Origin of the sequence: Mucilaginibacter tolerans, from assembly GCF_030519375.1 — a bacterium.
GTDB lineage: Bacteria > Bacteroidota > Bacteroidia > Sphingobacteriales > Sphingobacteriaceae > Mucilaginibacter.
In genome coordinates, this window is sequence record NZ_JAUMKB010000004.1 from 230,400 (window position 1) to 288,070 (window position 57,671).

General features: G+C 42.4%; 50 protein-coding genes and 2 tRNA genes (2 of these 52 cut by a window edge). 26 read left to right on the forward strand and 26 right to left on the reverse strand.

Going from position 1 to position 57,671, the window contains the following annotated elements; genetic code table 11:
- Positions 1-706: the 3' portion of a quinone-dependent dihydroorotate dehydrogenase gene (locus tag Q3A68_RS07695; protein WP_302900480.1), read on the forward strand. Its footprint begins 341 nt before the window's first position; 706 of the gene's 1,047 nt are visible here — the last part of the coding sequence; its start codon lies off the left edge, out of view; its stop codon occupies positions 704-706.
- A 66-nt stretch (positions 707-772) separates the two neighbouring features.
- Here the strand turns inward: Q3A68_RS07695 and Q3A68_RS07700 are convergent, their stop codons facing one another.
- The 3 genes from Q3A68_RS07700 to Q3A68_RS07710 form a co-directional block, all read right to left on the reverse strand.
- Positions 773-949, reverse strand: a complete 177-nt coding sequence (locus tag Q3A68_RS07700; protein ID WP_302900481.1) for a spore protein — start codon at positions 947-949, stop codon at positions 773-775.
- A 31-nt stretch (positions 950-980) separates the two neighbouring features.
- Positions 981-1,051: transfer RNA gene (locus Q3A68_RS07705), tRNA-Cys, on the reverse strand.
- Between the two features lie 339 nt (positions 1,052-1,390).
- On the reverse strand, positions 1,391-2,131 hold the full coding sequence (locus Q3A68_RS07710; protein WP_302900482.1) for a TrmH family RNA methyltransferase: 741 nt from the start codon (positions 2,129-2,131) through the stop codon (positions 1,391-1,393).
- Here Q3A68_RS07710 and tamL point away from each other — a divergent pair.
- The gene (gene tamL, locus Q3A68_RS07715) at positions 2,122-4,473 is read left to right on the forward strand and encodes a translocation and assembly module lipoprotein TamL (RefSeq protein WP_302900483.1); all 2,352 of its coding nucleotides are present in this window, start codon (positions 2,122-2,124) and stop codon (positions 4,471-4,473) included. The genes Q3A68_RS07710 and tamL overlap by 10 nt on opposite strands.
- 117 nt (positions 4,474-4,590) lie before the next feature.
- Here the strand turns inward: tamL and Q3A68_RS07720 are convergent, their stop codons facing one another.
- Both Q3A68_RS07720 and Q3A68_RS07725 read right to left on the reverse strand, forming a co-directional pair.
- Positions 4,591-5,127, reverse strand: coding sequence for a hypothetical protein (locus Q3A68_RS07720; protein WP_302900484.1), 537 nt, complete (start codon positions 5,125-5,127; stop codon positions 4,591-4,593).
- Positions 5,128-5,153: 26 nt separating this feature from the next.
- Entirely contained in the window at positions 5,154-5,786 is a 633-nt protein-coding gene (locus Q3A68_RS07725) for a 4'-phosphopantetheinyl transferase family protein (RefSeq protein WP_302900485.1), read from the reverse strand.
- Positions 5,787-5,945: 159 nt separating this feature from the next.
- Between Q3A68_RS07725 and Q3A68_RS07730 the strand changes: the two genes are divergently transcribed.
- Entirely contained in the window at positions 5,946-9,905 is a 3,960-nt protein-coding gene (locus tag Q3A68_RS07730) for a Pls/PosA family non-ribosomal peptide synthetase (protein ID WP_302900486.1), read from the forward strand.
- A gap of 142 nt (positions 9,906-10,047) precedes the next feature.
- On the opposite strand, the gene Q3A68_RS07735 is transcribed toward Q3A68_RS07730, so the two are convergent.
- Positions 10,048-10,860 carry a transglutaminase-like domain-containing protein gene (locus Q3A68_RS07735; RefSeq protein WP_302900487.1) on the reverse strand — a complete coding sequence of 271 codons (813 nt, stop codon included), beginning with the start codon at positions 10,858-10,860 and terminating at the stop codon, positions 10,048-10,050.
- A gap of 111 nt (positions 10,861-10,971) precedes the next feature.
- Positions 10,972-11,706 carry a proteasome-type protease gene (locus Q3A68_RS07740; protein WP_302900488.1) on the reverse strand — a complete coding sequence of 245 codons (735 nt, stop codon included), beginning with the start codon at positions 11,704-11,706 and terminating at the stop codon, positions 10,972-10,974.
- A 271-nt stretch (positions 11,707-11,977) separates the two neighbouring features.
- On the opposite strand from Q3A68_RS07740, the gene Q3A68_RS07745 reads away from it, so the two are divergent.
- The 3 genes from Q3A68_RS07745 to Q3A68_RS07755 all read left to right on the forward strand — a co-directional run bounded on the left by Q3A68_RS07745 (position 11,978) and on the right by Q3A68_RS07755 (position 16,848).
- A complete protein-coding gene (locus tag Q3A68_RS07745; protein ID WP_302900489.1) occupies positions 11,978-14,404 on the forward strand; it encodes a glycoside hydrolase family 3 C-terminal domain-containing protein in 2,427 nt (808 codons plus the stop codon).
- A 99-nt stretch (positions 14,405-14,503) separates the two neighbouring features.
- Entirely contained in the window at positions 14,504-15,559 is a 1,056-nt protein-coding gene (locus Q3A68_RS07750) for an acyltransferase (RefSeq protein ID WP_302900490.1), read from the forward strand.
- A 59-nt stretch (positions 15,560-15,618) separates the two neighbouring features.
- Positions 15,619-16,848, forward strand: a complete 1,230-nt coding sequence (locus Q3A68_RS07755; protein WP_302900491.1) for a DEAD/DEAH box helicase — start codon at positions 15,619-15,621, stop codon at positions 16,846-16,848.
- Positions 16,849-16,855: 7 nt separating this feature from the next.
- Here Q3A68_RS07755 and Q3A68_RS07760 read toward each other — a convergent pair whose 3' ends face one another.
- From Q3A68_RS07760 to Q3A68_RS07770, 3 genes are read right to left on the reverse strand one after another with little or no spacing between them, the layout of a single operon-like run.
- Positions 16,856-17,206, reverse strand: a complete 351-nt coding sequence (locus Q3A68_RS07760) for a DoxX family protein (protein ID WP_302900492.1) — start codon at positions 17,204-17,206, stop codon at positions 16,856-16,858.
- 40 nt (positions 17,207-17,246) lie between these two features.
- Entirely contained in the window at positions 17,247-17,909 is a 663-nt protein-coding gene (locus tag Q3A68_RS07765; protein ID WP_302900493.1) for an NAD(P)-dependent oxidoreductase, read from the reverse strand.
- 19 nt (positions 17,910-17,928) lie between these two features.
- Entirely contained in the window at positions 17,929-18,411 is a 483-nt protein-coding gene (locus Q3A68_RS07770; RefSeq protein ID WP_302900494.1) for a hypothetical protein, read from the reverse strand.
- A 120-nt stretch (positions 18,412-18,531) separates the two neighbouring features.
- Between Q3A68_RS07770 and Q3A68_RS07775 the strand changes: the two genes are divergently transcribed.
- Positions 18,532-19,170 carry a MarR family winged helix-turn-helix transcriptional regulator gene (locus Q3A68_RS07775; RefSeq protein WP_302900495.1) on the forward strand — a complete coding sequence of 213 codons (639 nt, stop codon included), beginning with the start codon at positions 18,532-18,534 and terminating at the stop codon, positions 19,168-19,170.
- A 5-nt stretch (positions 19,171-19,175) separates the two neighbouring features.
- Here the strand turns inward: Q3A68_RS07775 and Q3A68_RS07780 are convergent, their stop codons facing one another.
- From Q3A68_RS07780 to Q3A68_RS07795, 4 genes are all read right to left on the reverse strand, one after another.
- Positions 19,176-19,748, reverse strand: coding sequence for a DUF1572 domain-containing protein (locus Q3A68_RS07780; protein WP_302900496.1), 573 nt, complete (start codon positions 19,746-19,748; stop codon positions 19,176-19,178).
- 73 nt (positions 19,749-19,821) lie between these two features.
- The gene (locus tag Q3A68_RS07785) at positions 19,822-20,208 is read right to left on the reverse strand and encodes a DoxX family protein (protein ID WP_302900497.1); all 387 of its coding nucleotides are present in this window, start codon (positions 20,206-20,208) and stop codon (positions 19,822-19,824) included.
- Between the two features lie 18 nt (positions 20,209-20,226).
- Positions 20,227-20,658, reverse strand: a complete 432-nt coding sequence (locus Q3A68_RS07790) for a VOC family protein (RefSeq protein WP_302900498.1) — start codon at positions 20,656-20,658, stop codon at positions 20,227-20,229.
- Between the two features lie 58 nt (positions 20,659-20,716).
- A complete protein-coding gene (locus Q3A68_RS07795; protein WP_302900499.1) occupies positions 20,717-21,238 on the reverse strand; it encodes a DinB family protein in 522 nt (173 codons plus the stop codon).
- A 118-nt stretch (positions 21,239-21,356) separates the two neighbouring features.
- Here Q3A68_RS07795 and Q3A68_RS07800 point away from each other — a divergent pair, with 118 nt between their 5' ends.
- Both Q3A68_RS07800 and Q3A68_RS07805 read left to right on the forward strand, forming a co-directional pair.
- Entirely contained in the window at positions 21,357-22,340 is a 984-nt protein-coding gene (locus Q3A68_RS07800) for a GlxA family transcriptional regulator (protein WP_302900500.1), read from the forward strand.
- A gap of 189 nt (positions 22,341-22,529) precedes the next feature.
- Positions 22,530-26,858 (forward strand): hybrid sensor histidine kinase/response regulator, encoded by a 4,329-nt coding sequence (locus tag Q3A68_RS07805; RefSeq protein WP_302900501.1) that lies wholly within the window; start codon positions 22,530-22,532, stop codon positions 26,856-26,858.
- A 5-nt stretch (positions 26,859-26,863) separates the two neighbouring features.
- Here Q3A68_RS07805 and Q3A68_RS07810 read toward each other — a convergent pair whose 3' ends face one another.
- The 3 genes from Q3A68_RS07810 to Q3A68_RS07820 all read right to left on the reverse strand — a co-directional run bounded on the left by Q3A68_RS07810 (position 26,864) and on the right by Q3A68_RS07820 (position 29,220).
- The gene (locus Q3A68_RS07810; protein WP_302900502.1) at positions 26,864-27,883 is read right to left on the reverse strand and encodes a hypothetical protein; all 1,020 of its coding nucleotides are present in this window, start codon (positions 27,881-27,883) and stop codon (positions 26,864-26,866) included.
- A gap of 99 nt (positions 27,884-27,982) precedes the next feature.
- Entirely contained in the window at positions 27,983-28,357 is a 375-nt protein-coding gene (locus tag Q3A68_RS07815) for a hypothetical protein (protein WP_302900503.1), read from the reverse strand.
- A gap of 128 nt (positions 28,358-28,485) precedes the next feature.
- Positions 28,486-29,220 (reverse strand): NUDIX hydrolase, encoded by a 735-nt coding sequence (locus tag Q3A68_RS07820; RefSeq protein WP_302900504.1) that lies wholly within the window; start codon positions 29,218-29,220, stop codon positions 28,486-28,488.
- 121 nt (positions 29,221-29,341) lie between these two features.
- On the opposite strand from Q3A68_RS07820, the gene Q3A68_RS07825 reads away from it, so the two are divergent.
- The 3 genes from Q3A68_RS07825 (at position 29,342) to Q3A68_RS07835 (ending at position 32,238) form a co-directional block, all read left to right on the forward strand.
- Positions 29,342-30,970, forward strand: a complete 1,629-nt coding sequence (locus tag Q3A68_RS07825) for a carboxylesterase/lipase family protein (protein WP_302900505.1) — start codon at positions 29,342-29,344, stop codon at positions 30,968-30,970.
- A 112-nt stretch (positions 30,971-31,082) separates the two neighbouring features.
- A complete protein-coding gene (locus Q3A68_RS07830; protein WP_302900506.1) occupies positions 31,083-31,868 on the forward strand; it encodes a HipA family kinase in 786 nt (261 codons plus the stop codon).
- Positions 31,855-32,238 carry a DUF3037 domain-containing protein gene (locus Q3A68_RS07835; protein ID WP_302900507.1) on the forward strand — a complete coding sequence of 128 codons (384 nt, stop codon included), beginning with the start codon at positions 31,855-31,857 and terminating at the stop codon, positions 32,236-32,238. The genes Q3A68_RS07830 and Q3A68_RS07835 overlap by 14 nt, the downstream gene beginning before the upstream one ends.
- A gap of 21 nt (positions 32,239-32,259) precedes the next feature.
- On the opposite strand, the gene Q3A68_RS07840 is transcribed toward Q3A68_RS07835, so the two are convergent.
- The 3 genes from Q3A68_RS07840 to Q3A68_RS07850 are packed head-to-tail and all read right to left on the reverse strand — an operon-like array spanning position 32,260 to position 33,685.
- Positions 32,260-32,619, reverse strand: coding sequence for a SnoaL-like domain-containing protein (locus tag Q3A68_RS07840; protein ID WP_302900508.1), 360 nt, complete (start codon positions 32,617-32,619; stop codon positions 32,260-32,262).
- Positions 32,620-32,679: 60 nt separating this feature from the next.
- The gene (locus tag Q3A68_RS07845) at positions 32,680-33,279 is read right to left on the reverse strand and encodes an FMN-dependent NADH-azoreductase (protein ID WP_302900509.1); all 600 of its coding nucleotides are present in this window, start codon (positions 33,277-33,279) and stop codon (positions 32,680-32,682) included.
- 31 nt (positions 33,280-33,310) lie between these two features.
- Positions 33,311-33,685: a DoxX family protein gene (locus tag Q3A68_RS07850; RefSeq protein WP_302900510.1), complete on the reverse strand. Its 375-nt coding sequence runs from the start codon at positions 33,683-33,685 to the stop codon at positions 33,311-33,313.
- A gap of 115 nt (positions 33,686-33,800) precedes the next feature.
- Between Q3A68_RS07850 and Q3A68_RS07855 the strand changes: the two genes are divergently transcribed.
- From Q3A68_RS07855 to Q3A68_RS07865, 3 genes are all read left to right on the forward strand, one after another.
- Positions 33,801-34,169, forward strand: a complete 369-nt coding sequence (locus Q3A68_RS07855; RefSeq protein WP_302900511.1) for a winged helix-turn-helix transcriptional regulator — start codon at positions 33,801-33,803, stop codon at positions 34,167-34,169.
- A 43-nt stretch (positions 34,170-34,212) separates the two neighbouring features.
- On the forward strand, positions 34,213-34,422 hold the full coding sequence (locus Q3A68_RS07860; protein ID WP_302900512.1) for a hypothetical protein: 210 nt from the start codon (positions 34,213-34,215) through the stop codon (positions 34,420-34,422).
- A gap of 286 nt (positions 34,423-34,708) precedes the next feature.
- Positions 34,709-36,124, forward strand: a complete 1,416-nt coding sequence (locus Q3A68_RS07865; protein ID WP_302900513.1) for an MATE family efflux transporter — start codon at positions 34,709-34,711, stop codon at positions 36,122-36,124.
- 15 nt (positions 36,125-36,139) lie between these two features.
- Here Q3A68_RS07865 and Q3A68_RS07870 read toward each other — a convergent pair whose 3' ends face one another.
- Positions 36,140-36,664 carry a DinB family protein gene (locus tag Q3A68_RS07870; protein WP_302900514.1) on the reverse strand — a complete coding sequence of 175 codons (525 nt, stop codon included), beginning with the start codon at positions 36,662-36,664 and terminating at the stop codon, positions 36,140-36,142.
- 175 nt (positions 36,665-36,839) lie between these two features.
- Positions 36,840-38,192 (reverse strand): lipopolysaccharide biosynthesis protein, encoded by a 1,353-nt coding sequence (locus tag Q3A68_RS07875; RefSeq protein WP_302900515.1) that lies wholly within the window; start codon positions 38,190-38,192, stop codon positions 36,840-36,842.
- Positions 38,193-38,800: 608 nt separating this feature from the next.
- On the opposite strand from Q3A68_RS07875, the gene Q3A68_RS07880 reads away from it, so the two are divergent.
- From Q3A68_RS07880 to Q3A68_RS07895, 4 genes are read left to right on the forward strand one after another with little or no spacing between them, the layout of a single operon-like run.
- Positions 38,801-40,336, forward strand: a complete 1,536-nt coding sequence (locus tag Q3A68_RS07880; protein WP_302900516.1) for a peroxidase family protein — start codon at positions 38,801-38,803, stop codon at positions 40,334-40,336.
- A 26-nt stretch (positions 40,337-40,362) separates the two neighbouring features.
- On the forward strand, positions 40,363-40,758 hold the full coding sequence (locus Q3A68_RS07885) for a sugar dehydrogenase complex small subunit (RefSeq protein ID WP_302900517.1): 396 nt from the start codon (positions 40,363-40,365) through the stop codon (positions 40,756-40,758).
- Between the two features lie 2 nt (positions 40,759-40,760).
- Positions 40,761-42,461, forward strand: a complete 1,701-nt coding sequence (locus Q3A68_RS07890; protein WP_302900518.1) for a GMC family oxidoreductase — start codon at positions 40,761-40,763, stop codon at positions 42,459-42,461.
- On the forward strand, positions 42,431-43,690 hold the full coding sequence (locus tag Q3A68_RS07895; RefSeq protein WP_302900519.1) for a ferritin-like domain-containing protein: 1,260 nt from the start codon (positions 42,431-42,433) through the stop codon (positions 43,688-43,690). Before Q3A68_RS07890 ends, Q3A68_RS07895 begins: the two co-directional genes overlap by 31 nt.
- Positions 43,691-43,748: 58 nt before the next feature.
- Here the strand turns inward: Q3A68_RS07895 and Q3A68_RS07900 are convergent.
- Positions 43,749-43,820 (reverse strand) — tRNA-Arg (locus Q3A68_RS07900).
- 156 nt (positions 43,821-43,976) lie between these two features.
- Here Q3A68_RS07900 and Q3A68_RS07905 point away from each other — a divergent pair.
- The 3 genes from Q3A68_RS07905 to Q3A68_RS07915 are packed head-to-tail and all read left to right on the forward strand — an operon-like array spanning position 43,977 to position 50,150.
- The gene (locus Q3A68_RS07905; RefSeq protein WP_302900520.1) at positions 43,977-45,167 is read left to right on the forward strand and encodes an ROK family transcriptional regulator; all 1,191 of its coding nucleotides are present in this window, start codon (positions 43,977-43,979) and stop codon (positions 45,165-45,167) included.
- A gap of 39 nt (positions 45,168-45,206) precedes the next feature.
- The gene (locus Q3A68_RS07910) at positions 45,207-48,536 is read left to right on the forward strand and encodes a SusC/RagA family TonB-linked outer membrane protein (protein ID WP_302900521.1); all 3,330 of its coding nucleotides are present in this window, start codon (positions 45,207-45,209) and stop codon (positions 48,534-48,536) included.
- 27 nt (positions 48,537-48,563) lie between these two features.
- On the forward strand, positions 48,564-50,150 hold the full coding sequence (locus tag Q3A68_RS07915) for a SusD/RagB family nutrient-binding outer membrane lipoprotein (protein WP_302900522.1): 1,587 nt from the start codon (positions 48,564-48,566) through the stop codon (positions 50,148-50,150).
- A gap of 125 nt (positions 50,151-50,275) precedes the next feature.
- On the opposite strand, the gene ychF is transcribed toward Q3A68_RS07915, so the two are convergent.
- The gene (gene ychF, locus Q3A68_RS07920; RefSeq protein WP_302900523.1) at positions 50,276-51,379 is read right to left on the reverse strand and encodes a redox-regulated ATPase YchF; all 1,104 of its coding nucleotides are present in this window, start codon (positions 51,377-51,379) and stop codon (positions 50,276-50,278) included.
- Positions 51,380-51,589: 210 nt separating this feature from the next.
- On the opposite strand from ychF, the gene mgtE reads away from it, so the two are divergent.
- Both mgtE and Q3A68_RS07930 read left to right on the forward strand, forming a co-directional pair.
- Entirely contained in the window at positions 51,590-52,978 is a 1,389-nt protein-coding gene (mgtE, locus tag Q3A68_RS07925) for a magnesium transporter (RefSeq protein WP_302900524.1), read from the forward strand.
- A 319-nt stretch (positions 52,979-53,297) separates the two neighbouring features.
- Entirely contained in the window at positions 53,298-53,606 is a 309-nt protein-coding gene (locus Q3A68_RS07930) for a DUF3630 family protein (protein WP_302900525.1), read from the forward strand.
- A gap of 263 nt (positions 53,607-53,869) precedes the next feature.
- Here the strand turns inward: Q3A68_RS07930 and Q3A68_RS07935 are convergent, their stop codons facing one another.
- Together Q3A68_RS07935 and Q3A68_RS07940 are read right to left on the reverse strand one after the other, a co-directional pair.
- Entirely contained in the window at positions 53,870-54,199 is a 330-nt protein-coding gene (locus Q3A68_RS07935; RefSeq protein ID WP_302900526.1) for a DUF3276 family protein, read from the reverse strand.
- Between the two features lie 126 nt (positions 54,200-54,325).
- Positions 54,326-56,116 carry an ABC transporter ATP-binding protein gene (locus Q3A68_RS07940; protein ID WP_302900527.1) on the reverse strand — a complete coding sequence of 597 codons (1,791 nt, stop codon included), beginning with the start codon at positions 56,114-56,116 and terminating at the stop codon, positions 54,326-54,328.
- A gap of 205 nt (positions 56,117-56,321) precedes the next feature.
- Here Q3A68_RS07940 and Q3A68_RS07945 point away from each other — a divergent pair, with 205 nt between their 5' ends.
- Positions 56,322-57,407: a Glu/Leu/Phe/Val family dehydrogenase gene (locus tag Q3A68_RS07945; protein WP_302900528.1), complete on the forward strand. Its 1,086-nt coding sequence runs from the start codon at positions 56,322-56,324 to the stop codon at positions 57,405-57,407.
- Between the two features lie 51 nt (positions 57,408-57,458).
- A protein-coding gene (gene nusB, locus Q3A68_RS07950) for a transcription antitermination factor NusB (RefSeq protein WP_302900529.1) crosses the window boundary here: on the forward strand, positions 57,459-57,671 show its 5' portion. Its footprint extends 738 nt past the window's final position; only the first 213 of its 951 coding nucleotides appear in the window; it begins with the start codon at positions 57,459-57,461; its stop codon lies beyond the right edge, outside the window.

Consider the following 57,671-nt stretch of genomic DNA (forward strand, 5'->3'; position numbering starts at 1 on the left):
CAATCGCATGGGCTTTAACAACCAGGGTGTTGATGTTGCTGCGGAGCGGATTTCCGCCTATCGCCGTGACGCGAAAAGATCACGGAAGGGATTAATCATCGGTGGTAATATTGGCAAGAATAAGGCTACACCCAATGAAGAAGCTGTAAACGATTATATAAAATGTTTCGACCGCTTATTTGATGTGGTGGACTATTTTGTGGTGAATGTAAGCTCGCCAAATACACCCGGTCTGCGCGCATTGCAGGAGAAAGAGCCCTTGATGCATATCCTGAACACCCTGCAGCAGCGAAACTCAAAGAATGGCATCAGCAGACCGATATTACTAAAGATTGCCCCTGACTTGACAAACGAACAATTGGACGACATTGTTGATATAGTAAAGGAAACTAAAATAGCTGGTATTATCGCTACTAATACTACCGTCGTACGTGAAGGATTGAAATCGGAGAAATTAAGTGGAGAAACCGGCGGATTAAGCGGGAAACCATTGGCTCAACGTTCAACAGAAGTAATACGCTATCTTTCCAAAAAATCAAACGGCGCTTTCCCGATCATCGGTGTGGGAGGGATACACTCACCTGAGGATGCCATAGAAAAATTGAAGGCAGGCGCATCATTGATTCAGCTTTATACCGGGTTTATTTACGAAGGTCCGGGACTGATCAAAAGGATCAATAAAAAAATCCTGTCAGCAAAAAACTAACAGGATTTGTATTTCCTTTTTGTAGAGACGCTATGTATTGCGTCTCATTCTAACCCGAAAGAAGAATTATTTTCCGGCTACTGCTTTAGCTAAAGCAGCGTTGTTTTTGTCGATCTGGCTGTGTTTTGGTTCTTTTGAACGGCTGCCTAATTCGATGTTGGTAGCCAGTTTCAGACCTTGTACTTCTAAGCGAGATACAGTTTTATTTCTTCTGTCTTTTCTTTTTAAACGAGTAACGCCCATGGTGTTGTATTTTTAAATTTTTTAAACCTCGAGGTCGGAAGCGGATTCGAACCGCTGTAAAAGGTTTTGCAGACCTCTGCCTAGCCACTCGGCCATCCGACCATTTTTAAGGAGTGCAAAAATAGTAAATATTTATTGGCTGCCAAGTTTATTTGTCAGATTTATTACGAATAAAAGCGTTTGGTGTTGCACAACGAGACCAAAATGAAGAAAGTTACACGGTTAAAGCTCCGCCGGAGCCAAATGTTGGTAGAAAAAAATATAAATGTATTTTCTGCCCTGTAGGGGCAATATGTAAATCGCCGGCTTTGCGGCTGGCGATGACATTTCGCACCTATGGCACGCGATGTTCATTAATTGGCACTTTTCACCAGCAATTGGTTCCTATGGACCTTTTTATTGGTATTCGATCTGAAAAAATATTGAGATTCTTAATCAATATTATTTTCTCGTTATTTCCGAACAAAACAGCGCTGTAGCAATAGCCACATTTAGTGATTCTGCTTTGCCTATGCGCGGTATGGTGATGCCTTTATCTACCATTTCCTTTATTTCAGGCCTTAAACCATTCCCCTCATTCCCCATCACGATCAACCCTTCCTTGCCAAAATCAGTTTCGTAAATATTCGCGCCGTTCAGCAGTGCGCCGAATACAGGTAATTTTATTCCAGGCAAAAGTTCAGTCAATGATGTATAATGAATCTTCACCCTTGCCAGCGAGCCCATACAGGCCTGTACCACTTTTGGGTTATAAGCATCAACCGTATCTTCCGAACAAATGATATGATCGATACCAAACCAGTCGGCAATGCGGATAATAGTGCCCATATTGCCAGGATCCTGTACGCCATCCAACACTAATGAAAACTTTCCTTTTAGCTGTTCATGATGCAAAACCGGCCATTGGGGGATCTTTATTAACGCCAGAGCATCCTGCGGTGTTTTTAAACTACTCACCTTCTCCAGCTCCGTAGCAGAAATTTCACAAGAGTTTATTTTTTGGGATAATTTCAGCACTTTTGAATCGAACGAACGAGTGTAGTAAATGGCCTCTACCAGGTATGCCGAATTAATAAATTCAGCGATAGATTTATGGCCTTCAACAATAAATAAACCATGTTCGCGGCGAAACTTTTTTTGTTGTAATGACTTTAATAAATTGATCTGAGATTTTGAAAGCATATAATAAACCTGAAGGGTATCGCCTTACAATATTAAGTATTTTGCTCCTCTTTCTGGCGTCGTCCTGCGGTTTGACGCACCGCCTTAAAGATAATGAGGCACTTATCAGGAAGATCACTATAAAAGGTGTTGATAAACAGTTCTCAGAAGCAGCCCTTAACTACGTTGATAAAGAGCAGCAGCCAAATAATGCCCTCAATCTTAAATTGTATTACTGGTTCAGTAAAAACGGGAAAAGGGACATTGGTGAATCCCCTAATTTAGTGGATAGTGCCTTGATAGAATTTTCAAGATTACAGATCCAGAAGTTCCTGCAAAACAAGGGCTACCTGAAAGCGAAGGTGACCGACAGCATAAGGGTAAAAAAGAAAAGGGCTGAGTTGATATTTACAGCAACAGAAGGTCCTATGTTCAGGGTGAGAAATTTCACCGACAGTATTGCCGACAAAAAAATGCAGGCATTATACCGTGCCAATGCCGGCAGATTAAACCATGTCAGGCAGGGTGAAAGATTCGATACGGATAGTTTGGCGGCTGAACGCGATGAAATGTATATGCTAATGAAGCGTAACGGTTATTATGACTTTTTCAGGCAATACATTAGTTTTAATTCCGACACTACCTTTAATAAAGGTATTGCTGATATAAAAATGATTATTGATAATCCACCCGGCAAACCGGCGCACCCTATTTATAAAATTAATAACACCATAATTACAGTCTCAACCAGCAGTGGGCGCACACCGGGGAAGGTAGATACCATGCGGGTTGATTCGCAATTCAGGTTTGTTGATTTCTCTAAGAAATTCCGGCCAAGGATCATTACGATTTATAGTTTTCAGAAAAAAGGCGACCTGTATAGTATCGATAAGCAATCGCTGACCACATCAAGGCTTTCGGAATTGAATGTGTTCCGTAATGTGCCTAACCCCACCTATGAAAAGCTTCCGGATAGTACTAATCGCCTGAACACCAAAATTGACCTTGTACCATTAAAACAAATGTCGAACCGGGTTGAGGGGGAGTTTCTGTTTAATTCAGGACGTTACGGGTTTAGCGCGGGTAATACTTTTACCGACAGGAATATATTTAAAACCGCCGCAACTTTACAGATCAAATTCAATTACAGCGTATTGTTCGATAACGGTTCATCGAACGCGGGGGGTATTGAAAACCAGGAGTTTAAATTGGGTGGAACAATAACCTACCCACAGATATTATCGCCATTCAATTTGCCTGTTTTAGGCAAATACGGTGTGCCACATACCTCGTTTTCAAGCAATTACACGCTTTTCTTTCAAAAAGGCCTCGTTGAACGCCAGAGCATTGTAAATTCTATAACTTATGATTTCACTGAAACGCCGGACAAGGTACATACTCTAACCCCTATTGATATCGAATTTTCAAAAGGAAACATAGACACTGCCGCCAAAAGAAAATTGTTAGATAGAAACTATTATTCTTATGTCTACCTGATCGGTCGCACCATTTTCTCATCCGGTAGTCAATACACCTATCAATTGAATGCAAACAAGCTAAATACCTATCGTAATTTTCTTTATTTCAGAGGATCAATTGATATAGGGGGTAACACACTTTGGGGGTTAAGCAAGCTATTGAATACGCCGAGAGATACAGCTGGCCAGCGGACAATTTTTGGTTATACATTTGCCCAATACGCAAAGGGTGAAATTGACCTGAGATTTTACAAGAGTTTTGGTGGAGAAAAGCAGCTGGTGTTTCGTATCAACCCGGGTATAGGTGTGCCATATGGAAATAGCTCGCAATTAGTGTTTGAGAAAAACTTTTACACTGGAGGCGCAAACGATATCAGGGCTTGGTTACCCCGTACTTTAGGCCCGGGCCTGTTCAATCGGGGACTGGCATATGCCGGCGATACTACAACCTTAAAGCGCCTGAAATATTTGGATCAGTTTGGCGAAATAAAGTTTGTTTCGAACCTGGAGTATCGGTACAAGCTCGCAAATGATTTTTTCGGCTCGAAGCTAAAAGGGGCCGTTTTTGTTGATGCTGGTAACGTTTGGCGTTTGCATAAGCAATTTGAGAACCCTAATGGAGAGTTCAGGCTGGGAGAATTCTGGCAATCCACTGCAATCGGTATTGGTACAGGATTACGTTTCGACCTGGGCTTCTTTATTTTCAGATTTGATGCTGCTCTTAAATTTAAAGACCCGGAATTTACAGGCTCTGATCAGTGGGTACTCGTCAACCATTTCAATGAGTTATTTCACACCGGAGATTTTAAACGGGCATATAGAGCATCGAACTATGATAACTTCAACTTCCTGCAGCTTAACTTCGGTATAGGACTGCCGTTTTAATGCAATTAGCGAATTAGTAAATGAGTGAGTTATTGAATGTGTTAAGTAGTTAATTAGGTTGATTAAGTTAAACCACCCACCAATCCAACCTTTACAATTTCTACAACAATTATAACCCTATTTAAACAGCCCCTTTAACCCATCAAAAATGCTTTCAAAAAAGGTGGGGATGCCCAGGCCAGCGTGATGGTTGAAATATAGGAATATGCAAAAAATGATGATGGCAAAAATGATGAACCGCCTGAACATGTAGCTCAATACAACAAGAATTACCGGGATGATAAGGAGCACCATCCAACTGATATGAATCGGGATTAGCTTATCATCGGTTTTATATACATAATACAATAGTGAATGTGTGCCGGAATCGTTTACATGCTTTACATACAAAAAGCTTGATTTATCCAATTTATGGTGATAAAAAGCGGTGCCTTTTTCAAATCGTAATTGTTCTTCAAATCCGTTCACCGAAAAAGTGAATTTTCCATTAACGTTTTCGAGAATATTATGAGCGGTATCAGTGGCCACCACCGCAATTTCATCTTTAGCAAAAGGGTTACCCTTTACTTCAAAATGTTTAATAGTGACGGTATCAGCAAAAACAAAGCTGACAGTTAGTATGGCAACACAGATTGATAATAAAAGCTTTTTCATGCGGAAGATTATACCTGTAAAATTAATCAAAAGTTCATTTCCCTGAGTTCGGTATTTTGAGGGAAGATAGTAGAAGCAATATGGCACTTGTAGTCAGGATGAACATCCATGGGGGTGATTTGATAAGTAATGCCATCATAAGTAAGTTCTTCGCCTGATACATCCACAGAGTTTAAAGGCGTGTGAAAACCTGAGCCAATAGCTTTTAACGCCGCCTCCTTCCTGGTCCAGAAGTTATAAAATCCATCAAATTTATTGGCGTGATCATTAATAAAATGCCATTCGTTAGCAGTAAAAAAGTCGGTAAAATCGTTAAAGTCTAATTTGTTTATTTGTTCTATATCGATGCCAATTTGTCCTTCATCCGTCATAGCACAAATAACGATATTGCCCGAGTGAGCTATGTTAAAATCGGGTCTGCAATCAAAACAGGGCCGCTGGTATTCATTGTATTTTAGGTCGGCCAGGGAGTTTTTGCTGTTATATTCCTTCAACAATTCCAGAAGCAGCAATTTGCCGCAAACCGATAACTGCTTATCTATCCACTGCCTTTTCCGCAGTGCCTGGTGCTGCAGGCTCTCGGGGAGTAAAGCCAGCTTATCAGCAAGTTCGTGGTCACTCCATCGGTGCTTAATTTCAGTGAAACAGCAAGTTATCATTCAGTTGCTAAGGCGTTTAATATTTGAGTTGAAAAGTACTAAAAGATTTACACACATTGCTTGTTTTGATGCCAGAACTATGATTATTATTGACCTGTATAAACCTTAGAATATACTTTCCGTCTTATACACCTGAAAGCGAATAAGTAGGCTTGTTTTATGAATGATTTTAGTATAGTAATTGGCGCTGATCGCCCGGATCTGATCAGGGATGAGACGCTTGCGTCTCTGTTTTCTGAGTCGGTACAGCGGTATGCAGATAAAACAGCCCTGATATTCCATGATGAAAAATTGACCTATGCTGAACTTGACCGGTGGAGCAATAAAGTAGCAAATTACCTGAAAGAAAACGGCATTGGCAGGGGACATTATGTAGGGGTTTGGTGGCAACGTGGTTTCGAGCTTCATGCGGCAATTTTGGGTATTATTAAGGCAGGTGCAACCTATGTTCCGGTCGATCGTGAGATACCCGCCGAAAGGGTAGAAGTGATTTTGCAAGAAGTAGGTGCCATAGCCTGCTTTAGTATGCAGCAACTTAATGTAGAATGCAAAATGCTGCAGGTACCGGACCGTCCTGATTTTTATTCGAAGGAGCCTCTTTTAAAAGTCTCCCCTATTGGGGGAGATTTAGAGGGGGCGGATTGTGCTTATGTGCTCTACACATCTGGCAGCACAGGCAAGCCCAAAGGTATTCCGATAAGTCATAAACAGATATGCCATTTGGTGCGTGCTGAGCAATCCGTGTTTGATATCAATGCTGATGACAAAGTGTACCAGGGTTTCTCGGTATCCTTTGATATGTGGTGCGAGGAGACCTGGATCAGTTATTTTGTGGGGGCAACACTTTGGGTGGCTGATAATACCACCTCAAAAGCTATTGATGAATTAAGTGATACGCTGAAAAGGGAAAATATAACTATCCTGCATGCGGTGCCAAGTTTACTGGCAGTGATGGAAGACACCATACCATCGCTCCGGTTGGTTAATGCAGGTGGCGAAGCGTGTACACCACAGGTGCTGGCAAAATGGGCGCGTGATGGTATCAAATTTTATAACAGCTATGGACCGACTGAAACTACAGTAACAGCTACCATTGGTGAATTACATCGGGGAGATCAGATCGTGATTGGTCAACCTTTGCCTAATTACAACCTGGCTGTAGTTGACGAAAAGCTGAACCTTGTGCCTTTTGGTGAAGCCGGGGAGCTGGTGATAACCGGTCCGGGAGTATCGGCAGGTTATGTAAAATTACCGCAACTGACACAGGAAAAATTTGTGCAGAAACCGGCCTCATTATCCATATTACCCGGAGACAGGGTATACCGCACTGGTGATGCAGCTATTATTAATAAAGACGGGAGTATCGACCTTCAAGGTCGTTTTGACGATCAGATCAAATTACGTGGATACCGGATTGAGTTAGGTGAGATAGAAAACAGATTAAATAGCATCACCGGGGTGCTATCAGCAGCAGTTGCCGTACGGAAGGATGGAACAGGACAGGAGCAGCTTGTGGGTTATGTGGTAATGGAAGATCAGGTTTGTATCGAAGAAAACCTTTTTCGATTAGAGCTGGCCAAAACATTGCCATCCTATATGGTACCTGGCACTATAGTTACCCTGCCTGAAATGCCGCGGATGCCGAGCGGAAAAATTAACCGGAAAGCATTACCAACACCAGATTCGTTTACCGTTGATCAGAACAGTCCCGCACAGGAAACGCTTGACCTGAATGCCCCGGCACATGACCGCATACTGGCTATTTTACGAAGGGTATTCCCGAATAAAACCATTGATCCGTCATTGGATTTTTTTGACGATCTGGGTGGGCACTCATTATTAGCTGCCGGATTTGTATCACAATTACGCCGTGATGCCGGGCTGCCACATGCTTCGCTGAAAGATGTGTATATAAACCGTCCGCTGAGTACATTAATTGCTGCATGGGATAAAGAACCGCGGGTGCAACAAACGAAAGCACGTGAATACAAAAAAGTTCCATTCTTGCGGCACCTCGCTTGCTGGGCTGCTCAAACTGTTTCATTGCTTATTATCTACGGCCTATTTGCATTCCAGATATTTATTCCTTATCTGGGATACTATTATGTCGATCAGGAAACTGGGGTAATCGCTTATTCTATCATTACATCATTGGTTTTGTTTTCAATGATGCCGCCCATTTTTACAGTCATCTGCCTGGCGACGAAATGGCTGGTAATAGGCAAAATGAAAGAGGGCGATTATCCGCTTTGGGGGACCTATTATTTCCGCTGGTGGTTTGTAAAAACGATGCAACGCCTATTGCCGGCTCAGTTTCTGAATGGTACGCCGTTATATCCGTCGTATCTCCGCATGCTAGGTATGAAAATAGCCGCTGATGCGCAGATCAGTGATTTTAGCTTTGGCGCTGAAGATCTTATTACTATCGGAAACGATGCCAGCTTAAGCTCGCAAACCAGTCTTAACAATGCTTTTGTAGAAGACGGCATGCTGAAGTTGCGCAGGATCACGATTGGGGCACATGCTTATATTGGTAGCAGTGCAATGATCGATGGGGATAGCGTAATAGAAGATTGGGGCGAATTACAAGACCTCAGCCATTTGCAGGCAGGTAAGACCATTGTTTCAGGGGAGGTTTGGAAAGGAAGCCCGGCACAATCAATCGACAAGAAAGACATCGCCGATTTGCCTCAACCACTGCCGGTATCAAAATTTACCCGCCGCAAGTATAAAGTGATATTCAGTTTGTTTATTCTGATATTCCCATTTATTATTCTACTGCCACTGCTACCGACCATTATTTCTATTAACAAACTGGATAATGCCGCTGATGACTACGACTTTACCTATTTGATAGGGGCCCCAGGGCTCGCCTTGCTGTATATCATCCTGTTCACAGGCGAAACTATTATTATCACAAGGCTATTGCAACGCAAGGTAAAACCGGGCAATTACCCTATTTACAGTATGTTTTATGTGCGCAAATGGTTTTCAGATCAGATGATGTCGTTAAGCCTGATCGTATTACACCCCATTTACGCCACGGTATTTGTTTCAAGATTTTTCCGTGCTTTGGGTGCCAAGATTGGAAAGGATACCGAAATATCAACAGCGAGCAGCGTTACGCACCCACTGCTGGAGATCGGCGATGGTGCTTTTGTGGCCGATGCGGTGACTTTGGGTGAAGCCGATGTTCGTGGCCAGCAATTGATACTGGATAAAACCACCATCGACAGCTACAGCTTTGTGGGCAACAGCGCATTGATACCCCAAGGATACCATCTTGAAGGTAATATGCTGATCGGCGTTTTATCTACCCCACCTGATAAACAACAAGTGACAGATAGTAAAGCCCGCGACTGGTTTGGTTCGCCTGCTATACCTTTGCCACGACGACAGGAAAGTAACCCATTCCCGCCAGAGTTGACCATCAGTCCTAAACGTCGTCGTAAGGTAACACGCGGCCTGGTGGAGTTTATCCGTATTATACTGCCGGAAAGTGCGATTATTTGTTTCTCTATTTTATTTATCGCTTATGGCCATGATCTCCTGGTCGATTATCCATTATGGAAGATCATCCTGTATTTCCCATTTTATTACCTGTTTTTTATGGGTATTCCGGCCTTTTTACTTACCGCAGTATTAAAATGGCTGTTTATTGGTAAATACAAATCTCAGCAAAAACCAATGTGGACATGGAAGGTGTGGCGCAGTGAGGCCATCACTTCTACTTACGAGGCATTATCGATCCCGTTCCTGCTGGAATATATGCAGGGAACACCGTGGCTACCTTTGTTTTTAAGATTGCTGGGCGTAAAAACCGGTAAACGGGTGTGGATGAACACAACCGACATTACAGAGTTCGATATGGTAACTATTGGTAATGACGCAGCTCTGAATTCCGATTGCGGTCCACAGACACATTTATTTGAGGATAGGGTAATGAAGATTGGTCCGGTGAAGATTGGCGCCCGAAGCAGCATTGGCGCAGGCACCATTATTTTATATGACAGCGAAGTAGGGGATGATACAAAAATTGAAGCCCTGTCGCTGGTGATGAAAGGTGAGCGGCTTGCCCCTGCTACTGATTGGACCGGTAGCCCGGTAAAACCGTTGTGATTGTACAGTATATCGTGGAGACGCGATGCATCGCGTCTCTACCTGCAAATTATTTTGCAGCCAGCACCTTGATATCCGTCACCTCTCTGATACATTTTGCGGGCTTTTTCTCACCCTGTATTATAATCATGCTTTTCCGCTATTACAAGTAAAACGGCATAAAATTTTCGTCTGCCAATTCACACTTTACCAGCATAGAAGTAAATAATATATCACCAAAAATATTGGCTATGGCGGTATCGGCGGCATCCCTGCCAGTAGCTATTTTTATCAGTCCATTTAGTGGCACTAGTTTGGTAGCATCAAATAATATCCATTCGTCGCCGATATAGGCTTCAAAGCAGGCATGAAAATCTCCGGGTTCTAACTGATAGGCATACCCTGTAAAATAGCGGGCCGGAATAGTTAAAGCGCGGCAAAGGGCTATACCCAAATGGGCAAAATCCCTGCATACACCGGTCTGTTGGGTAACAGTATCGTAGGCAGATGTCTGCGCATTGGTCGAACCGCTGCGGTATTCAACATTTTTGTTGATCCAACTGGTGAGTGTAACTACTTTTTCAAAAGGATTCTCGATGTGGCCGAACAGGTTATGAGCAAGCCGGAACAATTTATCCGACTGGCAATAGCGGCTTGGGTACAGGTAAGGCAATACCAGCGGGTCCATTTTCCCGATCAATATTTCTTCCCGGGTGCTATGATCTTTTATCTCGAAGTTATTATCTACTGTGGCTTTATAGGTGATATTTAGAACTCCCTGCTCTTCAATTTCCAAACGGATGATTCTGTTTTCGCCATTAACAGAAAATAACTCTTCCACCTTTACATAAGGGTCGACAATGAATGTTTCCTCTAATACGGCCTGGGTTGGCGTTCGCAAAGCATGAATATTCAATATCAGCGTTCCCGCAGACCTGATCTCATACCCCATTTCAGCGGAAACATTGAATTTCATTTTATTGTTGAATTAAGTTGATTAAGTTGGATTGAGTTAGAATAAGTTGGATTGAACGGGATAGTTAATGATAACCAATCAATTTAATCAGCCACTTAACTCAATCAACGATTATACCTTTTCGCTATTAGGCAATTTGGCAAACGCGGGCTCCATCCAATCGTCCGATATATCTTCCAGCGCTTTTTTTAGCTCTTCTGCCCACTGGGTCGATATATCCTGTAAATCCTTTTGCTCATATCGCTGTTCAGCTAATTCGTAGCTGTCTTTTTTATACAGCACCACATCAATCGGAAAGTCGACATTGTTGGAACTTACCCTGGTCGAATCGAATGATAAAAATCCGGCCTTCAATGCCAAACGCATACTGGTATTCTCCGTTAAAGTACGGTTCAATATCGCCTTACCGTGTCCAGAGTTACCAATGATGACATAAGGTGCGCCTTGTTCCAGTTCAACCCAGTTGCCTTCAGGAAACAGAAGAAAAAGCTTATGTTCTTTATCGTCTTTTAACTGGCCTCCGATAATGGTATTGAGATCGAACTTAAAGCCCGCCTTTTCCAGCGACACTTTATCCTCTTCGGCAACGCGCTTTATTTGCTGCCCGAATGCATTAGCCGCTTTGTATAATTTGTTAAACTCTTGTGTCTCTAGTTGCTCCTTGAAATAAACTACGGCTTTATCCCTTACAGACCGTAAACCACTTGTCATGATAAAAAGTGAGAAGCCATCTTTTTGTTCTACAAATATTTTCTTCTTTACGGCAGTCTCCGTTCCTGATGTGATCAGTGTATCAGCAATGGCAACAAGTCCCTCTTTTACCTTTATTCCTAAACAGTAAGTCATAATCTATTTTATTCTGGCCGACAAATTAATCAATTAAAAACCATTCATCTGCTATAAATTATACTATTTGTCTATTTGATTGCAGGAGAAGAATATTGTTGGGTAACAGGCTTGTTATAAAATAAATATGATTAAAAAATTTGGAGATGTTAAAATAATAACTATCATTGTGTCATTATGACACTAACTATTGAAATGTGTCGGACAAACCAATTACTATAAATTATACCCGGCTTTCTTTTGTCGGTTCTCAAATCAAAATAAACTCGAGATGAAGAAAAACGCATTTATCTACCCGATAGCACTGGGTTTGCTGTGCCTTATCGGTTTGAATACATCTGCGCAGCAAAAAGCGCAGGTAGTCTTGCCGCAGCTCGGAAAGAGCCCGGTGAAAGACGTTGTTAAAGCCATGACGCTTGAAGAAAAAGCGAAACTGGTAGTAGGTATGGGTTTTAAAATGCCCGGAATGCCTAAGCCGACCGAAAAACAAATGAAGGAAGGTATTGATGTTGGTGGGTTCAAGCTGCCGCCGTCTGATGAGGATGCTTATAATATCCCCGAAAAAGTGCCTGGTGCTGCGGGCCGTACGCATGGCATCAAACGATTAGGTATTCCTTCCATTACTGTTTCCGATGGTCCCGCCGGTATTCGTATCGACCCGATCAGGGACAACGACAGCTCCAAAACCTATTATGCCACCGCTTTCCCGGTAGGTACTTTACTGGCTTCATCATGGGATCCGGCGTTGGTCCATAGAGTAGGGGCTGCGTTTGGAACTGAGGTGCATGAATATGGAGCCGATGTTCTTTTGGGCCCCGGTGTCAATATTCACCGCAACCCGCTGGGCGGCCGTAACTTCGAATATTATTCGGAAGACCCGCTGATCACCGGTAAAATAGCTGCTGCAATGATCAATGGTATCCAGTCGCAAGGGGTAGGCACTTCTATCAAACACTTTGCTGCGAACAACCAGGAGACCAATCGTAATGGGGTGAACACTATAGTAAGTGAAAGAGCCTTGCGCGAAATTTATTTGAAAGGATTCGAGATTGCTATTAAAAATTCACAGCCCTGGACAGTAATGTCATCATACAACCTGATCAACGGTACATATACTTCACAAAGGCACGATTTATTAACTACCATATTGCGCAATGAGTGGGGCTTTAAAGGGCTTGTAATGACCGACTGGTTTGGTGGAAAAGATGCCGTTGCACAAATGAAAGCCGGAAATGACCTGATCATGCCTGGCGGCCCTCAGCAATCACAGACTATTGTTGATGCGGTGAAAAGTGGTAAACTTAGCCAGAAACAATTGGATTTGAACGTGACCAGGATATTGAACATTATTCTGAAAACACCGGAATTCAAAAAGTATAAATTCTCCAATGCTCCCAACTTGAAAAAAGATGCTGAGATTACCCGCTCGGCAGCAGCACAGGGAATGGTACTGGTGAAAAATGATGATCATACCTTGCCAATAAAGAAAGGCAAAAACGTGGCGCTATTCAGTAATGGTTCATATGACCTGATAGCCGGAGGTACCGGAAGCGGTGACGTCCACAAAGCGTACACTGTTTCATTACAACAAGGTTTGAAAAATGCAGGCTATCAAGTAAATGAGAACCTGAAAAACGCTTATGAATCATATTTGAATGAGGCTAAAGCAAAACAGCCACGCCGTACAGGGATGTCGATCTTTATGACTCCGCCTCCTATTCCGCAAATGCCCGTTAATGCCGATTTGCTTGCAGCACAGGCTAATGAAGCCGATGTTGCTATTTATACTATCGGTCGTAATGCGGGTGAGGGCGCCGACCGTAAGGTAGATAATGACTTTAATCTTTCTGAAACCGAAAAAGCCCTGATCAAAACGATATCAGATGCTTTCCACGCTAAAGGCAAAAAGCTAATAGTGGTGTTAAATATCGGTGGTGTAATTGAAACCGTGAGCTGGAGAGATCAGGCAGACGGTATATTGCTGGCATGGCAGCCAGGCTTAGAGGGAGGTAATTCTATAGCCGATATACTAAGCGGTAAAGTAAACCCTTCGGGCAAGCTGGCAACCACCTTCCCGATACAGTATTCAGACGTGCCATCAGCGAAGAATTTCCCTGGAAAGGACTTGCCATTGCCTCCAGGTGAAAAACCCAATCCAATGATGGGCAGACCAGGTGAGGTAACCTACGAAGAAGGAATTTATGTAGGTTATCGTTATTACAATACTTTTGATGTAAAAACTGCCTATCCGTTTGGTTATGGTTTGTCATACACCAACTTCAAATTCAGCGATCTGAAGCTAAGCGCACCGACATTCAGCGGCTCAATTACCGCGACCATTACGATTACCAACACGGGCGATGTTGCAGGTAAGGAAGTAGCCGAACTTTACGTAAGTGCGCCTCAGAGCGGATTGCCAAAGCCAGCCGAAGAGCTGAAAGCCTTTGCTAAAACTAAATTATTGCAGCCAAAGGAATCAGAAACTATCAATCTGACTTTAACAGCCAAAGACCTGGCATCATTTGATACCGCAAAACAATCATGGATTGTACAAGCCGGTACTTACGAAGTAAAAGTTGGTGATTCGGCAACTGACATAAAAAAGACCAAAAAATTCAGCGTGGCTAAAGCGATTGTTACCGAGAAAGTGCATAATGTTTTGCAGCCGCAGGTAGCAATAAACGAGCTGAAAAAATAATCTGCACACATTAGCCCTATATATCTCCCGGTTGCCGTAAAAAGCAATCGGGTTTTTTATTTAAAATCAGTACTTTAGCGCAGTTATCTAAATAAAGCCTTGCCAGACAGCGTCACAACCCGACATCAAACCTTTGAGTGGATTGATAACCTTAAGGTCATCTCCTTATTTGCAGTTGTCATATTACATACGGCTTCGCCTTTATTAATTGATTTTAAGCATGCCGATACCGGATATTGGCTGGTGGGGGATTTTTATAATGCACTGGTCCGTTTTGGCGTTCCAGTTTTTGTGATGATCACTGGCGCGCTTTTGCTTCACAGGGAGTATGAGCTGACCGATTTTCTGACACGCCGCTTATCAAGGATTTTATGGCCATTTTTGCTCTGGAGCTTTATTTATATCGCTTACGCATGGTACGATGAAGAAATTGCCTTCTCGGATAATATATGGACAAACCTTCATACCGTTCTTCATCAGCTTAAATACGGAGCTTACTACCATTTATGGTATATATACATGCTGATAGGACTGTACTTGTTTATGCCAATTATCAGCAAATTTGTTCGTAATGCGTCGGCAAAGGAGATCCGTTATTTTTTGCTGGTATGGTTCGTAGTAATGATATTCAGCCAGCCTTATTTATCGCGCTTTCAACCACTGATAGATATGCATTATTTTATCGGTTATTCCGGTTACCTGGTGTTAGGGCATTATCTTGCATTTATAGAATTACCCGAAAAAGGAATTAAAACGCCCCTTGTTATCTATTTTTTTCTTTGTTTGATCAGTATAACTATTGGCACATATTTCTTGTCCGTAAATACAAAAGGACTAAGCACGGTGATGTATGAACCGCTTGGCCCCTTTATCGTGCTGTATGCTTCGGGGGCATTTTTGCTGGCAAGGGTATTTGTGTTTAAATTGCCCGAAGTAGTAGTCAAACTACGCGCTATAGCAGGTGGCTTAAGTTTAGGGATTTATTTGTGCCATGCTTTGTTCCTGACGCTACTGGATGGGCAAGGGATCAATTATAAATTGTTCAATCCTGTTTTCAGCATACCATTAACGGCCCTGGCTTGTTTCCTTTTATCGTCATTTCTGATATTTATTATTAGTAAAATACCTGTTATTGGTAAATATATTGCTGGGTAATCGTTTATAACTACCGGATTCTTAACAGGTTTTATATCTTTGAGGATATTTTTAATTGATTGACATTCCACGATTTTAATTTTAACGAACACTTAACCGAAGGTATCCTGAGTATGGGCTACACCACGCCGACACCTATACAGGAAATGGCGATCCCGGTAATTTTAGAAGGTAAAGACCTGATCGCCTGTGCGCAAACCGGCACCGGGAAGACGGCATCCTATTTATTACCGGTGCTGCATAAAATTGCAGAAGGTAATGAAGGGCATAAAACGACCACCCTGATACTAGCGCCCACGCGCGAACTGGCGCAACAGATCGACCAGCAGGTAGAGGGGTTGGCATATTTTACCGGCTTAAGCTCTATTGCCGTATATGGCGGCGGAGACGGAATTGTTTACGAACAACAACGCCGCGGAATTCAAAACAAAGTAGACATACTGATTGCCACGCCAGGCCGGCTAATTGCGCACCTTACTTCGGGTATTTTAAAGCTCGACCAGGTAAAGTATTTAATATTGGATGAAGCCGACCGAATGCTGGATATGGGTTTTATGGGGGATATTATGCGCATCATCCGTGATATACCCGCGCACCGTCAGACGCTTTTATTCTCGGCAACTATGCCGGGGCCGATACGCAAACTGGCTAATTCGATATTAAAACATCCCGAGCAGATCAATTTGGCTACCTCGCAACCGGCAGAAGGGATCAATCAACAGATTTACAAATTGCATAACGACCAGAAATCAAAACTGGTTGTCAAACTGCTTAAAGAAGGGAATTACACCAGCACCATCATATTTGCCAACACCAAAGACGAGGTAAAAAGACTAAGCAAGGAGCTAAAAGCTGCCCACGTTAAATCAAGCGCCTTTCATTCTGATTTTGAACAGGCAGAGCGTGAACAGATACTGCTGGACTTTAAAAATCGCGAGTTACCCGTTATTATAGGTACCGATGCACTTTCGCGCGGGATTGATGTAGAAGGTATCGACCTGGTGATCAATTACGACGTGCCATCTGATCCTGAAGATTATATTCACCGCATTGGGCGTACCGCCCGTGCTGAAACTACAGGTACGGCAATAACCCTGGTAAATGAGCGTGATAACCGGAAATTGAAGACTATTGAGGAACTGATAGGCAGAAGTATTGACGAAAATATCCTCCCCGCCGAATTGGGAGAGGCGCCCGTATTCAAAGCGCACAAATCATCCCCAAAGAGAAACAATAACCGCAGGAAATTCAAAAACAAGAAAAAAAGCCCTGGTAATAAGTCAGTATAAATCCTTTTTAAACTTTATTTAGTTTGTGGAAATACCGGTAGGAAATTGCCAGTATAATGAGCCATATGTAAGGCTCAATAGCATTCATAATAGTATCCCCACTATTAAAGTGAGCTATAGAAGCCGAAATCAAGACAATAGTAAAGCCGGCATAAGCCCATTCTTTAAACATTATCGGAATACGCGGAACAAGCAGGGCAATCAGTCCTAATATTTTGGCAATCAAAAGTTCTGTTCTGAAATAATGCGGAAAACCTAAGTGTTCATAAATTGGTGTATACATTTTAAACATGCTGAATAGCATGATGAAACTAAGGGCTCCTGTCGAAGACCAATAAATGATTTTATCTCTTTTCATTGTTGGAAATTTAAATTTGTTTTCGCGTTGAATGATCGCCCTAATAGCCGATCTCAATTGTAGTTCGGTAGGTTGCTTCATTGGTAATATTGTTTATCATAAAGTGCGCAACATCAGCCCGCGAAATACTGAGGGAATTCTTTAAAAAACTGTTCATAGCGAAACGATAGTCACTGGTAACTGGTTTATCCGTCAGTCTTGGCGGGCGCATTATCGTCCAATCCAAATCAGTTTCTTTCACCAGTTTTTCCATTATGCGCAAGTCATCATACATGTATTTTAATAGTTTTTGTAAGATATATTTTGCGGCAAACCTGGCATAAAAAGGCAGTACCGGACTTATTTCTATTGCAGAAGCCGAGATAAAGAAGGCCCGCCGTACGCCCTTTTTTTTCATGGCTTTCAACAGGCGCTTATTCCCTTCCGAATACAATTTGGTAGGCTTACGGATGGTGTTGGTTCCCAGGGCAGATATTACTGCATCTTTACCTTCCAAATGATCTTCGAAAGTCTCGGGGCGCATTACATCGCCCTTTATGATCTGAAGATTAGGATGTGAAATAGCAAGCTTAGCCGGGTTACGCAGTAGCGCTGTGACCTTATGCCCGGATTGGAGAGCAATTTCTACTGCTTGTTTTCCGATGCCTCCATTAGCACCTATCACCAGTATATTCAAAACCATACTTGGATGTTCTGTTTTCACTTTGAAAGATCATTTTGAATTAATTGAATTTGAAGACACTCAATACAAAAATTGTAAGGAAGATTGCCAATTGGCTGATATGAAAAATGTTAAGATTATCCCTGATCTTTAGGGTCTTATCGCTTACGTTTATGCCGGATATTTCTTCGGGTAGCAACGTTCTTAATCGCACGCCCAGTCTTCGCCCGAAGGCCAATCCATTAATCATAATAAACAGGATCAAACCAAATTTTATCCTAAACCATAATTGCTCGCCAAAAACACCATGGGTAAGGTACATCATGGTTACACCCGAAATGATCAGGAGAAGGAAACCACTTCCAAATATGATTTGAAGTTTTACCAAAGCTTCACTGATGGCAAGCGCCTTAGCCTTATCTGCCCAATATTGCTTCCATATTTGTTTGAAGATCACATAGTCCATTAATGTCGTTCCCGCCATCATGGTTAGCCCGGCAATGTGTGTTGCCAGTGCAGCATGGTAAATTGTTTCGGTTGTCATAAATTGATAGTTTAATACGTTTTCGTAGTTGTTTAATCAAATGTAATACGTTTTAGAATTAATAATCAAATTCCGGAGTAGTTTTGTTTATATTTACTTCGAAATCGTAATAAAATTGACATGAATAAGACAATTCAGCTGGTAAATGAATGGGGTGATTTTGAGACTGCATACCCTGATGCCAATATCGACGACTTTTGCAGGCATTACCTTGCTACTCATCAGCAGCAAAAAAATGCGGGGCCTTTAACAGGTGGCGTTGTACCGCCAACCAGCGAAGGGTTGTTGTTGAAAATGATTGGCCGTATTCATAAGCTGAATATGAGCTACGCAAACAATGCGCTGGAAGGTACCGGCGTGAAACAGGTAGAAGAGTTTGGCATTCTGTTGACCGTGCAGCAAGAACGGAACCCCAAAAAATCAGAAGTGATCTATGCCAATTTATTCGAGCTATCAAGCGGGACGGACATGCTGAACCGCCTGATAAAACGAGGGCTGATAAAAGAATACGACGATAAAGACGACAAGCGCTCAAAGCGCATTGAGCTTACCGCAACAGGAGCAAAGGCAATTGAGCTTTGTACGGCACGTATGCGAAAAGTGGCCGGTATGATGACTATTGACCTTAGTGAGGACGATAAACAGCTATGCATCCAGCTTCTGAAAAATATCGAGATCAAATACTCAGCACTATGGCAGCAACATAAGGATAAGCCTTTTGATCAGGTTTATGATGATATGCTGGCTGCAGTGAAATGAGTATATCACTTTTTAGTTTCTTTCAAAAAATCATCCGTAAAGTGCTTCTTCGTTTTTGGCTTTGAAAACTTCTCAGCATTGAAAGTTTGGGAGGCACCTTTTGGGATGCTCAGGCTATGCCAATCACTACCGGCAATCATTTTTGCGATATAAATGATTTGTCCTACATGGTAGGGATAATGCGCCAGTTGCCGGTTAATGGCTTCCATTACCGTATGCCCCTGGTTGCGGATGTAGATGATTTTTTTCAGATCCTCACCTGTCAGTTGTTTGAGTGCACCCAAAAGACAGGCCCATCCTTCATCCCATTTGTTCAGTAATTCTCCTTTGGTATTTATGGTACTTTCAAATTCGGCATCGCGGTTACGCCAATCCTTTTCACCGTCGGTGGTCAGAAAGTCTGTCCATCGCGAAAGCATATTACCCCATAAATGCTGAACAATAATGGCTATGCTGTTGCTTTGCACATTGTATTGCCAAAACAGTTTGTCATCAGGCAGCTGAGCAATGGCTTTTTCGCCCAGCAGTTTGTAATATTCAAACTGCTTGATCGAGCTTTCTAAATAATCATTTTCCATAAAAAATCCCGGTAATTACCTATCTCTATACGAAGTTAGGTAATTACAGGGATTCAATCAGCCCGTACATTTTTTATGCCAACTGAGGCTGTGCCTGCTCCATTCTTCTCCAGAAATAGTAGAGTGCGAAAAGCAGTACCAGCAATACGATAGGCATTACGATAAACATCACCGGGTCATTCACACAGATGTGTGAAACCGTAGCACCTATTAATGTGAATGAAAAGCCTGCAAAAGCCCATTCTTTGATGGTTTTAAATTTGTTTTGCAATAGAGCTATCACGCCCAACAGCTTGAGCACGGCCAAAAAGCCCATCAGGTATATGGGATAGCCCATCGCATTCATGGCATCTACGCCGGCCTGTGCTTTTGACAGGCCACCGTATGCATCGCCCACGTGGAATAGACAGAATATAATATTCAGCACCCAGTAGGTGACTTTTATGGTTTTCGGACTCATGAGATTTTGATTTTTAATTTATTTACCCTGATTAGGATCATAGTTAATCATCCAGCGAACGCCGAATTTATCCAGGAACATTCCAAAATAGGCACCCCAGAATTCCTTTTTGAAAGGAGCTTCAATTGTACCTCCTGCTGAGAGCCTATTAAAGAAATGCAATGCCTCTTCTTCGCTCGTCGGAGTTATAGATAAACTGAAATTGTTGCCTGTTTTTAATATCTGACCCATTGATTCGATCATATCAGTCGCCATCAATATATTCCCGTTTCCTATGGGAAGCGACATGTGCATAATCTTATTCTGTGCTTCAGGGGGCATTTTGTCGCCGCCAGGTGCGTCTTTGAAACGCACTACAGCCAGAAACTCGGTACCGAAGACTGATTTGTAGAAGTTGAAAGCTTCTTCGGTATTACCGCTAAAATTCAAATAAGGATTTACAGTTGCCATTGTCTTATGTTTTAATTGGTTCTATGTTAAATTATAAAATATCTTGAGTTTTAAGAAGTTATAGCTCAATTTCAGCCTTTTTTAAATGACCAGCAATGTTCTTTAACTGTTGTGCATGTCTCCTGGTGTGAAAACAAGCAAATTGTATCCACTCTATTTTTGTGAGTAGTCCAATTGTAGGCATCTCAAATGATGTGCATGTTTCGGTAAGATCATCTTTTCCGGCGGCTTCTTCAATACCATCAAAAGTTTTTGCAAGGGATGCGTGCAAAGAGGATATATTTTTCGGAGAATCTGAAGGGATAATAAAATCAGGTGATTTCATTTTAATGTCCATATTCAGGAATACGTCACCGAACATTTTTACATGCTCTTCCGGGTTTCTTTTGGTCGGTTTTGACGGGCCATTTAATGTCTCGAGTATACCGGATATTGATTTTAATATGTGTTCGGCTACCTGGCCGCCGGTCCAGCTCCCTTCGAACGGAACAGTATTGACGTTATCCTGGTCAAACAGATCTAGAGCTTTCAAAAACTCATCTTTTGCCTGGGCAATTGTTTTTTGCAAATCGTTTTTCATAATTTTTTGTTTTCACTGATTGAATGATGCAAATTAGTGTCAATAAACCGGTTATAAAACGCGTAAATACGACAATGTGAAGGGTTATTTACGACAAAATACTTTAGCTTAGTATAATATGAAAACAGTTTCCATCCTGGTACCCGAATGCGCTGTGTTGCAGGGCATTGCAGACCCGCGTTATATGTTCACCGCGGTGAACATGTTCTTAAAAAATGCAGGTAAACCACCCTTGTTCAATGTACAATTGGTAGGATTGAGCAGAGAAGTAAGGCTTAATGATGGCGCTTTTACTATCAAGCCCGATCTGTTACTGGATGAAGTAAAAAAATCTGATCTGGTCATCGTTCCTCCACTAAGTGGCGACCTGAATGCAGCGATAAAACTAAACGAAGAATTTATTCCATGGATACAGGAACAATACAGACGAGGTGCCGAAGTAGCCAGCTTATGCCTGGGAGCATTTTTGCTTGCCTCAACAGGCTTGTTGAATGGAAAAAAATGTTCGACCCATTGGCTGTTTGCAAATGAGTTCAGGAACATGTTCCCGGAAGTCGACCTGGTTGATGAAAAGGTGATCACTGAAGAGAACCACGTTTATTCCAGCGGAGGCGCCAATTCTTACTGGAACCTGCTTTTGTACCTGGTTGAAAAATACACCAACCGCGAAATGGCTATTCTGGCTTCCAAATTCTTTGTGATTGATATGGGGCGGAATGACCAGTCTCCGTTTATTATTTTCCAGGGACAAAAAGATCATGAGGATGAAGTAGTAAAAAATGCGCAGGAGTACATCGAAAATAATTTTCATAATAAAATATCAGTAGATGAATTGTCTGATAAATTCAGCGTCGTGCGCCGCACTTTTGAACGGCGGTTTAAGAAATCGACCCATAACACGGTAGTCGAATATATCCAGCGGGTAAAAATAGAGGCTGCCAAAAAAAGTTTTGAAAGCAGCAGGAAAACCATTTATGAGGTGATGTATGACGTAGGTTACACCGACATCAAAGCCTTCAGAGATGTGTTTAAACGTATCACAGGTATGCCCCCAGTTGATTATCGCAACAAGTATAATAAGGATGCAGCAGTCGCCGTATAAAGCTCCCAAACTTTGTTAATTCGGATATGTTTTGGGTAAAATAAATATAACTATTTATGTTTTAATGCGGTTAGTATCAGGTTAAAACACAGTGAATTACCCATAACCAAAGCGATTGGGTTTACGTACAAATGTGAATAGTAGCAGCAAACCAGCAATAGGCTGTCAAAACCTGATTAATATAAATTAATGACCATAGCGGGTAATTTAATAAGAAGCATAAGTGTAGAAAGAATCAGATATTATTTTATCGCCATTTTACTGGCGGTGGCAACGTGTTCATTTGCCCAAAATCAGCAGTTACATTTTACGCATTTAGGGACAGAGGATGGCCTTTCCGAGCTTAACCCGAATTGTTTGTTGCAAGATAGCCGTGGATTTATTTGGATAGGTACCGCTGATGGATTGAACCGTTATGACGGTTATGATTTTAAAATATTCAGAAACGACGCAAAAGATAATGCCAGCATAGGAAATAATTATGTTCAGGATATAATTGAAGATAAAGAAGGTAATATCTGGGCCGCTACTATTGGCGGAGGTTTGAACAAGTTTGATAGAAATACCAACCGGTTTCACCGTTATCTGCATAACGAAAAAGACAAAAGCTCTATCTCCAGTAACTTTGTAAGTAAACTGGCTCTCGATAAATCGGGTAAAATATGGGTTGCTACACAAAAAGACGGCCTGAATTTATTCGATCCTAAAACGGGGAAAAGTACCCGCTATATTAATTCAAGTGATCCTTCAAGCCTGGCTGATAACGGCGTTATGACGGTGTTTGTGGACCACAATGATAATTTGTGGGTGGGCACAGATAATAATGGCTTGTGTTTGTTTAACCGGAATAGCAATAACTTCACTTCATTTAAAAGTTTGCCGTCAAATCCTGAATCGATCTCGGGGAATAAGATAACGGCTATTTTTGAAGACAGCCGTCATCATTTATGGGTGGGTACTCAGGAAGCGGGGTTAAATCTTTATAACCCGATTACTCATGGGTTTAAACGTTTTGTTAACGATCCTCATAATAAAAATTCACTGGTACATAATAGTATTCAGAGTATTGCCGAGGATGATAACAATAACCTGTGGATAGGTACTGAAAACGGAGGATTGAGTATTTATTATCCGGACTGGGACCAATTTCAAAGCTACTATCATGATGATATTGACAATACCACGCTCGCCAATAACTCGGTAGATGTTATCCTGAAAGACCGGGCGGGGAACATGTGGCTCGGTGTTTTTGCCGGAGGTGTTGACCTGTACAAAAAAAACACAAGTAATTTTGAACACTACAAGCATAACATGTTGCCAAACTCGCTTTCTAACGATTTTGTGTTAAGCATGTATGAAGATAAGGATTACAACATCTGGATAGGTACAGATGGTGGCGGTCTGAACATGTTTAATCTTAAGTCGAGTAGTTTTACGGTTTATAAAAATAACCCGGCTGATAAACATAGTATATCTGGCAATAATATTTTGGATATTAAACCTGATGGCGAGGGTAATTTATGGATAGGCACATGGGGGAACGGGGTAAATATGATGAACCCAAAAACCAAAACCTTTAAAGTATTTAAACATGATCCAGCCAATCCTAATAGTCTGAGTGGTGACAATATTTATGCAATAACTCAAACCCCTGATAAAAAAATATGGCTAGGTTCTTTTGGCGACGGATTAAACTTATATCAGCCTGAAAGTAATACGTTTGTCCATTTTAAGAACATTGAAAAAAATCCCACCAGCATAGGAAGTGACAGAATAAACTCGCTTCTGACTGATAGTAAAGGTAATTTGTGGATCGGTACTGATGATGCAGGCTTAAATCTTTTCAATCCAAACACAAACTCGTTTGTACGTTTTCCACATGATGACAATAAAAATAGCATAAGCAGTAATACGATCTTCGATCTTCATGAAGATCGTGCAGGGAATATCTGGATTTGTACTTTAAGCGGCCTTAACCGTTTTGATCCGGCCACACAGCATTTTACGGTATTCAAAACAAAAGACGGACTGCCAAATGATTATACCCAGGCTATGCTCGAAGATGATAAGGGACACTTGTGGGTAAGTACCAATAATGGTATTTCCATGTATGACCCTAAAACAAATAAATTCAAAAACTATACAACGGAGGATGGTTTACAGGGTGATGAGTTTAAACAACATGCTGCATTAAAAAGCAGCACAGGAGCATTTTACTTTGGCGGAGTGAATGGTTTTAATTCTTTCTTCCCCGATCATATTGTTCACTCACTCTATAACCCACCCCTGGTACTGACCAATTTTGAGGTATTTAATAAGTCACTTGAGGTAGCTAAAGACAAAAATGACCCATCGCCGCTTAAAAGAGATATTTCTGAGACCCGGTCGATTACTTTATCGCATGAGCAATCGGTTATTTCAATTGAATATGCTTCGCTGGATTACCTGTCACCGAACAAAAAGAATTACGCATACATCCTTGAGAACTTTGATAAAGGATGGAATTATGTAGGTAATAAGAATACTGCGGTTTATACTAACCTGCCTCCGGGTGATTATACTTTTAAAGTGAAAAGCCAAAACAGTTCGGGCGAGTGGTCCAAGGTATTGTCTTTGAAAGTCACAGTGGTACCTCCATTTTGGTTAACATGGTGGTTTGAACTATTGACGGGAGCTTTTGTGATTGCTTTGATTTATGGTATTTACCGCTACCGTGTTCACAGTATCATTAAACAAAAAGCAAAGCTCGAAGAAGAAGTAAAGCACCGCACTGCGGTAATACAGCACCAGTCAGAAGAACTGCAGGCTCAGTCGGACGATTTGCAGGCATTAAATGAAGAGCTGCTGTCTCAATCAGAAGAGCTGCAATCTTTGAACGAAGAATTGCAGGCACAATCCGAAGAATTAGAGGATCAAAAAAACCAGGAGTATAAAGCACGGCAGGAAGCTGATAAAGCTAATCAGGCTAAGAGTATTTTCCTGGCTACCATGAGTCATGAAATAAGAACCCCGATGAACGGTGTGATCGGCATGGCCTCATTATTGGCCGAAACCCAGCTGAACAATGAGCAGCGCGAGTATGCCGAAACAATAATCAATTGCGGCGATAGTTTGTTGAATGTGATCAATGACATTTTGGATTTCTCAAAGATCGAATCGGGCAAAATGGATATTGAAGAAGAGGAATTTGATCTGCGCCAAAGCATTGAGGAGATCATGGATATGTTCTCACAAAGAGCGGCGGAGCAACGTCTCGACCTGATCTACCAGATCGACTTTAACCTGCCGCATTTTGTAGTGGGCGATAGTTTGCGTTTAAAACAGGTAATTATCAACCTGATCAACAATGCAATAAAATTCACCTCAAAAGGCGAGGTTTTTATTAAAGTGTATTTGTCCCGGACAATTGATAGCGATCGGTTAGAGATAGGCTTTAGCGTCAAAGATACCGGCATAGGTATCCCTGAAGAGAAATTATCTACTTTGTTCCAGGCATTTTCACAGGTTGACTCATCCACCACGCGTAAATATGGCGGCTCAGGACTTGGATTGATCATCAGCGAGCGCCTGGTAAAACTAATGGGCGGCAACGTATGGGTTGAAAGTAAACTGGGTGAAGGCTCTACATTTAACTTTACCATACAAACTAAAATCAGCCATAAATCAAATACCGAAATTCATTTGTTACCCGGTATTACCAGTATTGAAGGTAAACGTATACTGGTGGTTGACGATAATCATACTAACCTGGTTATTTTAAAATCGCAGTTGGAGCATTGGAGACTACAGACCGTTACTTGCACATCGGCGCGAGAAGCGCTAAGCATTCTGGCAGAAGACAGAAGATTTGACTTGGTTATTTCTGACATGGCCATGCCCGATATGGATGGTGTAGAATTGGCCAGGGCAATCAGAAATTCAGCCAACCAATTACCGGTTATCATGCTCAGTTCAATAGGGGATACCAATCGTAAGAAATACCCGGGATTGTTTTCGGCAGTACTGGTAAAACCAGTGAAGCAAAGTCAATTGCTAAAGAGTATTTATGCTGAATTGGGTGAACGCAAAGAAGTAGTCTCACCAGTCAGCGAAAAGCCGGAAAATGTGCTTGACCCTGAGTTTGCCAACCGTTATCCGCTTGACATACTAATAGCCGAAGATAATCCCGTAAACCAGATGCTGATCCAGCGTATATTGGCTAAACTCGGCTATAAAACAACCATGGCACAAAATGGTCTCGAAGCCTTGCAAAATGTCTCAGAAAATGCATACGATGTGGTATTAATGGATGTGCAAATGCCTGAAATGGACGGTTTTGCATCTACAGAAAATATCCGCAAGCTGAATATGCCGCAACCTTATGTTATAGCGATGACCGCGAATGCGCTCGCAGAAGACCGTGAGATTTGCCTGAGCAAAGGCATGGATAACTATATCTCCAAACCACTCAAATTAGAGGTTTTGGTAACTGTTCTAAAAGAAGCTCATTCCATCAAAAAAGGTACGGTAACGCATTAAGCAGATCAATTCATTTTGATTACCTCAAAATTGGAGGCGGTTATCTGACCAAGTTTTTGAAGGTCATCGTTGTTCCAGCGCTCGTCAGGAGCACCGCTGACATACATGTTGCTGCCGATGTCCGCCAGAATAATGCCGTATTTTTTCATTGCGTTCAGTATAACTTGCAGATTAGCTGAATAGCCGCTGGTGTCAAAATTGGCTTTGAGACGAAGTTTAGCACCAAATGGCAAAGAATACTGTCCGCCACTACTGTTAACGCCATGCCGTGCTGGTGATATGTAAGAATTCGGCTTTACATTGGCCGATTGCAGTGTAAAACGTATTGCATGATCGATAGTTCCTTTTAATACTTCTTCGTACCGTACAAGGCCCGGAAAAATGGGTAAACCTGCAGCATCAGCTGATGTCCATCCGTCGGGTCTTAATGCGTCAGATTTGAGATTAAAGATAGCACCGCTTGATGCCTGCCATTGTCCGTTGGTATAGCTGGCATTGTAAAGTTCGTACAGCATGTTATTATCTTTATCTACAACAAGCACATGAGAGTCGCCCTGGCCGTTGCCCTCAATAGGCGCGTTGGATGGAATAGGATAAGGTCCCGGATCGCTTTCACTGCCGTAGTTGCCATCGTTTGAATTGGCCCGGAAAGTTACATTAACTTTAGGCTGACTGCCACAAACTACGGTATATGGAATTCCGATAGGTGCGTTATCCCACAAACCGCTGCCGAAGTCTGCTTTCAGTTTCGAACTGCTGAAGTTTGCAATGATCTGCGAGCTGTTGGGATCAACCACAGCTGATGAAATATCCTGGTTCCATGGGTTATCAGTAGGGAAAATTTCAATGCTTTCGGCATCTGCTAGCTGCACATTGCAAGTATTGCCGCTTCCTGTGTTCCCATTGTTGTTCTTGGTACCTGTGGTATTACCATTAGTGCCTTTGGGGGTAGTCCCTTCCTTTTTACTACAACCTGAAAAGATCAGGAAAAAAAGGACAAAAGTAGTACACAATACTGACCTCATACGTATCTGTAACGACAGACACGCTAAAAAGGTTATATCACTATTAATTATTAAGCAATGTATTTATCCACATTTTTGGGGTTTACCGGTTTGGAAAACTTACGGGTGATGTGTCTTCTGCATCATTACCTTAACCGCTTCGGCAATAAACTGACGGCCACGTTCATCCATACCAAGTTTTTCATAGCCGTCATATAATTCATAGCTAATACCGCCGTTGCCATTGTTTTTCGCTTCCAGTTTTTTACTGTCTTGCTGGTATTCTACATAACCATCCCTCGAAATACTTCTGATCGCAGTACCATCCTCGTTAAAGCTGATATGCCCGGCATATTCTATTCTCAGATAATGGTCATTACTTTTTTCTACAATTGTTGTATGCCTGTTGCCGAATGAGCATGCTGCTAAAAACAGCATTCCTGCCACTAATAGGGCTATCCCTGATTTTTCCATATCTTTTCTTTTAATCGTCATAAATGATGAATAAACAAATATATATAATATTATAGTACTATTCAATGCATAGTACTATAAAAAATAAATTATTTATTGTAGAGACGCGATGCATCGCGTCTTTGCGGAAGTAATCTGGAGTGAGGTGTTTAAATGTTTTTAGAAAAGCGGTACAGATAAGGCGCTTTGTGAGCCGCGCCGGTCCATTTCTTAGCGACGCGCTCTAATATGCCCAGGCTTAGCATTTTGCGCTGAAAAGCGGGACGGAGCAGCTTTTTGTCGAGTATGGTTTCATAAAGAATCTGGAGATCGCCCAGAGTAAACTCTTCCTGCATGAGGTTAAAGGCAATCAGTTTGTTATCCAGGTCAGTTCGAAGAGATGCTAAAGCTTTCAGAATGATAGTATTATGATCCTGCATTAATTTAGGAATGATAGCCAGATCATACCAGGCGCAGCTGTCAAATATGGTATCGGGTTTTGGGACGACTTTTGTAAAATCAACCAGGGCATAGTAACCGACCGATATAAACCTTTGCAGTAGCCAGTGGTTATCATCATGCGTGATATTATTGGCAATCAGGATGTCTTTCATTGGCCGCGGGTCGGATCGTCCATAATCACCAAAAACATAAAATTGCTCTAGGTAAATATTTTTTAGTCCGGTCCGCTCACTTACAATTCTGTTTGCTGCATCATTCAGATTTTCCGTTTTGTGAATGAATCCTCCTGGTAAAGCCACAACACCAGTTTTGTTATAACGCATCAGCAGCACCTTTAACTGATGATCGTGAAAGCCAAATATCACTGCATCAATAGCCAGTCCGTGCATAAAGTCGGTTCCGGTAGTTCCGGTTTCATTTTCTGACGGCTCGTTCTTGTTCATAAACTATCACGAAAATTACAGTAATCATTTGATATTCTGGTGTTCGATTTTTATTATTGTAACATTGTGTTACAATAATAATCTAAATTCCGTCAAACCAAATTATCAAATCAGAAATATTATGAGAAAAACGACTCTCGTGTTATTGGCATTAGCTACGCTCTGTTGCACTAATGTATTTGCACAAAATAACCAGGTAAAAATTGAGAACGGAACGCTGGAGGGTATTACCAATGAAGCTACCGGTATCCGCAGCTTTAAAGGTATTCCATTTGCCCAGCCACCTGTTGGCGATCTGCGCTGGAAAGAACCTCAGCCCGTAAAAAACTGGGACGGCATACGCAAAGCCGACCATTTCGGCAATAATCCTATGCAGAAGAATGTGTTTGGCGATATGATGTTTCGCTCTGCAGGGATGAGTGAAGACTGTCTGTACCTGAATGTATGGACGCCGGCCAAATCATCCAAAGAAAAATTGCCCGTGCTGGTTTATTTCTATGGCGGTGGCTTTGTTGCAGGCGATGGCTCTGAATCGCGCTATGATGGCGAAAGCATGGCCCAGAAAGGTATCGTTGCATTAACAGTAAACTACCGTCTCGGGGTATTCGGTTTTATGGCGCATCCTGAACTGAGCGCTGAGTCACCTCACCATGCTTCAGGCGATTATGGTTTGCTGGATCAGTATGCCGCATTGGAATGGGTGAAGAAAAATATAGCAGCATTTGGCGGCGATCCGGATAAGATAACCATTGCAGGAGAGTCAGCAGGTTCGATAGCCGTTTGTGCTCAAATGGCTTCGCCCTTATCAAGAAACCTGATCGCAGGAGCCATTGGCGAAAGTGGTGGCATGATCGCGCCAACCATCCCGGCAATTCCACTGGCTGATGGGGAGAAAAACGGGGTTGCTTTTGGTCAAAAGGTTAATGCGACTTCCTTAGCGGCATTACGTGCTATCCCGGCCGATCAGGTGCTGGAAATGGCTTCCAAACAAGGTATGCCGCCGATGTCACCCGTTGTAGATGGTTATTTTTTAGATAAAACGCCGAACGAAATATTTGCAGCGGGTGAGCAGGCTCACGTGCCGCTGCTGGCTGGATGGAACTCGGCCGAAATACCTTACCAGGCATTTATGTGGGGCGATGCACCTACTCCGGAGAATTACCTGAAGAAGTTAAAGCAAACCTATCCTGATAAAGCTGATGAGGTGCTGAAATTATATCCGGGTGCCACACAGGACGAGGTAATCAAATCAGCTACCGAACTGGGTAGTGACCGCTTCATCGTTTACAGCACCTGGAAATGGGCCGATCTGGTTGCGAAAACAGGAGGTAAGCCGGTTTATACTTACATTTTCGGAAAACCACGCCCAGAAATGGTAGCTTCGATGGGCAACGCTAAGGCTGGTTTTGCAGGTGGGGTAGTCAAAGGCGGAGCTGACGACGCTCAGAAAAAAGCGCCTGCACCATATCCGGGTGCCGTGCATTCTGCCGAGATCGAGTATGCAATGGGTAATCTGCCCGGCAACAAAGTATACGACTGGAAGCCTGAAGATTTTAAAGTCTCGGCAACTATGGAAGATTATTTTGCCAATTTTATCAAGACCGGAAATCCAAATGGTAAAGGCTTGCCAAAATGGGAAGCTAATAAAGGCACAGTGACGAAAAGCATTGCCATCAATATAGAAACTAAAATGGAGCCGTTGTTAGTTGATCGCTACCATTTCCTCGATCAGCAATACACGAAAAAGTAAAATAAGAGAAACAAGCGCTAAGAGCCAGGACGTTTTTTATCCTGATTCCTGGCTCTTGTTTCTTGACTCTATCTTGCGGGGATTTTATAGCTTTGTTCCCGGCTAAAACAACATGACTTTTAAAACTCCTGAATTACGCACTGTTAATGTAACCCGTTATGTAACCCCTTTGCGCGAGGGCGGCTCATTACCAGCCATTGCAGAGGCGGATGATGGCTTCCTGTATGTGCTCAAGTTTCGTGGTGCAGGGCAAGGGGTGAAGGCACTGATTGCTGAATTGATAGGTGGAGAGATTGCACGGGCATTAGGATTTAAAGTTCCTGAAATCGTTTTCGCCAACCTGGATACTGCTTTTGGGCGCTCAGAACCTGATGAGGAAATACAAGACTTACTGAAAGCCAGCGTTGGGTTAAACCTTGCCTTGCACTATTTTTCGGGTGCGATAACCTTTGATCCGGTAGTGACAAAAGTCAGCCCAAAACTGGCTTCACAGATAGTCTGGATGGATTGTTTGCTGACCAACGTCGACCGCACACCACGCAATACCAATATGCTCACCTGGAACAAGGAGTTGTGGCTGATCGATCACGGGGCCTCTTTATATTTTCATCATTCGTGGGATAACTGGAAAGAACAAGCCGTGCGTCCATTCATGCAGGTGAAAGATCATGTATTGCTATCAAAGGCATCAGAGTTGGATGCTGTAGATGAGGAGTTTAAATCGATCCTGAAATCGGATGTGATAAACGCCATCGTTTCCTTGGTGCCTGATGAGTGGATAAAAGGAGAATGGCTGGAAGAGCCGGATGAAGTCCGCGCAGTTTACGCGCAATTTTTGGAAGCCCGTATAGCGGCATCGTCTATTTTTGTAAAGGAGGCGCAACATGCAAGAGAATAACCTGTTTGAGTATGCCGTGATCCGCGTGGTACCACAAGTAGAGCGCGAGGAATTTCTCAATGTTGGGGTGATCCTCTATTGCCCTAAGCTAAAATTCTTGCAATGCCTTTGCGAAGTGGATGAAAAGCGCCTTTGCTCATTCTCCAATAAAATAGATATTGAAGACTTGAAAGGTCATCTCCATTCCTTTGCCGAAATATGCCGCGGCAGCAAGGATGGCGGCCCGATAGCCCAATTGGATATGCCTTCGCGTTTCCGCTGGCTTAGTGCTACGCGAAGTACGGTGGTACAAACCTCGAAAGTACACCCTGGACTGTGTTCCGATCCGAAAGAAACTCTTGAGAAGTTGTATAATCAGATGGTACTGTAATCAACTACTAGCTAGCCTTGGTTAGCCTATAAAAAACTGCTGGCTGATTATTTTACCGTCTTTTACTTTGTAAAGACATATTTCCTCTACTTCCATATGTCCCTGGCCCTGCACTTCGAAAGACATTTTAAGACTCAGGGTAAAGTAGCTGCCTGCAATGATGGGTTCGGATAAACTGATCTTATGGATAGCAGTAATGCGCGAAAAAAAGTCCTTTTCGCGTTCTAACAAGGTGGCCAGCCCTTTTAGCGGCTGACCACTTGTATTTAGCGGATCAATGCTTTCAGCATCTTCTGAAAAGAGTAGCTGGTAAGCCTCTACAAACTTTTGTTCGCCTACCATTTCTTTCAAGCCATTGGCAATTTCATGAATTGTGAACATAAAATGATAACCCGGCTTGGATGGTTATTGTTTTCTCATACTGTTATTGACATAAAAACGTCACACAACAATGCTGTCAATCCCTTTTTGCAAAGCAGTTTCTTTCAGATCCGGTACATTAGTGCCTTCGGCACGGAATGTTGTAATATCGGTAATGCCAATGAATCCTAGTACGGCTCTCAGGTAAGGCTCTGCAAAATCAAACGATTTCATCGGGCCGTTTGAATAAACTCCACCGGATGCAATAGCCAGGTAAACCTTTTTGTCCTTTACCAAACCTTCGGGACGCCCTGTTTGATAAGAGAAAGTTTTGCCTGCACGAACAAGATGGTCCAGCCACGCCTTTAATGCAGAAGGGATATTGAAATTATAGATCGGTACGCCAATCACAATAACATCTGCTTCCATTACTTCCTGTATAGCTTCATCGGAGTGCTGTATAGCTTCCTTATATCCTGGTGTCGGGTTTTCGGCGGGTGCAAAGAAGGCGTTCAAATGCGATTCTTCAAGGTGAGGATATTTCTGCACAACCAAATCGCGTAATTTAACCGTGCTTCCAGGGTATTGTTCAGCCAGTTTTTCAACTATAGCATTGCCTAATTGAGTGCTGTTAGAGGCTGTGCCCCTTGCACTGGATATAACATTTAGTATCTTTTTCATTTTTTGATGTTTTTATAATAGAGTTATCAGATTAAGCTGTTTTCAAAACAGGGCTGCGTTTGTGGTAAGTCAGATAAGAAACAATAAGAAAAGCCAGGAATATCAGGGGCATTACCCTGTAGTTAACGGGATCACCTGAAGCCGTATGTGCAATAAATGCCGAAACATAGGTGATCACAAAGCCTGCATATACCCACTCCTTAATTCGTGCGGAGACAGGGGCGATCAATAGAATTGCGCCAATCACCTTGCCATAAGCCAGCTCGACACGGAAATAATCCGGATAACCCAAATGGCGGAATGCCTGCAGCATGGCATCTTGTGTTAAGTAAGCATAGGCAGTGTATATCGACATGATGGTTACTATAACCGTTGTGGCCCAGTAAGTAATTTTAATTGCTTTCATCTTTTGTATTTTTTTGTGAGGCAAAACTATGTACATTTGCTTATAAAAAGTTAGCACTATACAAAAGGTTAGTAGTAACCTTTTTGTTAGCGGTGTATTAGATGGACAGATAGACATGAGAAAAATTCATTCAAAAGAGGAATGCACGCGGGCATTAACCGGGATTGGCGATGCATTTTATGTTGTTGGGGGCAAATGGAAATTGAGGGTCATCATTGCACTCAAAGGGGGGACTAAACGCTTTAATGAATTGCAGCGTACCATCACCGGTATTTCAGCCAGGGTGTTATCGCATGAATTGAGAGAACTGGAGATGAATGGTTTTATAAAGCGGACCGTTTTTACCCAAACCCCTGTGATTGTGGAGTATGAGTTAACAGAGTACAGTGATACGCTCGGACCTGTTTTATCGGCATTAAGCGAATGGGGTATTATGCACAGGGAAAAAATCAAAAAGGAAAGATTGGTGGCTGAAGTGGTTTAATTAATAATACCTCGGTATATTTACAATAGAAAAAGGGTTTGGTATGAGTATTGATCAGTTTAACCGCCGTATGATCGAGATCGAGGCGGCAAATCGTGAGGCCTTTAAGGGGCGGCGCATTTTCAGCTACTTCGAACTGGACCCCGACCGGGGTACCGAAAAATATATCATCGATATCGACCCAAACAAAAAGCTTCCTCAAAATATACGCGACGAGATACAAAAGGCCTTTGATAAGTTCCTGGTGAAGTAAGGGGAACGAGGGCTGAAAGCTGAAACTGTTTTGTTGTCCCAACAGATTCTTGGCGGGGGGCATTCCGATTAAAAGGGCTTGCGACTCCCGTCTTTTGACTTCCATTTAATTTCTCACAACCCTTGGATTTCCCAAACAGATTTTTCTATATTTGTTACTCAATCCTAATCGTCATGAAAATAGCAATAGTCCCCATGCGATTTAGAATCAGGGGATAAAACTTCCGGTTTTTCTTTTTCAGCATCTCGCTGAACCGTTCCAATTTTAACCTATTAATTACTTTTTCATGGCAACAGATCAAACGACTGCTATTAGCAGATCAACAAGAATATTTACACTTATAAAAGAATCGCTTCGCGGCGGTAATCACGATTTTACGCGCGGCAGTATCCGGCGTGCAGTATTATTATTAGCAATCCCGATGATGCTCGAGATGGCGATGGAATCGGTTTTTGCCCTTGTCGATCTATACTTCGTAGGGCATTTACCCCACAGCAGCTATGCTATTCAAACTGTTGGATTGACAGAATCCTGCCTGACGATTATTTACTCACTGGCAGTGGGCATGAGTATGGCTGCAACGGCTATAGTCGCGCGCCGCATTGGAGAAAAAAATCCTGTTGAAGCGGCCAAAGCCGGTATGCAAACCGTTACGTTGGCTATACTAGTCAATTTTGTAATTGGGATTGCCGGTTTCTATTTCGCCAGCAATATCCTGTCATTGATGGGCGCATCGGCTGAAACGGTGCGGTTGGGTACCAACTATACCCGAATTATGATGGCCGAAAGCCTGATCATCGTTATGCTGTTTTTGGTGAATGGTATTTTCAGGGGAGCAGGTAACGCGGCAATAGCTATGCGCAGCCTTTGGATAGCAAACATTGCTAATATCATCCTGTGTCCTTTATTTATCAATGTATTGGGCTTCGGACTAACAGGAGCAGCTATTGCTACCACAATTGGCCGGGGAACCGGTGTTTGTTATCAGTTATATCATTTGTTTAATGGCAAAAACCTGATAAAAGTCCGCCTGGCATATTTGAAACCGCATTGGGAGCAGATAAAAGCCATACTCAAAATCGCTATTCCGGGCATATTACAGTTTGTGATCGGATCATGCAGCTGGATATTCCTGGCCGAGCTGGTGGCAACTACTGGCGGCGACCATGGCTCGGCCGGCTATCAAACCTCCATCCGTTTAATGCTGTTCTTTATGCTTCCGGCATGGGGTATGAGTAACGCCGCTGCTACATTGGTAGGGCAAAACCTGGGTGCACAAGAGTTGGGTAGGGCGGAAGACTCCGTTTTTAAGACGGTGAAGTACAATGTGCTTTATATGGCTTGTGTAACGGTCATCACATTTTTATTGGCCACATACCTAACTGGCTTTTTCACCAACGACGAGCAGGTGAGACAAGTAGCGACCCGCTCGCTTCAGATATTGAGTGTGGGCTATATCTTCTATGGTATAGGCATGGTGATGATGAGTGCCTTTAACGGGGCTGGTGATACCTGGACAACCACCTGGGTGAATTTGTTCGGCTTCTGGCTGTTACAGGTTCCGTTGGCTTATTTGCTAGACAAAAATTTCAATATGGGCATAACAGGCGTGTTTTTAGCTATCCCGATAGCCGAAACCTGTATGGCGATTGCCAGCTTCTTCTTGTTTAAAGGCGGTAAATGGAAAAAGGTGAAAGTGTAAACTTTCACCTTTTCTTTATAACCTGTCCCAAAATGCGGGCGGATTAATACCTAATGATCGTAGGTACACAAAACCTTGCGCACGATGATGGATCTCGTTATCTATCCAGTAAAAAATAATATCTGAGGTGATGCCTTCATAGGCACCAAATGCTTTCATAGTTTCGTGAAACCGTTGCCTGGGAATCAGGGGCCAAAGAGAATCGATCTTATAAGTTACATCATCCCAGGTGTTTAACAGATCCTCTTTAGTATTCGTGAAAGAGCTACCCGAATGATGACTCAATTCACTGATGGGTGTTTCTGTATCACTAAAAAGATCCTGCATGCCTGCATCGGCAATACCAATAATTTCTTTTATCATTTCGGCAAAAGGGCGCATACCGCCTATGCAGTGATCGAATAATTCCTTTTCGGGGAAAGCTTCAATTACTTTACGGGTTAAGCGGCGATGTCCCTGCCAGTGTTCTAAAATTGACTCAGGCGTAGTGAATCCGTCGATAGTTTTGATGTCCTGTTGGTTTGCTGCGTTGTTTTCCATTGTGGTTTGCTTTTGATTTCTATATCAAAGTAACGCAGCGGTAATGACAGCCCTATGTCAACAGGGATGATCTTTCTATAAATGACAAGTTGTGACCCCTGTTAATTGCATTTTAGGTGAGCAATCCTTTTCCAAACGGTTCAAAGGTGTTCTTTTTTTCAGTGGGGGTGAAAGATTATTTATCCCAAAGCCCTGTCGCTGTTTTGTTCAGTATTTTGTTGCATTGTATATGCAGGATTATGCCCATAATTACAAAAATAAATACATTGGAGAGTGTCACTCCAGCGATATTGAAAAATCTAGCCAAAAATATGGCGATGGGGATATTTACGATAATGCTAAAGATGTAGAGATACAACTGGATCCTGATCTTACCAATTCCATTCAGAAAAAAGCAGTTTACCTGCATCAGGTTAAAGCCAACAACATACAAGAACATAGCTATTGAAACGGAGAAAGGGACGTCGACTTTACCGTGCAGCCATATTTTGTATACAAAAGGCGATACGATCAGTAGCAGAAATGCGCCGGCTGATAATATCAGCCAAATGTTTCTGGTCTTCTTCAGGGTTCTTCTCATCCAGACGAAATCGTTTTTTGCATAGGCATCCGTATACGCGCTCCAAAAAGGTGTTAATATGATACTGGATACCATTATCACCATTGAAAAAAGTCTATAGGCTACATTGAATACGGTTACATTTTGAGGCCCAAACAGTTGTGTAATGATAATGTTATCGGTTTGAAAAAGTATAAGGGCACCAATTTGTATAATGAAAAATACCCCACCAATACCCAGGAGATCTTTTACATATTTAAAATTTACCGCCTTAAAACTAGGAGCTACTATTTTATATTCTGTGCTGTAAAGCCAAATACTGGCCAGAATTTGTACAACGACAGGAATTCCGGCAAGTGTGAGTCCGAGATATAACAATGAACCTTTCGTTGTTTTCGTCAGGGCAAAAATAATACCCAATACCAGCAATTGCCCTATTACACTTATCAGCGATGATTTTGCCGGCGCATGAAATGCTGTCAGTACCGTACTGATTATTTGAGATACAAACTGGAGGCAGAAGAAGCCAAAAACAATGAGTGCCAGTTCCGTTAGATTGTTGCTTTGTGCATTTAATATCTTCGGCCAATTGATAAAGTTATTTCCTATCAGAAAGACAATAAACACACCTGAAGCAATAAGGCCAAGCACTGCATAAGTCGTGCTCACATATGTGACCGATTTGTCATATTGTTTTAATGCGTTCGTTTCTGCAAGTTTATTTTTAAGCCCATTTCCCAAACCCACGTCAAAAAAGCTCAGCCAGCTGATAATAGAACTTAACGTTACCCAAACGCCATATTCGCTTTGATTCACATAGGAAATGGTCAGCGGTATCAATACAAAACCGACCACTATGCTTATGCACTTAAGAAAAAATGAAAAAGCTATGTTCTTTTTCGCAAGGACGGTTCTCTCGTGACCTTTAGAAAAAAATGCCGAGATGGTGTTCTTTAAAGTTCCTATCATTATCAGAGCATAAATGCTTATTCGGGCAGTTATGTTTTTATTGAATGTTTAAACCTGCACTGTATACGTAGAAAAATTACAAAATGGTCGTTTGAAAATAAAAAAGCCTATCTATTTAGCAGAAAGGCCATTTGTGTATTCTCGGAGAGATTTGAAATCTCATCATCAGCACCGGAATCTGACATTCTATCCATTGACCTACGGGAACAATGCAGTGCAAATATATAATTTAGCTTTCAGCTATTTAATTATTCCTGAAATCAAACAGCAAACCCGAATTGCATTATATCGGCATCCTGCACAATATAGATTTTGCCCTCAATAGCCATCTTGACAGCTTCCATAATCAGTAAATGTTATAGCCCGGCGATCACGCAAATACCGTAAAAATACGTGACCAAATACCGTTAAAAAACGGGTTGTAGACAGATGTTTTTGTGCTTAGATTTAAATTAACAAAACCTTGAAAAACAGGCTTAAAAAGCCGGAGTCTTGATCGATGGCGAATAAAAATAGGCCATTCAAATATAAATTGATTAATGCCGACAGTATTTGCAGACATAAATCAATCCTTAATGTCTAGAAATTAACCAAACCGAAATTTTGTTATGAAACGACCACATGGTGCACAGCCCAGAGGGCTGTCTCAACAGCCTTCGTCACCTTCATTTGAAGGTACATTTGGCAGAATGTTCAGAACGTTACCAGCAGCTCATTTTTCAAATGATGCGCTCGAAAAACTTGCAGCGAAAATGGTTGCACCGTTGGATGATCCGCCAACGCCGGAAGATCAGGTTGATGATGAAGAAAATCAGGGAATAGATGCCGGTTATACCTATTTCGGCCAGTTTATAGATCATGATCTGACGTTTGATCCTGCGAGCAGCCTGCAGAAGATTAATGACCCGAATGGTTTGGTGGATTACCGCACACCAAGATTTGACCTGGACAATCTTTACGGACGTGGCCCGGCTGATCAGCCTTACATGTACGAACCAGACGGCATCCATTTTCTTCTCGGACCTGAACTAGGCGGTAACGAGAAGGATAAAAACGCTCGTGGACTTCCCCGTAATAACAGTAATCCAAAAAGGGCAATCATTGGTGACCCGAGGAACGACGAAAATGTGATTGTCTCACAATTACAGTCCAATTTCTTGCGATTTCATAATGTCATTGCCGACCATTACCTGGCCAGGAATCCGAATACAACCTTCGAACATATTCAAAAAGAAGTGAGATGGCATTATCAATGGGTTGTCTTGCACGATTTCCTGCCGACTATTGTCGGACATGAAATGGTGCATAGTATATTGCCACACCTCAAACTTGGCAAGAAAATACATGAGGTTAAGCCTGATCTCCGCATTTATTCATGGGAGAAAGATCCTTTTATACCAGTTGAGTTTTCTGTGGCTGCCTACAGGTTTGGCCATTCTATGGTCAGGCCAATTTACCGCTTAAATCTCGACCTGGAACGTAAAACAATCTTTGCAAAAGATGGCAATAATAGCCTGAATGGGTTCAGAGAGTTTCCTCCTGGTTGGGCTATAGATTGGGATCTCTTTTTCAACCCCGGCAATGCTCCGTCATTGGGAAAAGACCGCACTCAAAAGTCTTATAAGATCGACACCTCATTAGTTAATCCGCTTGGTGATCTGAGGTTGGATGCAGGTGCAATTTCAGGTGGCCCGCCATCACTGGCACTACGCAACCTTCTTCGCGGAAGAGAATTTAGCCTGCCTTCCGGGCAGTCTGTTGCCAAATTGATAGGCGAAGAAGTAATTGATGACTCAAAACTGAGAGTGGGCAAAGCCAATGAAGATGGCGAAAACCCAGACCAGAAAACCGGCAAAATTGCTAATGGGCTTCTTGTAGATATTTCCGCGGAGTTTAAAGGCAATGCACCCTTATGGTATTATATTCTTGCCGAAGCCCAACAGGAATTTAAAAAGAATGAGACGCCTATCAGGTTGGGTCCTGTTGGCGGAAGAATAGTTGCGGAAGTATTTATTGGGCTTCTGCTGGGGGATCAGCACTCGTTTTTGTCGCAGCACCCTGACTGGAAACCGCTAAAAGAATTTGGAGGCGCTGCATTCAGGATTAAAGATCTGCTGCATCTGGCACGCGATGGTAAAGTGTGATTTTGATAACTTTAAAATGTAAGACGATGGATGAGCTATTTCTGAAATTATCCGAGGTGCTTACCGGCTTTAACAACCTAAGCCCGGAAGCCGCTAAATTGTACCATCAAAAACTATCAGAAAGTAACGCAGCTGGCCTGGAAAGCCTTTTGACAGCGTTTAAAGCTTTGTTACGCGATCCGAAAAATGATATCGAAGAACGGGTGAGGCAGAAAATCTGGGCCGATTCTACATTAAAAAGCGTTTGCCAGTCAATTATACTTATATGGTATAATGCCTCCATAAACCCTGGCAGTGGTATAACATGGCAGGCTCCGCCACAATTTTACTACGATGCTCTTTTATGGCGGGCTGTCGAAGCCCACCCGCCTGCCATATCGGGGGGCTATTTTGGCTATTGGAGGTATGCCCCAGAAAATTAGTTATGAAAAAGTACGATGTTGTGATCATAGGCGCCGGAGTTGCCGGCGCATTAATAGCAAACGAGCTCGCCAAAAAGGGACGCAGTGTATTGATTCTTGAAGCTGGTGTAAGAGGGCCAAAAGAAAGAACAGATCTTGTGGGAAACTATCTGAACTCCACTAACAGATCCCTGGGCTCGCCTTACAATGTTTTTCCTGCGGGCGTGATTAACAAGGCGCCAATTGAAGATGCTCCCAATCTGCCACATTATTACGATCAGGATTATAACCAACCTGATCAAAATAAATATTTTAAAAGCAACTATGAACGAAGAGTGGGTGGAAGCACCTGGCATTGGCTCGGAAACTGCCCAAGGTTGCTGCCCAATGATTTCGAGACGGCTAGTAAATATAAGATTGGTGTTGATTGGCCAATAAAATATAGAGACCTGGAAGAGTGGTATTGCCGGGCGGAACACGAGCTTGGCGTCGCCGGTGATCACGATGAATTAGACAATTACTTCGGGGCTTTCCGCTCACAGCCGTTTCCCATGCCGAAAATCTGGCCTTCGTACAGCGATTTGCTCATCACTCAAAAACTGTCAGGTTCAAGCGACCTTTGGTCAGAGTTCAACGACAAGCCGCTGGCGCTCATGTCTACCCCGCAGGCCCGTAATTCCGAACCATACGATGGCAGGCCAGTTTGCGCCGGTAATTCGTCATGTGTGCCCATCTGCCCGATAGGAGCAAAGTATGATGCTAGCGTTCATACCAAAAAAGCGGAGGCAAATGGCGCCGATTTATTAGATAAAGCCATTGTGACCCGTATTATCGCCGATGAATCGGGCAAAATCACCAGTGTTGAATACCAGGATTGGGAAGATAAAAAACACAATGTAAAGGGTGAAATCTTCGTCCTTGCAGCCAACGCCATTGAGTCTGCCAAGATTTTACTGATGTCTGACTTGGCCAATGAAAGCGACCAGGTTGGAAGGAACTTGATGGACCATCCGCAAGGGGAGGGGCAATGTATTGTAAATGAACCTGTCTTTCCTTTTCGGGGGCCACCCACCACATCTGGTATCGATAAATTCAGGGATGGCACGTTCCGCGCAAAAACAGCTGCATTCAGGCTATCCATGGGCAACGATGGCGGGGGCAGGTCAAACCCTCCTCAGGGAGTATTAAAGGAACTGATAAACGACAATTTCGGTGTGGTATTGAGGCAAAACCTAAAAGCTCGTGTCACCAGTCAATTCCGCATTAGTTTTCTTGCAGAAATGCTCCCTTCTCCGGACAATAGGGTAACATTATCACCCGATAAAGACGCTGCCGGTATTTTCAGGCCGCGTATAACATTTAGTGTGGATACTTACACGCTTAATAGTTTTGCTGTGATTGGAGAAGTAATGAAGTCTATTTTTTTGGCACTAGGATCAAAGCTGGAGGATATTAATGTTAAAAACCCCTCGTTCCTTCCAGCAGGGCATATAATGGGTACTTGCAGAATGGGTAATGACCCTAAAACATCAGTGGTTGACAAAAATCTTCGGTGTCATCAGCATCCAAATCTATATATCGCCGGGGCAAGCGTATTCCCCACTGTCGGATCAGCTAATCCTACTATTACAATAGCAGCATTGAGCCTCCGGCTTGCTTCATTTATCGAAAAACAATTTAAACCAGTAACTCAATGGCATCAAACGGAAAAAGGTCAGAAATAATTAGTTTGTTGAGTGAGGCCTGCGAATTAGAGCACGGGCTGGCTTGCTCATATCTGTATGCAGCATTTTCCATAAAGCAAAGCGCTTCAGAAGGCGACATTACCTGGGATCAGCTTCAATATGCGCGCAGGTGGGCTGGTCAGCTTTATTTTATTGCATCGCAGGAAATGTTCCACCTGTCGCAAGCCTGGAATTTGCTGACCGCCCTGGGGGGAACCCCTTATTATGGCCGTCCAAATTTCCCACAAAGCCATCGTTATTATCCGATCGATCTGCCCCTTGTCCTGGAGCCGTTTGGCGAACGTGCATTGAAACGATTTATATTTTATGAGCTGCCGGAACATGTTTCAGATGTTGAATTCCTGGTAAAAGAGTTTCATATACCTAAAGAGCGTATTCAAAAAGCTTTTACTGTTGGTAAGCTGTATGAAAGTATTTTAAACGGCATTAAGCAAATACCGGAGAGCAAGTTGTTCATAGGCGATCCGGCACTGCAGGTTGGGCCTGAGGTTTGCCATTTTAATGAGATCGTAAAAGTTACTAATCGCGAGACTGCTTTACGGGCAATACACACCATTACAGAACAGGGTGAGGGCACAAAAACCGATCAATTGGACTGCCATTATGGATTGTATCTGGAAATAGAGCGAGAATATAGAAATATGCGGATAGCAGCTACTGAGAAGGGTTTAAAATTTGAGCCGGCACGAAAAGTAATAGAAAATCCTATGCCGGCCTTTTATGCGGGTCAGATTCTTGCGGGGGCAAACGTAATCAAAAACGATTTCAGTAGCCATGTGTCTGTTCTGTTTGATAATATATATAGCCTTATGTTGCGGATGCTTCAATATGTTTTTCAGTCGGGCCCTTTGCCCGACGGACTCCAAAAAAACATTGCTGATGGCTCGATACAGCTAATGACGCGGGTACTTAAGCCATTAGGTGAGGCATTGACGCTTCTTCCTTCGGGACATGGAAACGACCTGAAATGCGGGCCTTCCTTTGGACTATACAGACATGTGTCGTTTCCAGCAAACTTTAGGGAAACGCTTTATTTGATTATAGAAGCATTAACCCAAAGTGCTGATCAATGTAAGGTTCTGAGCAATAACGCAGCGGCACCCGCCCAATTGCTCAATGCAACGGCAAATCTTGTTTCAGTACAGACTTATATATCCAATGTGGCTGCAATGAGTTTGGCCGAATTTGCGAGTGCAGTAAAATCCTGATCGGCCTAAAAAAATAGAAAACGGGACAACCATCAGAATTTGATGTTGCCCCGTTGAGTGTTCCCGACGAGATTCGAACTCATATCATCAGAACCGGAATCTGACATTCTATCCATTGAACTACGGGAACAATGCGCTGCAAATATAACTATTAGAAAGAATTAAGGGCATGGTTACTTTTTAAAATCAAAAGTGTAACATTTTTGAAATATTAAAATGTTTAAAAACTTTTTAAATTTTTTAGAAAGTTTTTAAAAATATTTATATTGCAATCGTAATATAAAACATGACCAAACTTTTACCCGAGTCACCAAGCCATTTGTCTATTGTTAAAGCATTGTACTTTAATGGCACAATTTCTTGCTCAGATATCAGCAAGATAACCGGCGCTAGCATTCCAAATGTTTCAAAAAATCTTTACGAGCTTATTGATGAGGGCTTTGTGATTGAAAAAGGATTTGCAGAATCAAAGGGCGGTCGCAAGCCGCTGATGTATTCATTGGTTGCCGGTAAGTTTTATATCGTATCGGTTGCGATGGACCAGTTTTCAACCAGGATAGCAATCGTTGACGTAAACAACAGTTTTGTTAAAGACGTTGAATGTTTTGATTTTAATCTATATGATGTCAATACAAGTGCAGACTATCTCATTGAAAAAATAAACGACTTTATTGATAACTCAGGCATAAGTAAAAAGGAAATTTATGGTATCGGTATTGCAATGCCCGGCTTTTTTGATATCAGTACCGGCACTAATAAAACCTTTTTAAAGAACGATGGCAAAAGCCTTCGTGATTATATCTCTGAATTTACCGGTGTTCCAACTTTTATTGATAACGACTCCAGCGCAATTGCTTTAGCTGAGTTAAAATTCGGGGTAGGCAGGACGAAAAAGGAGATTATGGTCATTAATATAGGGTGGGGGATTGGGTTAGGAATGATCGTAAATGGCAAAATATTCAGAGGATTTAGTGGATTTGCCGGTGAGTTTAGTCATATACCTCTATTCAAAAACGGGCGGATATGCAGTTGCGGAAAACGCGGATGTTTGGAGACAGAAGTTTCATTAGTTATTATTGAGCAAAAAGCTCAAAAAGCGATCAGCACCGGGGAGTACAGTACCATTACCGCTAATGAAAATGGTAAAGTAACCATATCCTCCATACTTGCCGAAGCTAATAAAGGAGACCATCTCGCAATAAAACTCATATCGGAAGCCGGGTACTATATTGGGCAAGGTATCGCTGTTTTGATACATATCATGAATCCGCAAAGTATTGTCTTAAGCGGAAAAGGAAGCGAAGCCGGTAAGGTGTGGTTAGCGCCGATACAACAGGCGCTTAACGAATTATGTATCCCCGCATTATTAAATAGTACCGAAGTCATCTTATCTCCGCTGGGTAGTAATGCCCAGTTAATAGGGGCAGCCGCCCTCGTCGTCGACAATGTCGATAAGTTAATTTTCGCAACTCAATAACAAATAAATAATCAATTAACTAACTAACAATCCAAATTTATGCAAAAACTCTACTGTGTTTGCAAAAGCGCTTTACTACTTCTGCTGGTTATACTGGCAAATGGCGCTTTTGCCCAGGTCGTAGTTACAGGTAAGGTAACTGATGACTCCGGCCCCCTTCCAAGTGTAAGTGTTTCCCTTAAAGGTACAACATCAGGTACACAAACTGATGTTAACGGAAAGTTCTCTATCAGCGCAAAAAAGGGCGACATTTTAAGATTTTCTCTTGTTGGTTATAAACCTCAGGAGGTGACTATTGCTAATCAAACTGTTGTTAACATCCGATTAGCGCCTAACAGCAATGAACTGCAAGCCGTCGTAGTAACATCATTCGGTATCAAAAGACAAGAAAGATCGTTAGGTTACTCTACGGCTACTGTATCTGCAAAGGAACTTACCGAATCAGGTAATACCAACTTTGCATCAGCTTTGTATGGTAAAGCCCCTGGTGTTCAAATTAATACCGCTCCGGGTGGTGCCAGCAGCGCTGTCAATGTGCAAATTCGTGGTATTAACTCTTTGGGGAGTATTGGACAACCTCTTTATGTTGTAGACGGGGTTATTTTACGAAGTGAAGGTCAATATGGTGCAAACGGACGTAACAATGGCAGTTACTGGGACGATCAGCGCATCCGCGGCAACGGTATATTAGATGTTAACCCTCAGGATATTGAGAGCTTAACAGTACTAAAAGGAGCAAGTGCAACCGCACTTTACGGCTCTGACGCTACCAATGGTGTCATTGTTATCACAACAAAAAAGGGTGCTAAAGGTAATGGCCCAAGAGTTGAGATAAATTACTACGGTAGCACTGAACAGGCTGCTTTTTTACCGCAGTTCCAAAATGTTTACGGACAAGGTTATGACCGTGCTACAAACGTAGCGGTTGGTGCTAACGAAGACGGCTGGATAGTAGATGCCCAGTCACCAACCGGTTTTCGCCCCAACTTCAGGCCATATGCCGATTTTGGTCCAAAAATGGATGGGCAAATGGTACAATGGTGGGATGGTTCAATTCGCCCTTACTCGCCTCAGCCGAATAACTATAAAGATATTTTCAGAACCGGTTACAGCTCATCTGCCAACGCTGCAATATCTAACCAAACCGACAACTATAACTATCGCTTATCTGCAACAAGATTGGACTACAGCGGTATTCAACGCGAATCCAACGTGCAGAAAAATACATTCAGCTTAAATAGCGGGGTGAAACTGAGCAAAAGCGTTAGTGTAGACCTGATCGCTAACTATGTTAATACTCTTACTCATAACCGTCCTTATCAAACCAACCAATTAGCTGCTTCATATGATGGCTTTTTTGGTCGTGAGGAAAATATGAACCTGGTGCTGCAAAAGTATCAAACATCGCAAGGATATGATTGGGTACCTAACGATCAAACTGCCCGCAACCCTTCAGAAGCATTTATTTTTAGAGTAAGGCCTAATCTTTATGATTATTTCTGGACCACGTTAAAAAACACTGCAGATGAAAATGAGAACCGCTTATATTCAAGCGCGTCTTTAAACTGGGATATCATTAAACATCTGAAATTCAGAACAAGGGTGGGTAATGACTTTACTTCACGCAGTGAGGAAGATAAACAATACAATCAGTATCCATCAGCTTTTAACCCTCAAGGCAATAGCACCGGTGGCTACCAGGTTTCTAATGGCATTTATTCTATTGTTTATAATGACGAGTTGTTAACTTACTCTAACAACCTAACCAAAGACCTGACTTACTCTGCAAGCGCAGGCTTCACCTACAGAACGGAGCACTACAGGGATCAGTCATCAGGAACTACCAATGGTTTGGTTACAGAAAACTTCTTCTCATTAAGCAATTCTTACGGTATCTTATCAACCTCTGCAACCAGGCAGGCACTTATAAAATACGGCTACTTTGGTATATTAAATTTTGCGTATAAAAATTACCTGTTTTTAGAAGGTACTGTGCGTCAGGAGTCTTCTTCTACGCTTCCACCGCAAAATAACAGCTATTGGTATCCTTCTGTAAATGGTGGTTTTGTTTTTACAGACGCATTTAAAGATGCAATGCCATCATTTTTAAGCTATGGTAAACTAAGGGCATCTTATGGAGTAGTTGGTACCCCCGCTCCAATTTACCGGTCAAATATATTGTACGCACAAAGTACATTGCAATCGGTTAACGGTCCTGTAACTTCATTGAGCATACCCGGCAGCTACGGTAACTCAACTCTAAAACCTGAAATGAAATACGAAAAGGAAATAGGGCTTGAAACCAGGTTTTTTAATGATAGATTAGGTATCGATGTAACTTATTACGCCAACAGGGTAAAAGACCAGATCATTCAGTTGCAGGTAGCACCGAGCAACGGTGGCGGCAGTCAGCTTGTTAATGGCGGCGAGATCGGCAGCCATGGCTGGGAAATTGCGTTAAACGGCACACCGGTTGTAACCAGCGACTTTAAATGGCAATCACGTTTGAACTTTGCATTTAACCGTTCAAAACTTTATAGCTTGCCAACAGGTGTTCCTCAGTTAATTTTCTATACTGCTGAACAAAATGCTATTTATATTTCAGCAAAACCAGGTGAAGAATTGGGTAATATTTATGTAAACCCTATTGCAACCGATGCTAAAGGCAACAAAGAAGTTGATGCCAATGGTTTGTTTATAATTGACAACAGCAGATACGTTAAGGCTGGTAATATACTACCAAAAGTGTCTGGTGGTATAGCTAATACTTTTAACTATAAAAACTTCTCATTAGACGTGCTGGTCGATTATCGCCTGGGTGGTAAGTTAGTGTCAACGCCGCAAAAATATGCGATCGGAGCAGGTATGTACCAGAGCACTTTAAAGTATCGTGATGCGGCACATGGTGGTATGTCTTATTATGTAAACAATTCAGGTACTTATGTGCCAACTTCAGCCAGCGCCGGGCCTAATGGAGAAAAAGTGTACAATGACGGTGTGATATTACCGGGCGTAACGGCAAGCGGTGCACCAAACACAACTATTATCCAGGCAGCTACTTATTACTTTAACACTTTCCAGTGGGGTAATCAGGCTGATAACCAGGACGGTGCCATTTTCAATAACAGCTATGTGAAATTACGTGAGGTTACTCTTGGCTACAAATTACCAAGCAGCCTAACCCAGCGTTTGGGTATCTATAATCTTAAAGTTTCAGCATTTGGCAGGAATCTATTGTACTTCTACCGGACATTGAAAAATCTGGATCCGGAAACGATGCTGGGAAGCGCGTGGTACAATCAGGGTGTTGATAATGGTTCTATGCCGGCGACCCGTGTCTTTGGTGTGTCATTAAATGCAAGCTTCTAAGTTGTTAAAACATTAAATAATCAGATAATGAAAAAAATACTTATAAATATCAGTCTTCTGCTTTCCGTTGTTGTAGCGGTAAGTTCGTGCAAGAAAAAGCTGGCCGACGACTATAATAATCCCGAACTCAATCCAAAGGCTAACATACCCGGTTTCTTCACAGCGATCCTTAATAACGACCGTGTTAGACCTTCATATTGGAATTTACGTACTTATTTGCTAACCGGAGTTGCAGTTTATTCGCAAAGCGCAAGTTTTGACAATGTAAACACGGCTTACCAGCAAAACGATGGCTATACCGGTAATTACTGGACCGATTTTTATTATGCCAGCGGCAACGGCAGCGGCGACCTTGCACTGTATACCGCTATGCAAAATACATTTGCCGGTCTTTCAGCTACTGATCAGGCTAATCAAAAAGTGTTCATGGAAGCTGCAAAAGTTGTATTGTATGACCAGGCTTCAAAAATGGTTGATGCATGGGGCGACATTCCATTCAGCAAAGCCGGCAGCCTTGAATCGGGCAGTATTGTTAAAGATGCTCCGTTTGATGATGCCAAAACACTTTATGCAACATTTATCAGTGGGCTTGACGAGGCCGCAACTTATTTCGGCGCATCAACTACAGTTTCATCATCCGGTTTTCAGAAACAGGATATCATGCTGCACGGTAGTTTAGATATGTGGAGAAGGTATGCCAACTCTATACGTTTACGCTTACTAATGCGCATATCCAATGTTGACGCAAGCGCACAAGCCACCGTAACCGCTATGCTGGCAGACCCTTCAGCTTATCCATTGATCGATGGTGGTAACGTAGGTACATATGACCCCGCATCATCTGACGTATTGCTACAGCCGCTTACAACTTACCAAAACTCACCTTTGAACGCTTTTACAGAAAGCAGCAGCTATTTTGCACCGGATTACATGCTTAATACCGTTATGGCACCGGCTAACGATCCACGTATGCCTGTTGTATTTGATAAGTTTGGAAACACCGTGAATGGTGTGTTTGTTCCAAATCCAACCTATAAGGCAATGCCTATAACTTATACGTCTGTGGAGCAGGCTAATAATTACACCAATTTCGCAATTTTAGACTCAGCCACTTTCCTGAACAATATCAAGTTGCCAGGTATCGTGATTACTGCATCCGAAGTGAATTTTTTGAAAGCTGAAGCTTATGAGCGTTGGGGAAGTACCGGTGCGGCGCAAACTGCCTACAATAATGCCGTAAGCCAATCCGTATCATTTTATTATTACTTGAACGGCTTAGGCGGTGGTAAAGTGCCTGCACCAACCCCTACAGACATTACTGCCTTTTTAAGTAACCCAAATGTAGCTTACTCAGGTACTTCTGATCAGAAACTGGCATTAATCTGGACGCAGAAATGGGCGCATTTCGGCTGCCTGCAGGCTGATGAGGCGTGGTCTGAATACAGAAGGACTAAATTTCCGCAATTAACATTTGTTACGCAAACCTTGAATGGTTACGCTCTGCCACCATCAAGGTTAGTTTATCCAAGTATCGAAACGGCATATAATAGTAACTATAACGCTGTTAGAGCTAAGGATACACGCGATACCAAGATATTCTGGGACGTAAAATAATTTTAAAGAGTAATGTCAGGGCTCCCAGTTTTTAAACTGGGGGCCCTTTTTTATGTATTAAATTCGTGATTAGCTAAGCGCGGAATTAATCATTCTTTCCATTAAACTGCAGGAACAGAACAACCTTACACATTAAACCTGAAATGCATAATATCGCCATCCTGCACAATGTAGGTTTTACCTTCAATCGCCATTTTGCCCGCTTCTTTAATGGCTGCTTCTGAGCCATTGTATTTTACAAAGTCATCATATTTGATCACCTCGGCGCGTATAAAACCTTTTTCAAAATCAGTATGGATCACTCCGGCTGCCTGTGGGGCAGTAAAACCTTTAGTGATGGTCCATGCACGGACCTCCTGTACACCGGCCGTAAAGTAAGTAGCCAGGTTAAGTAATTTATAAGCAGCTTTGATCAGTTTATTTACGCCTGATTCAGCCAAACCCAGATCATCCAAAAACATCTGGCGCTCTTCGTAGGTTTCGAGTTGGGAAATTTCAGACTCAATCTGTGCGGAGATGATCAGCACCTCGGCTTTTTCGTCTTTAACAGCGGCTTTCACCTTCTCTACATAAGCATTACCTGTGTTTACAGAAGCCTCATCCACATTGCAAACATACATTACAGGCTTTGCGGTAAGCAGCCATATATCGGAGATGTATTCTTTATCTTCCTCGGCAACAGGTGCAGTACGGGCTGATTTGCCTTCCAGCAAATGGTTTTTGTAAATGGTCAATACGTCAAAAGCCTTCTTTGCCTCTTTGTCGCCGCCTGTTTTAGCCATCTTTTCGATTTTGCTGATCTTTTTGTCAATCGAATCCAGATCCTTTAACTGCAATTCCGTATCTATGATCTCTTTGTCGCGGATGGGGTCAACAGAGCCGTCTACGTGAATCACATTATCATTGTCGAAGCAACGCAAAACGTGGATAATGGCATTGGTTGCGCGGATATTGGCCAAAAACTGGTTACCTAAACCTTCGCCCTTGCTGGCGCCTTTTACCAATCCTGCTATATCGACTATCTCGATGACATTTGGGACCGTATTCTTAGGCTCAACTATCTCTACCAGCTTATTTAACCGCTCATCCGGAACAGTAATCACGCCTACATTTGGTTCAATAGTACAGAACGGAAAGTTAGCCGCCTGTGCCTTGGCATTTGATAAGCAATTAAAAAGTGTCGATTTACCCACATTTGGCAAACCTACTATACCACATTGTAGTCCCATATTTTTTTAGAATCAAGATTCAAGAATCAGGAATCAAGACAGATCGAACCCTTTAAATCTTGGTTCTTGAATCTTGTCTCCTGGTCCTTTTTTGCGCCGCAAAGATAAAAGAAAAAAGTAAGCCTGTAATTTGAAAAAATAAACGACTTTTGCGCAGCGTTTCCGAAAAAATTAAATTAGTAACCAATGTAAAAAAACGAGGGCCTTATTATGATCGATGAAATGGTTGAGCAAATCGAATTATTGCTGGAGCAAAATGACCCAAAACAGCTTCAGGAATACCTCAACAATCTTAACATATCAGATGTTGAAATTCTGATAGGAGAGCTTCCCGATTATGGCCCCCGATTCATTGAGATACTTTCCGTTAACCGCGCGGTTAATGTATTCCGCATACTCGATTTCCCCGTACAGGAGCGTATCCTTAAAAAGCTTTCCGGAACAAAAATTGCCGAGCTCATCAATGAGCTTCCGCCGGATGACCGTACTGCTTTATTTAGTGAATTGCATGGCGATACCGTAAAGGTATTGATCCAGCACCTTCCGCCCGCCGACCGCAAGGAGGCATTGATCTTATTAGGCTACGAAGAAGATAGTGTAGGCCGCTTAATGACCCCTGATTACATCGCTGTAAAAAAGACCTGGAACGTAGAACGTGTGCTGATGCACATCCGGAAGTATGGCAAAAACTCCGAAACTATTGATGTGATTTATGTGATCGACAGCGAAGGGGTGTTGCTGGATGATATCAGGATACGTGAGGTATTATTGGCCGATCCGGAGACGAAGGTGAGTTCGCTTATGGATAGTCGCCTGATATCGCTGAAAGTAAGCGATCCGCAGGAAGAGGCGATCAATATATTCAGAATGAATAACCGGGTAGCTTTGCCGGTTACGGATAATGAGAACATTCTGCTTGGTATAGTAACTGTTGATGATATCCTTTGGATAGCCAACGAAGAATATACCGAAGATATCCAGAAAATAGGTGGTACCGAAGCGTTGGATGAACCTTATCTGGATATCAATATATTCAGGCTGGTAAAAAAGCGTGTGGGCTGGTTGATTGTGCTGTTTTTAAGCGAGATGCTAACTACTACGGCAATGCAATCCTATGGCGGCGAATTAGCAGCCTTAACTATGCTGGCCTTCTTTGTTCCGCTGATTATTTCGAGCGGTGGTAATAGCGGGTCGCAGGCATCAACGCTTATTATCCAGGCAATGGCATTGGGTGAGGTAAGATTGATTGACTGGTGGCGTGTAATGCGTCGCGAGATCATCTCCGGCTTGTTACTGGGTGGTATATTGGGTGTTATTGGCTTTTCGCGTGTGGCCATATGGACAACCTTTAGCGATATATATGGCTCACACTGGCTATTAATGGCATTTACCGTTGGATTTTCACTGATAGGGGTTGTACTTTGGGGGTCATTGGCAGGCTCTATGCTTCCGTTGGTGCTTAAGCGGTTAGGTTTTGACCCGGCAACGTCATCGGCACCATTTGTAGCTACACTGGTAGACGTCACCGGTTTGGTGATCTATTTTAATATTGCCATGATCATTTTTGGTCATATCGGGCATATTATACATACCAAATAAAATTCGGGGTTAGGATAGCCCCGGCAAGACATAAATATTCCTCATTTTTTGCTACAAAGCGGTTGTTCCTACGGAACATTTTCTTGCGTAGAAGCTTCCTTGACTTTGGTAGTACGATGTGATTGAGCATAAAAATACCGCATAGCGGTTACCGCTTTGTAGAAACCGAAATATTTGTAGAAACCGAAATAAATGATTTTATGCTCCATAGGAGCAACCCTTGAACGTAAATAAAAAAGAACCTTTAATCTGGTGCGAGTATACAGCGAGGGGAAAGACTGAAACCAGGAGGCTTAAAAATGAAAAAATATAAAACCAGGTGAAATCAATAACTAATGAAATAGGATTTAAAGAAATAACTATTGTTGATGATTGTGATTTTGAACTATTTTACCTCTGTGCAGAGAACCTCGGGAAGCTTTTGGGTATAGCATACACAAATCAAGTACATGATTTTGATTCCATATATTGGGAGTTCGATTTCATGGGGGCAATGTTTATTTTACATTATAATATTTATCTAGGAATTAGTATTTATTCTCAAAAAGGAAAAGATTCCTCCCCTGCGGATAATAAAATTTTGGACGAGATTTATGAGTTAATAAAGGATAGTTCTATCGTATCTTAAACGCCCAACTGGTTTAAGTCTTCCGAAGGGTGACTTAAATCAACTAGCAAAAAGAGGGACTCTGTCCGGCTACATGCACCTGAATTTGTTCTGGGAATAAAAATATATCTCTGCTATAAATACCGGACGGAGTCCTGCGACCATTATGGATTTAAGAGTGAACCCTTAAACCAGCGTGGTGGTGCCGTGCGTTCTATTGACCCGGTATACAACAAAAAACCCCGCCATAGGCAGGGTTTTCATATGGGGTAGTTTAGTTAGTTTTAAATATCAAAAGAGAAATCGTCGTCGGCGGTTTTGGCAACTTCAGGTGATTCGCTCATTTCATAGCGTTTTTCTTGCACTTCCTGGTTGGCTTTGATGTACTCCACAGTGTCTTTCAATCCTTCAGCAAATTTTTCAAAATCTTCTTTATACAGGAAGATCTTATGCTTAATGAAAACACCATCTTCAAGGCGTTTCTTGCTTTCAGTAATCGTAATATAATAGTCGTTTGAACGAGTCGCCTTTACATCGAAAAAGTACGTCCTTTTACCCGCTCTGACTTTTTTTGAGAATACTTCCTCACGCTCTCTATTGTCGAAATCACCCATGTTAAAAAATTGTAATTAGTTTTTGATTTGGCATAAATATAAATAATTTTTCAAAGTACAAGCATCAAAAACAATATTGTTGAGTTTTTTTCAATTATTTGGGCCTATTTTTATATTAAAAGTTAATTACTGGGCATTTTCCTCTTCTTCCAGCAGCTGCTTTTCGTACAATTCAAAATAAACCTGTTTCAGGTTCATCAATTCGTCATGGGTGCCCTGCTCGACAATCTCTCCATTATCCATTACCAATATTTTATCGGCATTTTTTATGGTGGAGATACGGTGGGCGATGATGATGCTTGTTTTGCCCTCCATAATACCACCCAGGTTACGCAGTATCTCCTCCTCTGTACGGGTGTCTACTGCCGAGAGGCAATCATCAAAGATCAATATCTGTGGATGCTTAACGATAGCGCGGGCTATGGATACACGCTGCTTTTGCCCGCCGGATAAAGTAACGCCACGCTCGCCGATCAAGGTCTCAAAACCATGCTCCAGCTCCATAATATTGTTGTAGACGGCTGAATCACGTGCAGCTTGTTCTACCAGTGGCATATTTAAAGTATCGGCGCTAAACGCTATGTTATTGGCAATGGTATCCGAAAACAGGAAAACCTCCTGCGGCACAAAGCCAATTTGAGAACGGTAGCTTTCCAGGTTAAGCTCTTGTACTGGTTCATCGTCGATCAGTACTTGCCCGCCGGTCACATCATACATACGCATGATAAGATTGGCTATAGTTGATTTGCCTGATCCTGTGCGCCCGATAATTGCAATCATGTGTCCTGGTTCGGCAGTAAAGGATACATTCTTTAAGGCATGGATGCCGGTATCAGGGTAATAGAAAGATACACTCTTAAAGCTGATCTTGCCTTTTATCGTCCGTGGCGCAACAGCCGGTGATATAATCTCCGGCCGTTCATGCAGAAACTCGTTGATCCTTTTCTGCGAAGCAGCAGCTCTTTGGATCAGCGAAGTAACCCATCCCAATGACATTACCGGGAAGGTGAGCATATTAAGATATACGATAAATTCAGCGATATTACCTGCCGTTATATTCCCTTTCATTACTTCGACACCGCCCACATACATGATGATAACGTTGCTCAATCCCACCAATAAAAGCATGGTAGGGAAGAATAATGCCTGCACTTTTACCAATTCCATGGAGTGGGTTTTGTAATTTTCACTTTCCCCGGCAAAACTTTCACGAACGGATTCTTCACGTACGTAAGATTTGATCACCCGGATACCTGAGAAATTCTCCTGCACAAAGCTTGAAAGTGCCGATAAGCGCTGCTGTATTTTTTCACTGCGGAAATTGATGATGTTATTTACATAATAAATGGTCACCACCAGGATAGGCATGGGCAAGATAGAAAATATCGTTAGTTTGATATCCACCGCCGCCATAAAACAGATGGCGATGATAAAAAGCGTCACGGTATTAATGGTATACATAATACCCGGCCCCAGGTACATGCGCACGCGGCTCACGTCCTCAGTAACACGGTTCATCAGGTCGCCAGTATTATGGCGGCGGTAAAACGCAAGGGATAACAATTGATAGTGGTCGTATATCTCGTTTTTAAGGTCGTATTCTATATGTCGCGACATCAGGATGATGGTCTGACGCATCAGGAATAGAAATAATCCCCGTAAGACGGCTAAAGCCAGTACAACACCCGCAAAAAGCAGCATGCTGTATCCAAACAGGTTATAGATGATAGTTTGCCTGTTAAAATTAGCAAACAGGTGATAGATCGAAATATTTTCAGCAACCAAATTGAAAGCCACGCGAATAAGCGGCGCAGTAAGTACCCCAAAAATGTTGGAAATAATAACAAACAACACACCCGGTATCAGTCGCCAACGGTATTTATAAAAGAATTTATTCAGGTAAGCAAGATTCTTCATGGTTGTTTAGCAAAGGTAACGTTTAGTCCGTAAGTCGGAAAGCCGGTAAGTCAGCAAGAAGTAATTTGCCGATTTAAATCATTCGCCATTCACTATTGACCACTCACTAATTCACTAATTCACCCATTCGCTAATTAAATTAGTTTGCCACAATGAAAAAAACCTATACTTTTGTCGCATACCCTAATATATAGGTTACCGTCTAATGTCCGAGCAAAATACCAGCGAATCTATATTTGGCCAGATGAATGCCTTCGGCCATCAAAAAATTGTATTTTGTAATGATCCTGATTCCGGTTTAAAAGCCATTATCGCCATACATGATACTACATTGGGCCCTGCCCTGGGCGGCACACGTATGTGGGCTTATAAAACCGAAGCGGATGCATTAAATGATGTGCTGCGTCTGTCAAAAAGCATGACCTACAAGGCTGCAGTAGCAGGCCTTAACCTTGGTGGCGGTAAAGCAGTCATCATCGGCGATTCACGCAAAGACAAAACCGAAGCTTTACTGCGCAAATTCGGGCGGTTTATTAAAAATCTGAATGGCGAATTCATTACTGCTGAAGATGTGGGCACCAATCCCCGCGACATGGAGTTTATCCGTATGGAAACGCAATATGTAATGGGCGTGCCTGAGACCATTGGTGGTAGCGGTGATCCATCGCCTATAACCGCACAGGGCGTTTTTATGGGTATTAAAGCAGCTGTAAAGGAACTTTATGGCAATGATAACCTGGCAGGCCGGTCGGTAGTAGTGCAGGGCATAGGTCATGTCGGTGAAAACCTGACCCGTTTGCTTCGCGATGAGAATGCGATGGTGTATGTGAGCGACATTAACGAGGAACGGACCGCACAGGTCGCAAAAAAATATGGTGCTAAGGCCATATCAAACAACACCATTTTTGATATGGATGCCGATATTTACTCGCCATGCGCTTTAGGTGCAACAATTAACGATCAAACAATAAATAAGCTTAAATTTGCAATAATTGCAGGATCGGCAAACAATCAGCTCGAGGACGAGTATATTCATGGGCGGAGGTTGCTGGAGCAAGGAGTGCTGTTTGCACCGGATTATGTGATCAATGCAGGCGGGGTAATTAATTGTTATTCGGAGTTGATGGGTTTCAGTAAAAAGCGTACCTTACAGCTAACAGAAAATATCTATGAGGCAACGCGTAACGTATTGAGATTATCAAAGGCCGAAAATATTTCAACTATTGAAGCCGCCAACAAAATTGCCGAAAAACGTATATCAGACATCAAAAAAGTGAAATCAACCTATTAATAAACACAATTAAGTAAATCGGGACTACCCCCTAAATCGTTCTTTACCACCATGCTAAACAGAAGACATCTACGTGTAAAAGTATTACAGGCATTATATGCCTACCACCAATCTGATAACAAGGAAATAAAACAACACGAAAAGAACCTGCTCCAGAGTGTTGATATGGTATACGAAATGTATATCTGGATGCTTTCCTTAATTTCGGAAGTGGTGGAGTATGCAGAAGCCGATGCCGAAGAGCGCAAGCATAAACATTTACCC

Coding starts and splice junctions, on each gene's coding strand:
- Q3A68_RS07700 (WP_302900481.1), bottom strand. CDS start 949: ATGGGCGTTACTCGTTTAAAAAGAAAAGACAGAAGAAATAAAACTGTA.
- Q3A68_RS07710 (WP_302900482.1), bottom strand. CDS start 2,131: ATGCTTTCAAAATCTCAGATCAATTTATTAAAGTCATTACAACAAAAA.
- Q3A68_RS07720 (WP_302900484.1), bottom strand. CDS start 5,127: ATGAAAAAGCTTTTATTATCAATCTGTGTTGCCATACTAACTGTCAGC.
- Q3A68_RS07725 (WP_302900485.1), bottom strand. CDS start 5,786: ATGATAACTTGCTGTTTCACTGAAATTAAGCACCGATGGAGTGACCAC.
- Q3A68_RS07730 (WP_302900486.1), top strand. CDS start 5,946: ATGAATGATTTTAGTATAGTAATTGGCGCTGATCGCCCGGATCTGATC.
- Q3A68_RS07735 (WP_302900487.1), bottom strand. CDS start 10,860: ATGAAATTCAATGTTTCCGCTGAAATGGGGTATGAGATCAGGTCTGCG.
- Q3A68_RS07740 (WP_302900488.1), bottom strand. CDS start 11,706: ATGACTTACTGTTTAGGAATAAAGGTAAAAGAGGGACTTGTTGCCATT.
- Q3A68_RS07745 (WP_302900489.1), top strand. CDS start 11,978: ATGAAGAAAAACGCATTTATCTACCCGATAGCACTGGGTTTGCTGTGC.
- Q3A68_RS07760 (WP_302900492.1), bottom strand. CDS start 17,206: ATGAAAAGAGATAAAATCATTTATTGGTCTTCGACAGGAGCCCTTAGT.
- Q3A68_RS07770 (WP_302900494.1), bottom strand. CDS start 18,411: ATGACAACCGAAACAATTTACCATGCTGCACTGGCAACACACATTGCC.
- Q3A68_RS07775 (WP_302900495.1), top strand. CDS start 18,532: ATGAATAAGACAATTCAGCTGGTAAATGAATGGGGTGATTTTGAGACT.
- Q3A68_RS07780 (WP_302900496.1), bottom strand. CDS start 19,748: ATGGAAAATGATTATTTAGAAAGCTCGATCAAGCAGTTTGAATATTAC.
- Q3A68_RS07785 (WP_302900497.1), bottom strand. CDS start 20,208: ATGAGTCCGAAAACCATAAAAGTCACCTACTGGGTGCTGAATATTATA.
- Q3A68_RS07790 (WP_302900498.1), bottom strand. CDS start 20,658: ATGGCAACTGTAAATCCTTATTTGAATTTTAGCGGTAATACCGAAGAA.
- Q3A68_RS07795 (WP_302900499.1), bottom strand. CDS start 21,238: ATGAAAAACGATTTGCAAAAAACAATTGCCCAGGCAAAAGATGAGTTT.
- Q3A68_RS07800 (WP_302900500.1), top strand. CDS start 21,357: ATGAAAACAGTTTCCATCCTGGTACCCGAATGCGCTGTGTTGCAGGGC.
- Q3A68_RS07805 (WP_302900501.1), top strand. CDS start 22,530: ATGACCATAGCGGGTAATTTAATAAGAAGCATAAGTGTAGAAAGAATC.
- Q3A68_RS07810 (WP_302900502.1), bottom strand. CDS start 27,883: ATGAGGTCAGTATTGTGTACTACTTTTGTCCTTTTTTTCCTGATCTTT.
- Q3A68_RS07815 (WP_302900503.1), bottom strand. CDS start 28,357: ATGACGATTAAAAGAAAAGATATGGAAAAATCAGGGATAGCCCTATTA.
- Q3A68_RS07820 (WP_302900504.1), bottom strand. CDS start 29,220: ATGAACAAGAACGAGCCGTCAGAAAATGAAACCGGAACTACCGGAACC.
- Q3A68_RS07825 (WP_302900505.1), top strand. CDS start 29,342: ATGAGAAAAACGACTCTCGTGTTATTGGCATTAGCTACGCTCTGTTGC.
- Q3A68_RS07830 (WP_302900506.1), top strand. CDS start 31,083: ATGACTTTTAAAACTCCTGAATTACGCACTGTTAATGTAACCCGTTAT.
- Q3A68_RS07835 (WP_302900507.1), top strand. CDS start 31,855: ATGCAAGAGAATAACCTGTTTGAGTATGCCGTGATCCGCGTGGTACCA.
- Q3A68_RS07840 (WP_302900508.1), bottom strand. CDS start 32,619: ATGTTCACAATTCATGAAATTGCCAATGGCTTGAAAGAAATGGTAGGC.
- Q3A68_RS07845 (WP_302900509.1), bottom strand. CDS start 33,279: ATGAAAAAGATACTAAATGTTATATCCAGTGCAAGGGGCACAGCCTCT.
- Q3A68_RS07850 (WP_302900510.1), bottom strand. CDS start 33,685: ATGAAAGCAATTAAAATTACTTACTGGGCCACAACGGTTATAGTAACC.
- Q3A68_RS07855 (WP_302900511.1), top strand. CDS start 33,801: ATGAGAAAAATTCATTCAAAAGAGGAATGCACGCGGGCATTAACCGGG.
- Q3A68_RS07860 (WP_302900512.1), top strand. CDS start 34,213: ATGAGTATTGATCAGTTTAACCGCCGTATGATCGAGATCGAGGCGGCA.
- Q3A68_RS07865 (WP_302900513.1), top strand. CDS start 34,709: ATGGCAACAGATCAAACGACTGCTATTAGCAGATCAACAAGAATATTT.
- Q3A68_RS07870 (WP_302900514.1), bottom strand. CDS start 36,664: ATGGAAAACAACGCAGCAAACCAACAGGACATCAAAACTATCGACGGA.
- Q3A68_RS07875 (WP_302900515.1), bottom strand. CDS start 38,192: ATGATAGGAACTTTAAAGAACACCATCTCGGCATTTTTTTCTAAAGGT.
- Q3A68_RS07880 (WP_302900516.1), top strand. CDS start 38,801: ATGAAACGACCACATGGTGCACAGCCCAGAGGGCTGTCTCAACAGCCT.
- Q3A68_RS07885 (WP_302900517.1), top strand. CDS start 40,363: ATGGATGAGCTATTTCTGAAATTATCCGAGGTGCTTACCGGCTTTAAC.
- Q3A68_RS07890 (WP_302900518.1), top strand. CDS start 40,761: ATGAAAAAGTACGATGTTGTGATCATAGGCGCCGGAGTTGCCGGCGCA.
- Q3A68_RS07895 (WP_302900519.1), top strand. CDS start 42,431: ATGGCATCAAACGGAAAAAGGTCAGAAATAATTAGTTTGTTGAGTGAG.
- Q3A68_RS07905 (WP_302900520.1), top strand. CDS start 43,977: ATGACCAAACTTTTACCCGAGTCACCAAGCCATTTGTCTATTGTTAAA.
- Q3A68_RS07910 (WP_302900521.1), top strand. CDS start 45,207: ATGCAAAAACTCTACTGTGTTTGCAAAAGCGCTTTACTACTTCTGCTG.
- Q3A68_RS07915 (WP_302900522.1), top strand. CDS start 48,564: ATGAAAAAAATACTTATAAATATCAGTCTTCTGCTTTCCGTTGTTGTA.
- ychF (WP_302900523.1), bottom strand. CDS start 51,379: ATGGGACTACAATGTGGTATAGTAGGTTTGCCAAATGTGGGTAAATCG.
- mgtE (WP_302900524.1), top strand. CDS start 51,590: ATGATCGATGAAATGGTTGAGCAAATCGAATTATTGCTGGAGCAAAAT.
- Q3A68_RS07935 (WP_302900526.1), bottom strand. CDS start 54,199: ATGGGTGATTTCGACAATAGAGAGCGTGAGGAAGTATTCTCAAAAAAA.
- Q3A68_RS07940 (WP_302900527.1), bottom strand. CDS start 56,116: ATGAAGAATCTTGCTTACCTGAATAAATTCTTTTATAAATACCGTTGG.
- Q3A68_RS07945 (WP_302900528.1), top strand. CDS start 56,322: ATGTCCGAGCAAAATACCAGCGAATCTATATTTGGCCAGATGAATGCC.